At 54.3% G+C, this 57671-nt stretch carries 50 protein-coding genes and 1 pseudogene (1 of these 51 running past the window's edge); 13 read left to right on the forward strand and 38 right to left on the reverse strand.

The genetic code is table 11. The features are described from left to right. The 10 genes and pseudogenes from ONV78_RS25320 to bioB form a co-directional block, all read right to left on the reverse strand. Positions 1–469: pseudogene (locus tag ONV78_RS25320) on the reverse strand (IS3 family transposase); the annotation flags it as partial. Between the two features lie 108 nt (positions 470–577). Continuing rightward, positions 578–2368: an acyl-CoA dehydrogenase C-terminal domain-containing protein gene (locus ONV78_RS25325; RefSeq protein ID WP_216735086.1), complete on the reverse strand. Its 1791-nt coding sequence runs from the start codon at positions 2366–2368 to the stop codon at positions 578–580. A 161-nt stretch (positions 2369–2529) separates the two neighbouring features. Next, entirely contained in the window at positions 2530–4329 is a 1800-nt protein-coding gene (locus tag ONV78_RS25330) for an acyl-CoA dehydrogenase C-terminal domain-containing protein (protein ID WP_279507211.1), read from the reverse strand. 376 nt (positions 4330–4705) lie between these two features. Continuing rightward, positions 4706–5686: a putative metalloprotease CJM1_0395 family protein gene (locus ONV78_RS25335; protein ID WP_279507212.1), complete on the reverse strand. Its 981-nt coding sequence runs from the start codon at positions 5684–5686 to the stop codon at positions 4706–4708. 47 nt (positions 5687–5733) lie between these two features. Continuing rightward, positions 5734–5982 carry a flagellar biosynthesis protein FlgE gene (locus tag ONV78_RS25340; protein ID WP_216735089.1) on the reverse strand — a complete coding sequence of 83 codons (249 nt, stop codon included), beginning with the start codon at positions 5980–5982 and terminating at the stop codon, positions 5734–5736. Positions 5983–6110: 128 nt separating this feature from the next. Continuing rightward, positions 6111–6797, reverse strand: coding sequence for a dethiobiotin synthase (gene bioD, locus ONV78_RS25345; RefSeq protein WP_279507213.1), 687 nt, complete (start codon positions 6795–6797; stop codon positions 6111–6113). Positions 6798–6800: 3 nt separating this feature from the next. After that, complete coding sequence (bioC, locus tag ONV78_RS25350) at positions 6801–7571, reverse strand: malonyl-ACP O-methyltransferase BioC (RefSeq protein WP_279507214.1); 771 nt, start codon at positions 7569–7571, stop codon at positions 6801–6803. Positions 7572–7659: 88 nt separating this feature from the next. Continuing rightward, positions 7660–8367: an alpha/beta fold hydrolase gene (locus tag ONV78_RS25355; protein WP_279507215.1), complete on the reverse strand. Its 708-nt coding sequence runs from the start codon at positions 8365–8367 to the stop codon at positions 7660–7662. After that, positions 8360–9550, reverse strand: a complete 1191-nt coding sequence (gene bioF / locus ONV78_RS25360) for an 8-amino-7-oxononanoate synthase (RefSeq protein ID WP_279507216.1) — start codon at positions 9548–9550, stop codon at positions 8360–8362. Before bioF ends, ONV78_RS25355 begins: the two co-directional genes overlap by 8 nt. A 5-nt stretch (positions 9551–9555) precedes the next feature. Then, entirely contained in the window at positions 9556–10632 is a 1077-nt protein-coding gene (gene bioB, locus ONV78_RS25365) for a biotin synthase BioB (RefSeq protein WP_279507217.1), read from the reverse strand. Positions 10633–10906: 274 nt separating this feature from the next. Between bioB and ONV78_RS25370 the strand changes: the two genes are divergently transcribed. Continuing rightward, positions 10907–11458, forward strand: a complete 552-nt coding sequence (locus tag ONV78_RS25370) for a ComF family protein (RefSeq protein ID WP_279507218.1) — start codon at positions 10907–10909, stop codon at positions 11456–11458. A 5-nt stretch (positions 11459–11463) separates the two neighbouring features. Here the strand turns inward: ONV78_RS25370 and ONV78_RS25375 are convergent, their stop codons facing one another. Beyond that, a complete protein-coding gene (locus tag ONV78_RS25375) occupies positions 11464–12576 on the reverse strand; it encodes an NAD(P)/FAD-dependent oxidoreductase (protein WP_279507219.1) in 1113 nt (370 codons plus the stop codon). Positions 12577–12730: 154 nt separating this feature from the next. Between ONV78_RS25375 and ONV78_RS25380 the strand changes: the two genes are divergently transcribed. Further along, positions 12731–13678, forward strand: coding sequence for a DMT family transporter (locus tag ONV78_RS25380; protein WP_279507221.1), 948 nt, complete (start codon positions 12731–12733; stop codon positions 13676–13678). Here the strand turns inward: ONV78_RS25380 and ONV78_RS25385 are convergent. Beyond that, a complete protein-coding gene (locus ONV78_RS25385; RefSeq protein ID WP_279507222.1) occupies positions 13647–14858 on the reverse strand; it encodes a saccharopine dehydrogenase NADP-binding domain-containing protein in 1212 nt (403 codons plus the stop codon). The genes ONV78_RS25380 and ONV78_RS25385 overlap by 32 nt on opposite strands. A gap of 204 nt (positions 14859–15062) precedes the next feature. Here ONV78_RS25385 and ONV78_RS25390 point away from each other — a divergent pair, with 204 nt between their 5' ends. Next, positions 15063–15518 (forward strand): hypothetical protein, encoded by a 456-nt coding sequence (locus ONV78_RS25390; protein WP_127968942.1) that lies wholly within the window; start codon positions 15063–15065, stop codon positions 15516–15518. Positions 15519–15592: 74 nt separating this feature from the next. On the opposite strand, the gene ONV78_RS25395 is transcribed toward ONV78_RS25390, so the two are convergent. From ONV78_RS25395 to ONV78_RS25450, 12 genes are all read right to left on the reverse strand, one after another. Continuing rightward, on the reverse strand, positions 15593–16891 hold the full coding sequence (locus ONV78_RS25395) for an adenylosuccinate synthase (RefSeq protein ID WP_279507223.1): 1299 nt from the start codon (positions 16889–16891) through the stop codon (positions 15593–15595). Between the two features lie 13 nt (positions 16892–16904). Next, complete coding sequence (locus tag ONV78_RS25400; protein WP_279507224.1) at positions 16905–18128, reverse strand: ATP phosphoribosyltransferase regulatory subunit; 1224 nt, start codon at positions 18126–18128, stop codon at positions 16905–16907. A gap of 46 nt (positions 18129–18174) precedes the next feature. Next, positions 18175–18360, reverse strand: a complete 186-nt coding sequence (locus ONV78_RS25405) for a DUF2065 domain-containing protein (protein ID WP_279507225.1) — start codon at positions 18358–18360, stop codon at positions 18175–18177. Between the two features lie 162 nt (positions 18361–18522). Continuing rightward, positions 18523–19407, reverse strand: coding sequence for a protease modulator HflC (gene hflC / locus ONV78_RS25410; protein WP_216735103.1), 885 nt, complete (start codon positions 19405–19407; stop codon positions 18523–18525). After that, complete coding sequence (hflK, locus tag ONV78_RS25415; protein WP_216735104.1) at positions 19407–20570, reverse strand: FtsH protease activity modulator HflK; 1164 nt, start codon at positions 20568–20570, stop codon at positions 19407–19409. Before hflK ends, hflC begins: the two co-directional genes overlap by 1 nt. Positions 20571–20716: 146 nt before the next feature. Then, positions 20717–22009: a ribosome rescue GTPase HflX gene (gene hflX, locus ONV78_RS25420; protein ID WP_279507226.1), complete on the reverse strand. Its 1293-nt coding sequence runs from the start codon at positions 22007–22009 to the stop codon at positions 20717–20719. A 17-nt stretch (positions 22010–22026) separates the two neighbouring features. After that, entirely contained in the window at positions 22027–22278 is a 252-nt protein-coding gene (gene hfq, locus ONV78_RS25425) for an RNA chaperone Hfq (protein ID WP_011399116.1), read from the reverse strand. 133 nt (positions 22279–22411) lie between these two features. Next, positions 22412–23410 (reverse strand): tRNA (adenosine(37)-N6)-dimethylallyltransferase MiaA, encoded by a 999-nt coding sequence (miaA, locus tag ONV78_RS25430; protein WP_279507227.1) that lies wholly within the window; start codon positions 23408–23410, stop codon positions 22412–22414. Beyond that, positions 23410–25254 carry a DNA mismatch repair endonuclease MutL gene (mutL, locus tag ONV78_RS25435; protein WP_279507228.1) on the reverse strand — a complete coding sequence of 615 codons (1845 nt, stop codon included), beginning with the start codon at positions 25252–25254 and terminating at the stop codon, positions 23410–23412. Before mutL ends, miaA begins: the two co-directional genes overlap by 1 nt. A gap of 154 nt (positions 25255–25408) precedes the next feature. Beyond that, positions 25409–26731, reverse strand: coding sequence for an N-acetylmuramoyl-L-alanine amidase (locus ONV78_RS25440; protein ID WP_279507229.1), 1323 nt, complete (start codon positions 26729–26731; stop codon positions 25409–25411). Between the two features lie 29 nt (positions 26732–26760). After that, complete coding sequence (gene tsaE, locus ONV78_RS25445) at positions 26761–27240, reverse strand: tRNA (adenosine(37)-N6)-threonylcarbamoyltransferase complex ATPase subunit type 1 TsaE (RefSeq protein ID WP_279507407.1); 480 nt, start codon at positions 27238–27240, stop codon at positions 26761–26763. A gap of 5 nt (positions 27241–27245) precedes the next feature. Further along, positions 27246–28736, reverse strand: coding sequence for an NAD(P)H-hydrate dehydratase (locus ONV78_RS25450; protein WP_279507230.1), 1491 nt, complete (start codon positions 28734–28736; stop codon positions 27246–27248). Between the two features lie 156 nt (positions 28737–28892). Here ONV78_RS25450 and queG point away from each other — a divergent pair, with 156 nt between their 5' ends. Next, positions 28893–30017, forward strand: coding sequence for a tRNA epoxyqueuosine(34) reductase QueG (gene queG, locus ONV78_RS25455; RefSeq protein ID WP_279507231.1), 1125 nt, complete (start codon positions 28893–28895; stop codon positions 30015–30017). On the opposite strand, the gene orn is transcribed toward queG, so the two are convergent. Beyond that, the gene (gene orn / locus ONV78_RS25460) at positions 30006–30554 is read right to left on the reverse strand and encodes an oligoribonuclease (RefSeq protein ID WP_216735111.1); all 549 of its coding nucleotides are present in this window, start codon (positions 30552–30554) and stop codon (positions 30006–30008) included. The genes queG and orn overlap by 12 nt on opposite strands. A gap of 178 nt (positions 30555–30732) precedes the next feature. Here orn and rsgA point away from each other — a divergent pair, with 178 nt between their 5' ends. Next, positions 30733–31779, forward strand: a complete 1047-nt coding sequence (gene rsgA, locus ONV78_RS25465) for a small ribosomal subunit biogenesis GTPase RsgA (protein WP_279507232.1) — start codon at positions 30733–30735, stop codon at positions 31777–31779. Positions 31780–31785: 6 nt separating this feature from the next. Here rsgA and motB read toward each other — a convergent pair whose 3' ends face one another. Beyond that, entirely contained in the window at positions 31786–32772 is a 987-nt protein-coding gene (gene motB / locus ONV78_RS25470; protein ID WP_216735113.1) for a flagellar motor protein MotB, read from the reverse strand. Positions 32773–32825: 53 nt separating this feature from the next. Further along, positions 32826–33677: a flagellar motor stator protein MotA gene (motA, locus tag ONV78_RS25475; protein WP_127968928.1), complete on the reverse strand. Its 852-nt coding sequence runs from the start codon at positions 33675–33677 to the stop codon at positions 32826–32828. A gap of 95 nt (positions 33678–33772) precedes the next feature. On the opposite strand from motA, the gene ONV78_RS25480 reads away from it, so the two are divergent. The 3 genes from ONV78_RS25480 (at position 33773) to asd (ending at position 37379) form a co-directional block, all read left to right on the forward strand. Further along, positions 33773–35500 carry an HDOD domain-containing protein gene (locus tag ONV78_RS25480; RefSeq protein WP_279507233.1) on the forward strand — a complete coding sequence of 576 codons (1728 nt, stop codon included), beginning with the start codon at positions 33773–33775 and terminating at the stop codon, positions 35498–35500. A 124-nt stretch (positions 35501–35624) separates the two neighbouring features. Beyond that, on the forward strand, positions 35625–36449 hold the full coding sequence (locus ONV78_RS25485) for a rhodanese-like domain-containing protein (protein WP_279507234.1): 825 nt from the start codon (positions 35625–35627) through the stop codon (positions 36447–36449). A 39-nt stretch (positions 36450–36488) separates the two neighbouring features. After that, the gene (asd, locus tag ONV78_RS25490; protein ID WP_279507235.1) at positions 36489–37379 is read left to right on the forward strand and encodes an archaetidylserine decarboxylase; all 891 of its coding nucleotides are present in this window, start codon (positions 36489–36491) and stop codon (positions 37377–37379) included. Positions 37380–37428: 49 nt separating this feature from the next. Here asd and epmA read toward each other — a convergent pair whose 3' ends face one another. Both epmA and efp read right to left on the reverse strand, forming a co-directional pair. Further along, positions 37429–38385: an EF-P lysine aminoacylase EpmA gene (gene epmA, locus ONV78_RS25495; protein WP_279507236.1), complete on the reverse strand. Its 957-nt coding sequence runs from the start codon at positions 38383–38385 to the stop codon at positions 37429–37431. A gap of 107 nt (positions 38386–38492) precedes the next feature. Beyond that, entirely contained in the window at positions 38493–39065 is a 573-nt protein-coding gene (gene efp, locus ONV78_RS25500; RefSeq protein ID WP_011399132.1) for an elongation factor P, read from the reverse strand. An 84-nt stretch (positions 39066–39149) separates the two neighbouring features. Here efp and epmB point away from each other — a divergent pair, with 84 nt between their 5' ends. The 3 genes from epmB to ONV78_RS25515 all read left to right on the forward strand — a co-directional run bounded on the left by epmB (position 39150) and on the right by ONV78_RS25515 (position 44531). Then, positions 39150–40196 (forward strand): EF-P beta-lysylation protein EpmB, encoded by a 1047-nt coding sequence (epmB, locus tag ONV78_RS25505; RefSeq protein ID WP_279507237.1) that lies wholly within the window; start codon positions 39150–39152, stop codon positions 40194–40196. A gap of 268 nt (positions 40197–40464) precedes the next feature. Continuing rightward, a complete protein-coding gene (locus ONV78_RS25510; protein WP_279507239.1) occupies positions 40465–42267 on the forward strand; it encodes a GTPase in 1803 nt (600 codons plus the stop codon). A gap of 167 nt (positions 42268–42434) precedes the next feature. Next, the gene (locus ONV78_RS25515) at positions 42435–44531 is read left to right on the forward strand and encodes an EAL domain-containing protein (RefSeq protein ID WP_216735120.1); all 2097 of its coding nucleotides are present in this window, start codon (positions 42435–42437) and stop codon (positions 44529–44531) included. A 126-nt stretch (positions 44532–44657) separates the two neighbouring features. Here ONV78_RS25515 and serB read toward each other — a convergent pair whose 3' ends face one another. Continuing rightward, complete coding sequence (serB, locus tag ONV78_RS25520; protein WP_216735121.1) at positions 44658–45887, reverse strand: phosphoserine phosphatase SerB; 1230 nt, start codon at positions 45885–45887, stop codon at positions 44658–44660. 82 nt (positions 45888–45969) lie between these two features. After that, positions 45970–48249, reverse strand: a complete 2280-nt coding sequence (gene parC, locus ONV78_RS25525; protein WP_253938087.1) for a DNA topoisomerase IV subunit A — start codon at positions 48247–48249, stop codon at positions 45970–45972. A 175-nt stretch (positions 48250–48424) separates the two neighbouring features. Between parC and ONV78_RS25530 the strand changes: the two genes are divergently transcribed. Beyond that, positions 48425–48688 (forward strand): hypothetical protein, encoded by a 264-nt coding sequence (locus ONV78_RS25530; RefSeq protein ID WP_041598903.1) that lies wholly within the window; start codon positions 48425–48427, stop codon positions 48686–48688. 110 nt (positions 48689–48798) lie between these two features. Here ONV78_RS25530 and ONV78_RS25535 read toward each other — a convergent pair whose 3' ends face one another. Both ONV78_RS25535 and ONV78_RS25540 read right to left on the reverse strand, forming a co-directional pair. Then, positions 48799–49557: a transglycosylase SLT domain-containing protein gene (locus tag ONV78_RS25535; protein WP_279507241.1), complete on the reverse strand. Its 759-nt coding sequence runs from the start codon at positions 49555–49557 to the stop codon at positions 48799–48801. A gap of 168 nt (positions 49558–49725) precedes the next feature. Next, positions 49726–50745, reverse strand: coding sequence for a phospholipase A (locus ONV78_RS25540; protein WP_216735123.1), 1020 nt, complete (start codon positions 50743–50745; stop codon positions 49726–49728). A gap of 176 nt (positions 50746–50921) precedes the next feature. Between ONV78_RS25540 and ONV78_RS25545 the strand changes: the two genes are divergently transcribed. Next, positions 50922–52013 (forward strand): PA0069 family radical SAM protein, encoded by a 1092-nt coding sequence (locus ONV78_RS25545; protein ID WP_279507242.1) that lies wholly within the window; start codon positions 50922–50924, stop codon positions 52011–52013. Positions 52014–52042: 29 nt separating this feature from the next. Here the strand turns inward: ONV78_RS25545 and ONV78_RS25550 are convergent, their stop codons facing one another. From ONV78_RS25550 to ONV78_RS25570, 5 genes are all read right to left on the reverse strand, one after another. Further along, positions 52043–52831 (reverse strand): thioesterase family protein, encoded by a 789-nt coding sequence (locus ONV78_RS25550; RefSeq protein ID WP_279507243.1) that lies wholly within the window; start codon positions 52829–52831, stop codon positions 52043–52045. 275 nt (positions 52832–53106) lie between these two features. Then, on the reverse strand, positions 53107–54141 hold the full coding sequence (locus tag ONV78_RS25555; protein ID WP_216735126.1) for a putative urea ABC transporter substrate-binding protein: 1035 nt from the start codon (positions 54139–54141) through the stop codon (positions 53107–53109). Between the two features lie 55 nt (positions 54142–54196). Continuing rightward, positions 54197–55381, reverse strand: a complete 1185-nt coding sequence (locus ONV78_RS25560) for a toxic anion resistance protein (protein WP_216735127.1) — start codon at positions 55379–55381, stop codon at positions 54197–54199. A 13-nt stretch (positions 55382–55394) separates the two neighbouring features. After that, positions 55395–56201 carry a hypothetical protein gene (locus ONV78_RS25565; RefSeq protein ID WP_279507244.1) on the reverse strand — a complete coding sequence of 269 codons (807 nt, stop codon included), beginning with the start codon at positions 56199–56201 and terminating at the stop codon, positions 55395–55397. Positions 56202–56203: 2 nt separating this feature from the next. Then, positions 56204–57671 carry the 3' portion of a phosphate ABC transporter substrate-binding/OmpA family protein gene (locus ONV78_RS25570; protein WP_279507245.1) on the reverse strand. It continues 77 nt past the right edge of the window, so the window shows 1468 of its 1545 coding nt (coding positions 78–1545); its start codon lies off the right edge, out of view — the gene reads right to left on this strand; the stop codon is at positions 56204–56206.

Raw genomic sequence — 57671 nt, forward strand, 5'->3', positions numbered from 1 at the left:
ACTCGCTGCGCTCGTTCCGCCTGATACCAAGCTTGCCGGCTAATCCCCAAGAGACGACACGCCCTGCTGACGGTCAATCCGGCTCCGTGTTCTTGCTTGAGGACTTGCCGGGCCGCTTTTTTACGAACACCCCGTAATCCTTCTCCATCACATCGACAATCGCTTCGAAGAACTCAGCTTTCTGTTCGGCCAGACGCAGCTTCTCCTCAAGCTCCTTGATCCGCTGTTCCGGGGTAGGTGGGGACTTCGGCATGGTGGGACTCCTGTTCACACGGTGGGAGGTGACGCCAGGACTCCAGTCCTGGCTGCCATATCGACGCAACCACGTTAGCACCGTCGAACGGCCTTGGATACCGTAGCGGGTCTGAGCCTGTTTATAAGTCAGTTCTCCGCCTTCGACCTGATCCACCACCGCCTGTTTAAAAGTCAGAGTGTAGTCCCGTTGTGTTCGCTTAACTCGCTGATTCATCACATTCTCCCAAAGTTAGGGCTGGAATGTGTCAACTCTATTCAGGACGGGTCACCGCCACAAAAAAAGCCCGCAATGCGGGCTTTTCAGGCTATTCCTCAGAGCAACTTAGAACTGCTCTACATCCAGCGCCATCATATCGCCGCTACCGGACTTGATAGACTCAGCCAAAGAGACTGTACGCGGCAGAAGTCGACGAAAGTAAAAGCGAGCGGTTTTCAGCTTGGCGTCATAGAAACCAGAGCTATCGCCGACTTGTTTCTCAATCGCCACTTTCGCCATCATCGCCCAAACGTGCGCAAGTGCGACGTAGCCGAACAGATCCAGGTACTCAACACTGGCCGCGCCGACAGCGTTAGGGTCTTGCGTAACCGTCTCCAGCACATACTCCGTCACATCTGATAGACGCTCAAGGACACCCGCCAGCGGCTCTATAAACTCCTGCAGGTCGCTGCGATCACGGTTAGCTTCAATAAAGTCGGCCACTTCGCCAGCGTACAGCTCGACGAATTTACCGTCGTTCATCGCGACTTTACGCCCCATCAGGTCGAGCGCCTGGATGCCGTTAGTACCTTCGTAGATCTGCGCAATGCGCACATCGCGCACCAGTTGTTCCTGGCCCCACTCGCGAATATAGCCGTGACCGCCAAACACCTGCTGACCAAGTACGGTGCTATCCAGGCCGCGATCCGTCAAAAACGCCTTGGCGACTGGCGTCAACAGAGCCACCATCGCTTCAGCGTGCTGCTTCGCAGCGGCGTCGTCAGAGTACTTGGAGATATCCAGATACTTCGCCACATAGGTGGAAAACGCTCGGCCGCCTTCAATCAGAGCGCGCATGGTCATTAACATCCGACGCACATCTGGATGCACAATAATAGGATCAGCCGCTTTTTCCTTGGCGACCACACCGGTGGCGGCGCGCCCCTGAATACGGTCTTTCGCATACTCAACCGCGTTTTGATATGAGCGCTCCGCCGCCGCTAGGCCTTGTACGCCAACGCCCAGACGTTCGTAGTTCATCATGGTGAACATGCAGGCCAAGCCTTTATTCGGTTCGCCGACCAACCAGCCTTGTGCGCCATCAAAGTTCATGACACAGGTAGCCGAGGCTTTTATGCCCATCTTGTGCTCGATTGAACCACAAGACACCGCATTGCGCTCGCCTGAGCCGCCGTCTTCCGTCACCTTGAATTTAGGCACCAGGAACAGAGAAATACCTCTTGAGCCCGCTGGAGCGTCAGGCAATTTCGCCAACACCAAGTGAATGATGTTTTCACTCAGATCATGCTCTCCGCCGGTAATGAATATCTTAGTACCGCTGATTGCGTAGGAACCGTCGCCATTAGGTTCAGCCTTGGTTCTGATGATGCCAAGGTCCGTACCGGAGTGCGGCTCGGTCAGACACATGGAGCCAGCCCATACGCCGGAATATAAATTAGGCAGATAAGTCTGCTTAAGCTCTTCGCTTGCGTGCGCGTCAATCGCCAAACATGCGCCCGCCGTCAACATAGGATACAAGCCAAAAGAAATGTTCGCGGATTGCACCATCTCTTCTACCTGGGCGCCCAGCATCTTCGGCATGCCCATGCCGCCGAAGTCAGGATTACCGCCCAACCCACACCAACCACCTTCGATAAAGGTGTTATAAGCCTCCTTGAAGCCCTTTGGCGTTGTCACTACTCCCTCATTCCATTGGCAACCTTCTTCATCTCCGCTCCGGTTGAGAGGCGCCAGCAAGGAAGACGCTATTTTGGCGGCCTCTTCCAATATGGCGTCCGCAGTATCCGGGTCAACCGTGTCGCGCGCACCCGGCAAGCTGAGCCAAAGTTTATCGGCCTCAAACACTTCTTTGAGTAGAAACTGCATGTCACGAAGCGGCGCAGAATAATCAGCCATGGTTACTCCCTCGAGCTAAATCGCTTTGTCTGAATGAATGTCTTTCTGTTTGTGCTTATTGTCGCGCTATTATCTGGCTATTACGAATCCGGCTACATACCGGTTCGCATCGGTATGTAAAAAAGCCCGCAACAGCGGGCTTATTTTGTCCCTATACGGAATCAGAACGCAAAGTTTTCCACTTCCATATCCATCATGCAGTTAGCGCCGTTGAGTGCGGACTGTGCATGAGACAGAGTGCGAGGCAGGATGCGCTTAAAGTAGAAACGCGCAGTTTGCAGTTTCGCCGTATAGAAGCCAGTTTCAGTGGTCCCTTCCGCAAGCTTCTGCTGCGCCACCAGCGCCATGCGCGCCCAGAAATACGCCAGCACGGCGTAACCGGAATACATCAAGTAGTCCACAGAGGCGCCGCCCACTTCATCGCGATTCTTCATCGCCGCCATACCAATCTTCATAGTGAGGTCGCCCCACTCTTTATTCAGCTTGGCCAACGGCTCGACGAACTCGTTCATCTCCGCATTTTCCGCCTGTTCTTTACAGAACACGTGAACCAGTTTGGTGAAGCGCTTTAGAGATTCGCCCTGAGTCATCAGAATTTTACGACCCAGCAGATCAAGCGCCTGAATACCAGTGGTGCCCTCGTACATCAACGCGATACGCGTATCGCGCACGATTTGCTCCATTCCCCACTCGGAAATAAAGCCGTGGCCGCCATAAACCTGCATACCCAAGTTAGCGGATTCATAACCGATTTCGGTCAGGAAGGCTTTGGCGATAGGAGTCAGGAAGCCCATCAGTTCATCCGCTTCGTTGCGAACTTCTTCAGTCGCACCGTGGTGAACGAAATCGCCTTGCACTGCGGTATAATAAATCAGTGCGCGTGAACCTTCCGTAAACGCCTTTTGCGTCAACAACATGCGACGTACGTCAGGGTGCACGATGATAGGGTCGGCAGGACCATTCGGATTCTTCACGCCAGACAAAGAACGCATCGCCAAACGGTCTTTCGCATAGGTCAAAGCGCCCTGGAAGGACAGCTCAGACGCGCTCAGACCTTGAATAGCGGTTCCCAGACGAGCAAAGTTCATAAATGTGAACATGCACGCCAAGCCTTTGTTCTCTGGACCGATCAGATAACCTTTGGCGCCGTCGAAGTTCATGACGCACGTAGAGTTGCCATGAATGCCCATTTTATGTTCGATAGAACCGCAAGTAACGCTGTTACGCTCTCCCAGGCTACCGTCTTCATTCACCAGGAACTTGGGAACGATGAACAGAGAAATGCCTTTGGTGCCTTGCGGAGCGTCTGGTAAACGCGCCAAACAGATATGAACGATGTTTTCCGCCATGTCATGTTCGCCAGCGGAAATAAAAATCTTGGTTCCAGTGATGCTGTAGCTGCCGTCGGCATTAGGCTCAGCTTTTGAGCGCAGAATACCCAGGTCAGAGCCACAGTGCGGCTCGGTCAGGCACATGGTGCCAGTCCACTCGCCGCTCACCAGTTTGGGCAGGTACGCCGCTTTCTGCGCTTCAGAGCCGTGCAAAATAACGGTGTTCACCGCGCCATGGCTCAAGCCGGGATACATACCCCAAGCCCAGTTGGATGAGCCAACCATTTCACTCATAACCAGACCGAGAGACTCTGGCAGGCCTTGGCCGCCGAAATCTTCTGGCGCAGTCATTGAAGGCCAGCCGCCTTCCACGTATTGCTTATAAGCTTCTTTGAAACCGGTAGGTGTGGTTACGCCGTCTTCACTCCATGTACAACCTTCCTCGTCTCCCACCCGATTAAGGGGAGACAGGACCTGCTCACAGAACTTTGCTCCTTCCTGGATTATTGCGTCCACCATGTCTGGGGTCGTCATTTCCGCACTCGGTAATTCCCTGTAATGAGACTGCACATTCAGCAGTTCATCCATCACAAACCTGATATCGCGTAAAGGAGCTTTATATTCCGGCATAAGTTTACCTCAATCTCTACTCGGCGCAGCAACACGAGGCCGCCACCTTTTTATTCCATGTTCTGGATTTTTTTCACAGCGAGCCACAATACTCACCGATATATCAAACAAGTGTTTGAAACATACGTTTGCTTACGGGGATTGTCAAGAACGATTAGAGTTAAAGTTCCAATTTTTAATAGCCATTCATCGAAGGGTACGCAACAATACTTACCATTGAATTTTAAATCCTTTAAAAACAAAAGGTTAATAACAGCCAAAAACAGAAAGAAACACAAGACAGGAATTGATAAATGAGTAAAATTTTGTAAGTAACAGCCTTTGCCTAAGCGGCGCAAACAAGCGCTCGGCAAGGTTAAGAATCAGTAAAGAGGGTCTAGATCACTTCGTCCAATTGAATGCTGGGTTGCAGTCCCTGCTCGAAAGCCTGCCCAATGCGGATCAGGTCAAGATAGGTGCGAATGGCTTCGCTTTCACGCTCGCTGGAAGAACCGCGGCTTTCCTCTTCCTGCTGCCGCTGCTCACGCTCCTGTTGTTGCTCAGCCCGTAACTCCGCGCGTCCATCCGACTGCTGCTGCACAAGCTCAGAGCGCGCCTGCAAAATGGCCTGAGTCGCACGCGCTGCGACAGACCGATCCTGAGACGAAGGTTCCGCCGGAGCCAGCGCCGCCCTTCGGACCTGCTCCATCTTCCTTATCGTCGCCTCGGGATTACCGGGTACTGACGACACGTCAATAGGCACTTCGCCGCCAACGGCGTATGAGCGCCCATCAGGTCCACGCGAGTAGGAATATTGTGGAGCCCCCGCATAGAGACCGCCAACAGCGACATGCGCCTGCTCATGCTGCCGCACCTCAAGATCCCGTTGCGACAATTGGGAGATTGCCGCTAAATCACTTTCACTCAGTCCACCCCCAGAGTCACTGGAAGCCGACCGCTTGGGCTGCTCGGTCTGACTCGGCGCAGCAGGCGCCCCACCGTCACCGCCCCCTTCCTGGGCAGCTCCAGACCCCCCTTCAATTACACCTTCAATCGCGTCTCCGCCATTTCCATTTTGCGTTACAGGCGCAACCTCTACGGCAGGAGCTTCCTGACCCGTAACCACCGCTCCATCCGCCTCCGTAGTGGCAGGCTGAACTATCTGAGGCGTAACGCTTGAGGTCTGCGCAAAGCGGTTATAGATAACTGTAGGAAAAGAGTTGGAGGAGGAAGAAGGCGCACTCGGTTCCAATGGCTGGACCGGAGGCAGAGTGGATTCCAGGTCTGAAATAGCGACAGCAGAGCTGCTCACCTTCGTGGGAGGCGAGTATGGGGTAACAGAACTGATGGCGGGTTGTCCCGCTCCGGCTACCTGCACCTTATGCTCCCGTTCACCTCGCTAAGCCTTGTCGCGGCCGCAACTACTCAGGCTTTGATATCCAGTAGCGTTCCCAGGGTTTCGTCGGCGCTTTTAATGACTTTCGCCGAAGCTTTAACGCCATTTTCGTACAGCTTAAGATCCACGATGGACTCTACGACATCGTCGACTGTACGCAGCTCGCCAGACTCTTCGGCGGGCTGACCTACTTTGGCGATTTCAGTCGCCGCTTTTTCCATTCCCTGGAGATTTTGCTTTACACCTTGCACACCACTTTGCAAAACGCTTGAAATCATCGCATTACCACTCGGCGATCAGACTGATTCAGTTTTGATTGTACCCACCAATCCGATCAATTTTCAACCAGCTGCAAAATTTCTTCACGAAGTCACAACCCGAACGTAACTTCTGGCTTGCTCGTGCATCAATCAAACAAGGACGCCAACCGCAGGGAGGCTTGAACATTGGGACTATCCGGCGCTTCCGCTCTGGGAACCACACCCAGGCAGGGCGCAGAAATTCTGGCGCTCAAGGTTTCAAGGTTATCCGCCAGTTGAGGCATGGCTTCCGCTGACAACTGATTCGCCACCCACCCCGCCAACCTCAAGCGTCGGCCGCGCAGCGCCTCCACAGTCAGTAAAGCGTGATTGATGCAACCTAAACGCATACCCACCACAAGAATGACAGGAATATCCAACATGGCGGCGAGGTCGCTTAAATATTCACGCGGATTCAACGGCGTCAACCAACCGCCCGCGCCCTCCACCAAAGAAAAGTCATGAGGCGTCATTAACGCGCCGCGACACAGCCCGGCCAATCGAGGAGCGGACAATGTGCGCCCCGCCTGCTGCGCGGCGATATGAGGCGCTATCGCAGGCTCTAGAGCAATGGGATTTACCTGAGCATACGGAAGCTTCACTGTAGCGTACCGCAGCAACGCCAGTGCGTCTTCATTTCGCAGCCCATCAGGGGTCTGCTCGCAACCGGATGCAACCGGCTTCAAGCCCAGCGTGCGCTTCCCCTGGACCCCAGCCGCATGCAGCAACGCAGCGGAGACAAAGGTCTTGCCAACCTCCGTGTCCGTCCCTGTTACAAAAAAAGTCTTCGCCATGAATTAGATCCTGCTATATACGCAGACCCCAACATGATAGGTGGCGGGCACCCCTTGTTCCTGTCTGCATTTTTCATAGTTTTCAATCACCTGCCGCAGCCGTCGCTTGCCAGTCAGGCCTCGCGGGCGCTCCGATTGAATATTGTGGGCGCCAATGCCTTTAAGCTCTTTCATAACACCGAGTGCGGAGTCATGAAAACGCACATGCAGGGATTCTCGACATTCTCCTTGTAGACCGCAGGAAACCGCCGCCTCAGCGACCTGTTCCGCGCTCAGAAAACGATTGACGTGCCGATCTCCATCCACTCCAGCCCATGCCTGATCCAGCTCAAACAAGGTCTGCGTCAGCAATGTGGAGCAAATCAGACGCCCTCCCGGCCGTAATACTCTGCTCACTTCAGCAAACCAAACACGGGGGTCATCCAGCCACTGCATCGCCATATTGCTGAACACAAGGTCCTGGCTTGCGTCCGCCACAGGCAGCGATTCCATATCAGCGACAGCCCAAAGCGCCGCCACGCCATCGTGATGCGCGCGGGCGTACTCAATCATCCCTGGGGATAAGTCATAGGCGCACAATCTCGCTTCCGGAAAGCTGTTTTTCAGGCGGTGAGTCAGCCATCCCGTACCACACCCCACATCGATAATATCCTGCGAAGAACTTTCTCGACTGAGCGACACCAGGCTTTCGCCTACCTCTTTCTGCATGCCGGCCAGATGGTCATAGGTCGCAGCCGCGGCGCTAAACGACTCAGCCACTTTGGATTTATCCATGACGCCACGCTCCAAATCTGCAAGAGAGGAAGTCGACACTATGGATTTAAACGTTACTGCATGATTCATCGAGTTGGTCCACGCTTTTTCATCCTGACTGCAGACATTCCGCAATGAAGCGGCTTGCCTCTGCATCAGGGAAATGGCTCATGCCACCGATTATTTTCACTCGGTGGGCGGGGTAGTTTTGCTGAAGAGGTTGCGCCAGTTCTACTGGGGCAATCGCGTCCGCCTCCCCTAGAAAATGAACGACCGGGATATCAAGGCATGCCAATTCATCACGCAGGTCCCAGCTCCGCAACCACTCTAGAGATGCGCTCAACTGTTGATCCGACCAAGACTCAATCTCAGAGGCGAAGCCTAAAGTCTGCCGAGCCTGGGCTCGCGCCGCCGCTGCGCCTTGGGTCTGCAACAGATTAAAGCGCCTCAGTAAGCGTCCACGATCCGCCTTCAAGTCTTCCGCGAAGCTGTCGAGCAATTCAAGGCCGACGCCAAGCCAACTATTGTCACCAGGAAAAAATGGATTGCTAGCCACCAACGCTAAACCCGCCACCTTCCGGCCATCCTCAGCCAATCTGCGAATCGCCAAAGAGCCTCCTAACGACCACCCCACGATAAGGGTTCGTTCATTCCACTGGGCGGATAGCCGTGGTGCAAGCGCTGCATACGAATCACTCAGCGTCCAGGTCGTAACGGCTGAAGCACCGCTAAATGCCTGCGCCAGTGGCTCAAGCGCCGACTGCGGCTGCGCCCAGCCGCCAATCAGATGAACCGAATCAAAGCGTCCGTCAAGCATTCACCGCTCCAGCGATATTGGCGGCGCCACGATATTTATGGAGGACTTCCAATAATTGGCTCAGGTCATCGTCCGTATGAGCGGCGCTAAAGGTCACGCGCAGTCGCGATGTGTTTGCCGGAACCGTTGGAGGACGAATTGCCGTTATCAAAATGCCTTCTTTGCGTAACGCCTGACTCAGCTCCATTGCTGTAGCCGCGTCGCCAATGAAAATGGGTTGTATCGGAGTGGAAGAGGCCGCCAGCTGATAACCCATTCCCGCGGCTTCTTTACGGAAGCGCGCCACCAATTCATTCAATCGCTCGCGACGCCAGGATTCTTCCCGACTGATACGCAAGCTGACACGCGCCGCAGCCGCGACCGCCGGGGGCGTGGAAGTGGTGTAAATATAGGTTCTGGCGAATTGCACCAATGTTTCAATAAGTTCTTCCGAGCCAGCGACAAAGGCTCCGGCAGCGCCATAGGACTTGCCGAGAGTTCCCATCAGTATTGGTACATCGCTCTGGTTCAACCCAAAATGCTCAGCACAGCCTCCGCCGTTGGCGCCCAGAACGCCAAAGCCGTGCGCGTCATCCACCATCAGCATGGAGTCTTTGCTATGGCATATCGGGGCTATGTCGTCTAACGGAGCAACATCGCCGTCCATGCTGAATACGCCGTCCGTAATCACCAAGGCCCGACTGTCGCGCGCCTCATCCAACCGCGACGCCAGATGCTCAGAGTCCGCATGGCGATAGCGCAACAGCTTTGCGCCGGACAAAATCCCCGCATCCAATAGCGAAGCATGGTTGAGCTTGTCCTCAATGACGTAGTCGCCCCTGCCCAACAGTGCAGACGCCACGCCAAGGTTAGCCATATAACCGGTTGAAAATAACAAGGCGCGATCACGCCCAGTGAACTCGGCCAGATCCAACTCCAGCTCATAATGAGCGCGATGGTGACCAATAACGAGGTGGGACGCGCCGCCGCCAAGGCCATACTCATTCAGAGCCTGCTGTGCGGCGGCGATGACGCGCGGGTCATTGGCCAGCCCTAAATAATCATTGCTGCAGAAGGCGAGGTACTCTCGCCCCTCAATCATGACCCGAGGCGCTTGTGGGCTGTCTATCGTCAAGCGGCTGCGATAAAGGTCCTGCTGTTTCCGCGCCGCCAGCGTCCGCGCAAGATGCCCCCATTTAGACATGATGTTTACGCAGTTTTTGTCGCGTCGTAGAACATGCTTTCCATGCGTTGTTGCTGGTCATGCGCCTGAATAGCGTCATGCAGATACGCTTCCTGCTGATCTTCCGAATGCGCTTGTTCGCGCTGCTCAGGACGAATGCCCAGTTTCTTGAACAGCATCATATCCTTATCTGCTTCGGGATTAGGCGTAGTCAGCAGTTTCTCGCCATAGAAAATAGAATTGGCGCCAGCCAGGAAGCACATCGCCTGCATCTGCTCATTCATATCCTCACGCCCTGCGGACAAACGCACGTGAGACTTGGGCATGAGAATCCGCGCAACAGCGATAGTGCGAATGAAATCGAAAGGATCTATGTCCTCCTGCACTTCGAGAGGCGTACCTTGCACTTTGACCAGCATATTGATCGGAACACTTTCAGGGTGGCTGGGCAAGTTCGCCAGCTGGGCGAGCAAAGCAGCGCGATCGCGGGCGCTTTCACCCATGCCCATTATGCCGCCGCAGCAGACTTTCATACCGGCGTCTCTGACGTTTTGCAGCGTTTCCAGACGATCGGAGTAAGTACGCGTGGTGATAATCTCACCGTAGTAATTCTCAGAGGTATCCAGGTTATGGTTGTAGTAATCCAAACCTGCGCCAGCAAGCTCCAACGCCTGATCCGCCGTCAGCATGCCCAGAGTCATGCAGGTTTCCATCCCCAGAGATTTAACCTGTTTGACCATCTCAAGGACATAAGGCATGTCTTTGGCGCGAGGATTCCTCCAAGCCGCTCCCATACAAAAACGGCTGGCGCCTTTTTCTTTGGCGGCCTTAGCTTCGTTCACCACCTTTTCCACTTCCAGCAGCTTCTCTTTCTCAAGCCCTGTGTTGTAGTGGCCGCTTTGAGGGCAGTATTTACAGTCTTCAGGGCAAGAGCCGGTCTTGATGGAAAGCAGAGTGCTGACCTGCACTTCATTCGGATCGAAGTTCTGCCTGTGCATGACTTGCGCCTGAAATAGTAAGTCATTGAAAGGCATAGCGAAGAGAGCTTCGACTTCTTCCAGAGACCAGTCATGGCGGATGGGTGATTGCATGGTTGCTGTCATATCAAACTCTTGCTGTTATACAAAACTAGCCGGGGCCTGAGATATAATCCGCCTCGACACAGGAATGTGGACCCAAAAACGAGAGAAGTTCATGGAAGACATAATAAGCCGGGCCAAAAAGCTGTCAACCTTTCTCAGAGAAAAGGTTAACGGCTTACAACTAAAGCATTGTCTGCTTTGCCTTGAAACGGGGTGCGCCACTCATATTTGCTCCGCCTGCGCCGCAGATTTAACAGCCCCAAAACACCCCTGCCCCCGTTGCGGAATCAGTCGGGTGGCCCCCGATACAGCCCCTTGCGGACGCTGTCTTCGTCAACCACCGTACTTCGACGCCAGCACCAGCGCTTTCGACTATTCCTTCCCATTGAATCAAGTCATTGGACAGTTGAAGTATGGCGATAAACGATATTGGGCCAGGGCGCTCGCACAGGCGGCTCTCCCTGCGTTTGAACAAGCCTGCGCGCACATTTCAGCCCCCGTGCTGGTACCGGTTCCTATGCATAAGAGCAAGCAGCGTAAACGCGGATTCAATCAAGCGGAACTGCTGGCGCGAAGTCTGGCCCGCTATGCCGATGTAGCGTTCAGCAATAAGCTGTGCAAGAGGATAAAGGCGTCTCCGCCTCAAACCGGACTGAATCGAAAAAACAGGCGCAGCAACGTGAAGAATGGCTTTGCAGTGTCATCCAAACTCCCTCAACAACCGCTGATTATTATTGACGATGTCGTCACTACAGGCAGCACGGTGGATGAGCTGGCGCGCACGCTAAAACAAGCCGGTGCGCTTGAGGTTTACGTTTTCAGTATTGCAAGACGCTCAATGGATTGAGCCCCTTAACCATTTAATACTCGCTTCGCCACCACCTCCGCCAGTGCAAGCGAGGCAGTCAATCCGGGCGACTCAATGCCGAACAGGTTATACCAGCCTGCAACGCCATTTTGTTCGGGCGTGTCGATAACAAAGTCCTCTGCGCGCGCGCCTTGCGGCGACAACTTGGGGCGAACGCCCGCATACGCCAGCTGCAGCTTATCCTCTGGCAATGCAGGCCAGTAATTGCGTATAGCCTGGGCGAACTTAGCCATCCGTTGCGGGTCTACACTGAACTCCGGCTTATCTATCCACTCGACATCCGGACCGAATCGCGCTTGTCCTCCGATATCCAAAGTCAAATGCACGCCCAGCCCGCCATCTTCCGGCACAGGGTATATCAAGCGCTGAAAAGGACTTCGCCCCGATAGCGAAAAGTAGCTCCCTTTGGCGAAATAGATAGACGGAATTCCAGCCAGTGGATAGCCCTCCACATTGGCGAGCACCCCCATCGCATCCAATCCAGCGCAATTCACAACGACTTCCGCCCGCACCAGACAGGGCGCCGCGCCGCCAATGCTCAAGGTAACGCAGCCCTTATCAATACGCCCGCCCAACAGAGGCGCATTAAGTGCTGCCATTCCACCCGCTCGCTCAAAATCACCCTGCAAGGACAACATATACTGATGGCTGTCGATAATGCCGGTGGAAGGAGAATGCAGTGCGCCAACTGATCTTAGCTCTGGCTCCATCGCCAAGGCTTGAGCCTGGGTCAACCACTGTAAGTCCGTCACGCCATTGGCCGCAGCCGCCTCATAAATTTGCTGCAGGGCATCCATCTGTTCGGGATGGGTTGCAACAATGAGCTTTCCGCAACGCTTATGAGGTATCCCCCGGGAAGCGCAGTATTCATACAACAGCGCCTTACCTCTTACGCAAGTTTCAGCTTTCAGGCTGCCCTGCGGATAGTAGATGCCAGCATGAATCACTTCACTATTGCGAGATGATATGCCGGAACCAACTAGACTCTCGCGCTCCAGCAGAAGCACATCCCGCCCACCTTCAGCCAACGCTTTGGCTACGCTTAGCCCCACGACGCCAGCGCCAATCACAACAATGGATGTTTCAAAAAGCTCCATAACAAGTTCGTCGTTCTCATCTGCTTAATGATTGATATAAACGGAAAAATTGGCCGAGCAGATAGAATTTATCCTAGAATTGGAGGCCCCGGAAGCCCTAATAGCAGGGCCCGGCGTTCTCCCGCCTTGCCAGCAACTCAAAAGGACCCGCGCAGTGAGCGACGTCAATGCCTCTGATTCACTCTTTTTCCGAATAGCGCCTTACTTAGGATTGGCGGGAACATCCTTATTTTGGGCGGGCAATGCTTTGGTGGCGCGAGGTTTTAATGACAGCATCCCTCCGCTGGCGCTGTCTTTCCATCGCTGGCTGGTTTGCGCGCTCCTTATCTCACCATTTATTTTGCGGGCGTTCCTTCGCCATAAAAACACTATAAAGCAGCATTGGCTTAAGATAAGCGTGCTCGCTTTTCTTGGCGTGGCGACCTATAACTCATTGCTGTATACCTCCGCGCAATTCACTTCTGCGCTCAATATCACGCTAGTGAACTCGCTGTTGCCGGTAGCCACCCTGGTTTTAGCGATGCCTTTGCTTGGTCAGCACCTGACTCTTAAAAGCGGGGTCGGCGTGTTGTTCGCCTTCCTCGGCGCGTTATACGTAATACTGCATGGAGAGCCAAGCGCCCTGCTCTCTTTGCAGATGAACGCTGGCGACAGCATCATGGCGGCGGCGATGGTTATTTGGTCACTGTATTCAGTGTTGTTGAGAAAATGGGCCATTCCCATCCCAGGCTTCGACTTGTTCGCTATTTTGCTGGGATTGGGGCTACCGATGATCCTGCCCTTTTACGCTTTGGAGCACCATTTAAAAGGCGGATTTGAGTGGAGCTATGACTTGGCGGCGGTTATCGCCTACGTCGCGATATTCCCGTCGCTCTGCGCATACCTGCTGTGGAACTACGGCGTCACTAAAACATCTCCCAGCACCGCCGCTTTATTCGCTTATTTGACGCCACTGCTCACCGCCCTGTTATCCATCCCGTTTCTTGGCGAGCATCCAGAAAGCTACCACCTTATCGGCGGTGGAGCGATTTTGGCTGGATTATGGCTCTCTCAGGATATGGGCAAAAGCGTCAAGCCGCCGATTCCAAAACCTCGAACTTGACGCCTCTTTGCTGCAATCGATCCATCAATGGACGCCCCATCGCCATGACCGGGGTGATCACGCCGTATGATTTCGGCAATTTGCGCCGATCAAGCGCCAGGCACAAACCGCTTTCCGCCAACATTTTTGAGGTTTCTCCATACCCTGGGTCGCCGCCGCTGACTTGCGTCTTTATCTGACGACCATCACAGGAACCAATAAACACCACCTTAAACCAGCCCCTGCTGCGCTGTTCAGGCGTGGGCCCCTGCCCTGCGGGCTTAAGGCTTAAAAGCCAATTACGCGTAGGCTTGAGTTGAGCCAACGCAAATACGCCGCCGACAAACGCTGCGCCTGCGATAACCCGGGGCAGCTTCTTCACCTGGATATAATGGCCATATTTGAACTCCTGACCATACTGCTCAAGCGCCCTGGCGCTGCGCTTCACCACTTGTGGGTCAATGGTAGGGAAAGGACATGCCCAAGCGTTGATGTCCTTGCGAAAGCGCAGACTGAAACCCACACTGCCGACTTTACGGGGAGATTCTGACTTATGAGGTTTATTGCGCTTATCAGCCCGCGCCTGCCGTGCTCTCGAAAATGCATGCACGGCGGAATGCCAGGTTCCGCCGGAAAAAGCGCCGCCAGCGCGGACAAACCCTTCCAGCTTAACGGGGTTGGCGGCCAATACGTCTGCAGACACGCCCTGGGTTAACTCAGTCACCGTATAATAGGCGCCCAGGTCATGGGGAATACTGTCAAAGCCACAACAGTTTACGATTCGGACTTTATTGTGCTTGGCGACCTCATCGTATTGACTGATCATGGCGTCTACGAACTCAGGCTCTCCTGTGAGGTCTGCGTAATCTGCGCCCTGGGTAACACAAGCCTTGATCACAGGCTCGCCGAACTTGATATAAGGGCCGACAGTATTGATCACCGCTTTCGCGTCTTTCGCCATCGCATCCAGACTGGCCTGATCTTCGATATCCGCCTGAATCACATGCAGACGACTACGCACATCAGGATTGACAGAGCACAGGCGCTTCTTTAATCGCTCCAGCTTTTCCAGACTGCGTCCGGCAATCGCCCAAACGAAGTCCTCCCGCATCATCGCCCTCGCCAGATACTCGGCGGTCAACTCTCCTGTGTATCCCGTCGCACCAAATAGAACCAAGTCATAAATTTTCTTGTTCGCCATGTGGAATATCCTTGTACCGACTTGACAGTATGCCTAGCGCCACGCGTTAATAAGCCGTTCGACCTAGGACGCGAGAATCCGTCAATTCTCACCCGAATGCAAATACATACATTAATAATCCGGTTATAATACCCCCCGCCCAAGGTAAAACAACAGACAATCCGGGGGCTTAACGCTAATGAAACTTGGAATAGAATTACCGACATGTCGGATAAAAAACAATTTGCCATAGTGATGCTGGTATCGGCGCTGTTTGTATTATGGATTTTATACGGCAGCCTGGAGATAGTTTTCATAAACGACGAACTCAAAGAAGACCCCGTACTTTCAAAGTACCCCTATCATTTCAGGGTCATAGAGAAAGATGGCCGCGTCGCCGTCATGGGCACTCTGCATTCCAACCAGAAAACGCTATCGAAAGCGTTGCGCATTGTGTTCCCAGAGCTAAAAGACGAGAGGGACAACTCACGCGCCTTGCTACAGGCGGAAAAAGATTTCGCCAGAATGCAGGCTTATGCGCAGGATCTTGTGTTGAAGAATGAAGCTTTCGACTTTGTTCGGTGGGAGCTTGATGAAAATTGGCTTCGAGTTCAGGGCATACCTTTTGAAATGAAAGGCCCTGACGCCGCTTCTCCCATGGCTGACGCCAACGCCAACTAGGCACGCATACGAAAAACGCCCCAGATGGGGCGTTTTTTTATATCTCGCAAAAAGGGGCTAAGCGCCCCTTTGAATTATGCTGAGAAAGGATGTCTCAATGTGATCGTCTCATTACGATCCGGGCCCGTGGAAATAACATCGATTGGCGCTTCAATCTGCTTCTCCAGGAAGGCGATATAGTCTTGCGCGTTCTTGGGTAGATCCTCTACACGCTTAACGCCAAAAGTGCTCTCTTTCCAGCCTGGCAGCTCTTCGTAAACTGGCTCCACTGCACCAAACGCTTCGCAATCGATTGGCGGACGCGTAATTTCAACGCCATCCGCAGTGCGATAACCAACGCACACTTTCACAACATCCAGACCATCCAGAACGTCCAGCTTAGTCAGACAGATTCCAGAAACACTGTTGATTTGGATAGCGTGGCGCAGAGCAACCGCATCAAACCAGCCACAACGACGAGGACGACCAGTCGTTGCGCCAAACTCATTGCCTTTCTTCGCCAAATAAGCGCCAACGTCATCGAACAGTTCTGTCGGGAATGGGCCTGAGCCTACGCGCGTTGCATAAGCCTTGGTGATGCCCAACACATAATCCAGATACATCGGACCAAAACCGCTACCAGTCGCAGTACCGCCCGCAGTGGTATTGGATGAAGTAACGAAGGGATATGTGCCCAGATCGATATCCAGCAAGGAACCCTGAGCGCCTTCAAATAGGACATTCTCGCCGCGCTTTCTGAACTCATGCAGCATGTCGGTGACGTCCGCCATCATCGGCAGCAACTCTTCCGCCATTTTCAGCGTTTCGTCGAGTGTTTTCTGATAATCGATCGGAGCGACCTTGTAGTAGTGCTCCAGAACAAAGTTCTGATACTGCATGATTTCCTTCAGCTTCTCAGCAAAACGCTCAGGCTTCGCCAAATCGCCAAGACGCACGCCGCGACGCGCCACTTTGTCTTCATAGGCGGGACCAATGCCCCGGCCAGTCGTGCCAATTTTCGCTGCGCCTAAACGCTCTTCCCGCGCCAAATCCAGCGCCTTGTGGTAAGGCAGAATCAGAGGACATGCAGGGCTCAGGAACAGACGTTGACGAACAGGTACGCCTTTATCTTCCAGGGTCTTGATCTCGGACAGCAACGCATCCGGCGCCAACACCACGCCATTACCGATAAGGCAGGCGACATTGCTGCGCAAAATCCCAGAGGGAATCAGGTGCAGAACGGTTTTCTGTCCGTCTATCACCAAAGTGTGCCCGGCGTTGTGCCCGCCTTGGAATCGAGCCACCGCAGCGACTTCTTCCGTCAGCAGATCCACAATCTTACCTTTGCCCTCGTCACCCCATTGAGTGCCGAGAATGACCACATTTTTGCCCATGATGATTAAATCTCTATTTAACTTGATTAGGATTGAATTCGGTTAAGGGCGTTACGATCCATTGCCCCGACTCGTCCCGTACGATTTGGCGATCGCAGTGGGAGGCCCAGTGGCCGGCTTCCTCACCGGGCATCAGTTGTATAACTCTGTTGCTCCGCCGCAACTGCCTGATCAGCTCCCATAACTCTGCATCCTGACCGTTTGGAGCTAAAATAGCGCCCGCTGGCTGCGCCCATTCGCGCTTGCCCATGCGGTATAAAGCTTTCAAATCCACGCTGAAGCCCATTGCAGGGCGTCCCCGCCCGAAATCGCGCCCTACTTCGTCATAACGCCCGCCTTTCGCCACCGCCTGCCCCAGGCCTTCGGTATATGCAGCGAACACCAGACCGGTGTAATATTTGTAGCCGCGCATTTCACAGAAATCGAAGTAAATCTCGACTTCCGGGTAACGCTCGCCTATAACTGCGGCGATCTGGCTCATTTCGTCCAGCGCGTATTCAATATCTGGATTGCCCGCAAAAATTCTGCGCGCTTCTTTCATTTTCTCTTTGCCGCCCGCCAGCCTCGGCAGCGCCATGACTTTCTGACGAATTGCTTGATCTGGGATAGTCGCAGCAATCTCATCAACTTCAGGAATCGCTTTCCTGCGCAACGCCTCAAACAACTCATCAGACTGAATCTTGGAAAGCTTCGCTTCCGCCAGTATCGCCTGATAGACGCCCACGTGAGCAATATCCATGTGCAGCGGATTGATCTTAGCCAGATTCAGCGTTTCCAGCATCAGAGAGATAATCTCAATATCGGCGGCTGAGCCCACTACGCCATAAAGCTCGCACCCAGTCTGAATTGGCGTGCGCGAAGAAAACATACTGGGAGATTTTGTGCGCAAAACGCTGCCGATGTAACAGAATCGACTGGCGACATCATGGGATCGACGTGAGTCTATACGAGCCACCTGGGGCGTCATATCCGCTCTTATTCCCATAAGACGTCCAGTAAGCTGATCCGTCACTTTGAACATCTCCAGCTCCAGGTCGCGCCCGACGCCGATAAGCAGAGAGTCCAGGAATTCCAACAGGGGCGGTACGATCATTTCGTAACCCCAAGAGTGGTACAGGTCCAGCAACTGTCGTCTCAGTTCCTCAATGCGTTTGGCCTCTGGCGGCAATAATTCTTCCACGCCATCAGGGAGAAGCCATAAATCAGATTCGGACATTGACTGCGTATCGCCAAACATTCATTTCACCTTTTGGTGCGCAACGTTTTGTGTGAGCGGAAGATCACTACCTGATCAGGTATAAAAGGGCGGTCCCCACAAGCATGCTTACAAGACCAGCCAGCCGCATGGTTCCATCATCGACCTGCGCCAACCTGACCACCATGTTTCGCCAGCGTCGCGGATACAGAAAAGGAAGGACGCCTTCCAATACCAACATCAGACAGAGCGCAATTCCCAGTTCCCGCCACATTGGGATCCCTCATCGCCTCGCTTTGCATCGCTCAAATCAGGGCGCAAAGCCACACAAAATATATACAGTTGCCAGTATTTAATCACAAAAAAACCGGGATAGTTCCCGGTTGCAGAATATTACCACTATTTCGGCGGCTTCCCAATGCTTTTTAAGGCGGGGTTAATTCCCCTGGGGAGCGCCTTGTGGTTGTTTCAGGTACCTAAGAAACTCGCTATCCGGTTGCAGAATCAGCAAGTCTCCCTTACTGGAGAAGGTCTGCTCATAAGCGCCCATGCTCCGGTAGAAAGAGTAAAACTCAGGATTTTTACTGAATGCGTCAGCGTAGATTCTGGAAGCGACGGAATCGCCTTCGCCTCGAATCTGCTCCGCTTCTTTATACGCATTCGCGTCAATAACTGTTCTTTCAGCATCCGCCGCCGCGCGTACGGCTTCGGCTTGTTCTTCACCTTGCGAACGATGTTGCTGAGCAATTTTTAGACGCTCGGACTCCATCCGCTCGTAAACAGAGTCGCTGACGCGAGTTGGCAGCTCAATCGCACGAACGCGGATATCGTTGATTTCAATACCAAACTCAGTGCGAGCAATCTGATCCAGACTCTTGGTCAGCTCTTCCATCAGCTCTTCCCGCTCGCCCGCCACGACTTCATGCATAGTGCGACGGCCAAACTGATCGCGCAGACCGTTATCGATACGCGACTCCAGCAGGCGCACGGCATTATTTTCATCGCCGGCAGTGGAGCGATAGAACTGCCCCACATTTACTATGCGCCATGTTGCATATGAGTCGACATCCAGCGGCTTTTGCTCACCAGTGAGGTAACTCTTGGTTGGCAAATCCATGACCAGCACACGGATATCAAACTTACGAGCCACATCCACAAAAGGAATTTTGAAGTGAAGCCCAGCTCCGATATCGGATTCGACCATACCGCCAAAGCGCAGCAATACGGCTCGATGAGTTTCTGGAACAATGTATACGCCTTGCATGACGACAATGATGGCCAGCAAGATAGCGCCGAGAGAAATTGCAAATCTTGTAGTCATTATTGGCCCCTGCTTCTGCTCAGAATTTCGTTACGGGAACGGAAATCCTCCACCGCACGGGAAGAGCCGCTGGAGCCCGTATCGACATTACGCGGAATAATAGCGCCCGCTGCGGGAGCCGCATCTGCGCGATTCAGCATCTTATCCAATGGAAGATACATGATGTTGTTCCCTTGCCCTTGATCCACCAACACTTTGCTGCTGCCGGACAGAACTTTCTCCATCGTATCGATATATAAACGCTCGCGAGTTACCGCTGGCGCACTCTCATAGATCTCAAGCACCTTCAAGAAACGCTGGGTTTCACCTTCAGCCTGTGCGATTACCTGATCCCGATAAGCTTTGGCTTCTTCAATAACCCGTTGCGCCTTACCTCTTGCTTCAGGCACGACCTGATTCTTGTAGGCCTGCGCTCGGTTGATAACCTTCTGCTCATCCTCTTTCGCACGTTGAACTTCTTCAAACGCGGACTTAACTGCGGCAGGAGGCTGTGCGGCATTGATGTTGACCTTCTTCACCTCAATGCCAGAGCCATAGAAATCAAGGTAACGCTGCAAACGGTCTTGCACGTTAATCGCCAAAATCGCACGTCCTTCGGTCAGAACTTTATCCATTGACTCGGAACCAACCTCGTGACGCAGGGCGCTGTCAATGGCGAAGTCCAAGGTCGTAACGGGGTCGCGCATCACTAGAGTATATTTACGCAAGTCGCCAATGACGTACTGAACGGTCAGATCAATATCAACGATATTTTCATCTTCCGTCAGCATGTGACCTTTTTTCTTCTGATTGCGAACCGAGGTGACTTCCTCGATAAAGACTTGGTCGATCAGGGGGATTTTAAATTGCAGACCAGGCTGGCGCGTATCCAGATACTTACCAAAGCGCAGCACAATTGCGTTTTCTTTTTCATCTACACGGAAAACGGAACTGGAGGCAGCAAGCAGCACCAAGACAACGATGATAATCGCCACCACACCGCCAGAAACTCCGCCGCCACCGGAAGAGCCGCCTCGAGGCTTGCCGCCAAACAATCCACCGACTTTCTCCAGACCTTTGCGAATGACTTCATCCAGATCCGGCGGTCCGTCATTTTTGTTGCCGCGACGGCCTGAGCCCCATGGGTCCTGATTATTATTTCCGCCTGGTTCATTCCAAGCCATTTTATTCCCCTTCGTTGTGAAGATTTAAAGCTTGCGCGTAATACTATTTATCTATGTCTCGATCGGCAAGGTTCTGAAATGTAATTAAGATAACGCCGACATACAATGCAGCGCGCCCAGATAGTCGATACGCACAACTTCTGAGCTTAGCAGACATGTCCGGTAAGCTGCTCAAGTTTCACGCCTTCCTTATGCGCTATTTGCAGCCAGTCGGTTTTCGGCATCTTTATATGCACAGAAAAGGAGCCGTCCTCCCTCACCTCTTCCGACAACACCGCCTCTCTTTCATAAAGCTTGGCTCGCAACCTGCCCAACGCAGGAGGAATGCAAAGCGTCTCGTCGACCATGTCAGCGCCCAATAACTTTCCGGTCGCCTGCTCCAGCAGCTCAAGACCGTCTCCGGTAACTGCGGAAACCCAGACACGAACCGGCTCGCCATTTTCATTTAGCTCCAGGCGAGGCTCAGCAGCTTCCAGCCGATCCACTTTGTTGAAGACAAAGAGAGAAGGAATATCGTCAGCGCCGATCTCCTTTAAAACATCCTCAACTTGCTCGATGTTTTCCCTGCGCTTTGGATCACTCGCATCCACGACGTGGAGCAACAACGAAGCATTGCACGTCTCTTCCAATGTCGCGCGAAACGCGTCGACTAGCTTGTGAGGAAGATGCCGGATGAACCCGACCGTGTCGGCCAAAACCACAGGGCCGTAGTTTTCCAGGTTTATACGCCGCAGAGTCGGATCAAGAGTTGCGAACAACTGATCCGCGGCATAAACATCGGACAAGGACATACGATTAAAAAGGGTGGATTTGCCGGCGTTTGTGTAGCCAACGAGAGAAATGGTGGGCACTTCCGCCCGACGACGCGCGCGCCGGCCTTGTTCGCGCTGCTTGCGAACCTTTTCCAAGCGCTTGTGTATAGATTTGATACGACCACGAATGAGTCGTCTGTCAGTTTCGAGCTGGGTCTCACCCGGCCCGCGCAAACCGATACCGCCTTTCTGACGCTCAAGGTGGGTCCAACCCCGCACCAGTCGCGTAGACAAGTGCTCAAGCTGAGCCAGCTCCACCTGAAGCTTACCTTCATGAGTGCGCGCTCGCTGGGCGAAAATATCCAGTATCAGGCCAGTCCTATCCAGAACCCGCACTTGCAGATCCTTTTCCAGGTTTCGTTCCTGACTAGGAGTAAGAGAATGATTGAACAGTACGACTTCCGCTTCGTGCTCAATTACCGCCGCCCTGACTTCCTCCAGCTTACCACTGCCGACAAAATAGCGCGGACTGGGCTGATTACGGGTTCCGGTGACCAGCGCAACAGGCTCTGCGCCGGCCGATAAAGCTAATTCCGTAAGCTCGCGAGGGTCTTCTCGATCTTTTTCTTCCAGCATATCCAGGTGAACAAGTACAGCCCGCTCACCCGCTTTAGGACGCTCAAACAATCAGGCGCTGCTCCGCATTAAGCGTTAGATGCTTCGTTCTCTCCTTCGCCTTGAGCGGCGATACGTACGTTCCGGGCAGGGACGACGGTGGAGATAGCGTGCTTGTAAACCATTTGGCTAACGGTGTTTTTCAACAGAATTACAAACTGATCGAACGATTCAATTTGTCCCTGCAGTTTGATGCCGTTTACCAGGAATATGGATACCGGGATGCGTTCCTTCCGTAGCGCATTTAAATAAGGGTCTTGTAAAGATTGCCCTTTTGACATTGGAATTCTCCTACTTTTAGTTCTAATTATCGGTGATTAAATTACTAACTCGTGTATGTATTATCACCAGGGACGGTTTGCCAGCACTTTTGACAGCATTGCGTAATAGTATAGCGCTAACCTGCGATCTGACCTATAGTGGATTACACGATTGTAACCGTTGTGAAATCAGTCGCATAGCGGCTTCGACTAATTGTGTATCATCTGCAGACAGCCAATTTATCTCAGACCAGGAACGCAACCAGGTCATTTGTCTTTTCGCCAGCTGACGAGTTGCCGCAGTCGCTTTTTCCACCATTTCTTCCCGGCCAAACTCACCTTCGAGATAAGACCACACCTGACGATAGCCTACCGCCCTGATTGAGGGCAGTTCTACATTCAAATCGCCACGCTGGCGCAACTGCTCGACTTCATCCAACAAACCCTGCTCCAGCATGATCTGAAAGCGTTTGGCGATACGGGCGTGCAAATCTTCTCGCTTAACGGGCGCCAGAGCTAAGTTTAGCGCATTGTAAGGCAAAGCTGCGCCATTCACACTGTCCCAGTTGAGCTCATTTTCCGGATTCGCCCCATCCGCCGCCCAATAATGCGAGAGCGGCCTTCCTGTCAGTCGGTACACTTCCAATGCGCGCTGAATACGCTGACGGTTATTCGGGTGAATTTTAGCCGCCGCTATTGGATCAACCTGGCGCAGCTGCTCATGCAGCGCCGGCCAGCCAATCTGTTCGGCCTCAGCCAATATCTCTCCCCTTACACTCTCGTCTGCGCTGGGCATATCACCCAACCCTTGGCACAAAGCTTTATAGTACATAATAGTGCCGCCTACCAGCAGAGGGATGCGTCCGGCATTAACGCTTTGCTCCATCAGGCGCAAGGCGTCAGTGCGAAACTCTGCGGCGGAATAAGGTTCAGCCGGGTCGCGAATATCAATCAAATGATGAGGGTAGCGCGCCAACGTTTCAGGATCAGGCTTAGCGGAGCCAATATCCATGCCGCGATACACCATGACGGAGTCAACGCTAATTAAGTCACAGGGCAGACGCTCGCTCAGGGCCATAGCAAGGTCCGTTTTACCAGAAGCGGTTGGCCCCATTAAAAGTATGGCAGGCGGAAGCGCCTTTTTATCCGACACTATCGACCCCGCAAAAACAGTTTATCCAACTCAGACATCGTCAACTGCACCCATGTTGGCCGGCCGTGGTTACATTGCCCGCTACGCTCAGTATCTTCCATGTCCCGCAATAGCGCATTCATTTCTGCAATGGTCAGCTGTCGGTTGGCCCGAACCGCACCATGGCAAGCCATAGTCCCCAACAGCTCATTCATGGTTTCCTCCACTTTGCGTGTGGAGCCATGCTCCGCCAATTCCGCAATAACATCCCGCACCAGAGCTTCAACGTTTGCGTTCCGCAATAACGCCGGGACTTGCCGAACAATTATAGACTCTACGCCGGCGACTGTGATTTCCAAACCCAACTGACGCAATGTCTCTGCGTTTTCTTCTACCGCCAGAGACTCCCGGCGACTGACAGCCAGATTCATCGGCACCAGCATGGGCTGAGTGGTCACGCCACTATTGTGTAGTGAGCGCTTCATCCGCTCATAGACAATACGCTCATGCGCCGCATGCATATCGACTAGAACCATACCCTGCGCATTCTGAGCCAATACAAACACCCCGTGTAATTGCGCAATCGCATACCCCAGGGGGGCCTCTGCGGCATTATCCATCGTAGGCGCAGTTCCAGCCTGGGCGGAACCAAACATATCGCCAAGTCCTGAATTATCATGCAATTGCCCGTAGGCGGAGATTTGCTCCCTCACAGCGCCCGCAGAGGGCGCTCCCACCATCGAAAAACCAGACGCCGCCGGCTGCTGCCTTAGAGGCAATACATCCTGCGTTGGCCATTGCATTACGGGACGTTCCTGCTCCACTTCCGCGACCGGCATGGCCTCCGCCGCGGCAATCTGCGGCTTCACTTCGGCCAGCGCCCGATGCAAACTGCGAAACAGGAAATCATGGACCATGCGGCCTTCGCGGAAACGCACTTCGTGTTTGGTGGGATGCACATTCACGTCAACCGTGGCGGGGTCCAACTCCAGATAGAGCACAAAGGCGGGGTGACGCCCATGATAAAGCACATCCTGATAAGCCTGCCTCACAGCATGGGCCACCAGCTTATCGCGAATCACCCGACCGTTGACGAAAAAGTACTGCAAATCGGCCTGACTGCGAGAAAACGTGGGTTTGGCCACCCACCCGCTCAATGACAATCCCGATGCTGAAACATTGATAGGAATCGCGCTCTCAATAAAGTTTGCGCCGCAAAGCTGTCCGATGCGACGAACGTGATCCTCTTCCGAACCGGCTGGACGTAACTGGTGCACGACCTTCTGATTATGCCGCAAGGTAAACGCGACGCTTAGCCGGCCCAATGCCTGCCGCTTGATAATTTCTTCAATATGCCCGAACTCTGTTTTTTCTGTACGCATAAACTTACGGCGCGCCGGGGTATTGTAAAACAGGTCACGGACTTCCACTGTGGTGCCGGGAGTATGGGCCGCCGGTGAAATTTCCGGCTTCATGTCACGCCCTTCTACTTCCACCTTCCATGCCTCACCCTGATTTTGCGGACGCGACGTCAGGGAGAGACGGGACACGGAGCAGATACTGGCGAGCGCTTCGCCTCGGAAGCCCAATGTCGCGACAGCTTCAAGGTCTTCCAGCGTTTCAATTTTGCTGGTGGCGTGACGAGATAGGGCCATCGGCAGGTCTTCCCGCTGTATACCGCCACCATCATCGCGAATTCGAATCAATTTGACGCCGCCACTCTCAATATCGATTTCTATTTTGCGCGCGCCAGCGTCCAGCGCATTCTCCACCAACTCTTTCACCACTGAGGAGGGTCTCTCGACAACCTCACCCGCAGCAATCTGGTTAGCCAATCGAGGGGAAAGTAAATGAATCTTCGACATCGGGTATTTCGGCAAATTATCAGGAAGTGAGTCGCCTCTGCGCTAAATAAACCATGTCTTAGCGTAGGCGAGCAATTGCCGCAGATGGTAACAGATGTGCAAGGACAACAGAACCGGCGCTCAAAGCGCGCCGGCTCATCTGCGTGAGGCGTTATCAGGTAGCGGGTATCATCAGGACCTGACCAATCCGCAGGGACTCCGTGGTCAGCCCATTATGATTCATCAGATCGTTAAGACTGATGTTGTTTCTCTGGGCGATACTGCTAAGCGTATCGCCCTTCTCGATGACATAGGTCTGCCCCACCTTGCCTTGCCCGGACTGCTTTTGCCAAGCCAGCAGCGTGCCCGGAGGCGGCGCGTCAACGAAATACTTTTGCAGCCCACCATATATGGCTGTGGCGATTTTCTTCTGATACTTGCTGGTTTTCAGCCGCTGCGCTTCAGAGGGGTTAGAGATAAAGCCCGTCTCAACCAGAATGGAAGGGATATCCGGCGACTTCAATACCACAAACCCCGCCTGCTCCACTCTTTTCTTATGCAGACGGGAAACGCCGCTGACGGACCTCAACACGCTGTCGCCCACGGTAAGACTGGCTTTCAGGCTGGCGGTCATGGACAAATCCAACAGCACGCCGGCCAACACCTGATCCTTATCTTCCAGGCTCACGCCGCCAACACCGCCAATCAAGTCAGACGTATTCTCCTTCTCCGCCAGCCAACGCGCCGTTTCACTGGTGGCGCCGCGTTTAGAAAGCGCATAGACGGAGGCGCCGCTGGCGTCCGGGCTCTTGAATGCGTCAGCATGCACTGAAACCAGCAAGTCGGCATTGTACTCGCGAGCCAGGGCAGTACGATTGCGCAAAGGTATAAAGTAGTCGCCTTTACGGGTCAGCCGGCTGGAAAAGCCGCGCTCCTGATCCAGCAAAGCCTGAAGTTCACGGGAGATCGCCAGCACCACATCTTTTTCGCGAATGCCTCTAGGTCCTAGAGCGCCCGGGTCTTCGCCGCCGTGACCAGCGTCAATCACAACCACGATATCGCGCTTCTGCGCATGATCGTCAGCCTGCTTTTTGACTTGCTGCGCCCCACCTGATCCGTACAGATCAATCACCAAACGATGCCCATATTGATCGTTCGGCTGCAACGCAAAGCTTTTCGGGTTTACGCTTTCCCGGAGGTCCAGCACAACGCGCAGATCCTTGGAGCCGCGGCGGGCGCTACGAATGCGTTGAATCGGCGTACCTTCGTAACTGACGGCGGAAAAGTCAGTCTCCAAAGAAGCCTGTGAAATATCAATCACCAGTCGATCCGGCTTCGACAGAGCGAACACCTTGTGATCCACCGGTCCACTCATATCAAAAACCAAACGAGTATGGTCAGGGGCCGGCCATACACGGACATTACTGACCGTGGCCGCTCCCGCAACGGAAGAAATCAGTATCACACTGAGTAATATCAGTCTGAGCGCTACTGTCATCTTGTAAACCTCATTGCCCAGTATAATCGTTACTCCCGGGACTGCTTTGCGTCATACGCCTCCAGCCATTGACAGCCTCGCGTAGTGTGCGCCAGCAGTTTAATTCTGCGGCCTTTCATCAGCACTTGAATATCGACCGTCAAGTCAGGCTCCGGCAACAATGGAGCGCCTTTATCCGGCCACTCCACCAAACAAATCGAATTTTCATGGAAATAATCGCGGATACCGAGAAACTCCAGCTCCTCCGGATCCGCCAATCGATACAGATCAAAATGAAAAACCAGCCTGTCTTCCAGCTGATAGGGTTCGACCAGAGTATAGGTGGGACTCTTAACCAAACCTGAATATCCCATGCCACGCATCATGGCGCGCGTCAGCGTGGTTTTGCCAGCGCCTAGTTGTCCCTGCAGATAAACTACTCCGGGCGCAGCGAAGCATTGCGATAACTCATCGCCCAATACCGCCATCGCCTCATCATCAGGAGCTATTACCTGCCTGGATGAAAGCATCTGCGTCATACCGTCGCCTCACGCATTACCGACCCTAACTGCTTTAATAAGTCGCCGGCCATCAAAGAGGCCTGCGCTACACTTTCCGTCGCTGAATCCGCCGCCGCGCCATGCCAGGCCGCAGCCAGTTCAGCCGCCGCCAACGGCGTCATGCCCTGCGCCAGTAATCCCGCCGCAAGACCGGTTAATACATCGCCCATACCACCGCACGCCATTCCCGGGTTGCCCGCCTGTACGACGACCTGCTCTTCCTGGTCTGGAGCCGCCAACACGGTACCGAGGCCCTTCAACAAGACATGACAATTATAGGTCTTCGCCAATTCTCGCGCCGCCGCGAAACGATCCCGCATTACATCCGCCACCGAAGACTCCAACAAACGCGCCGCCTCTCCTGGATGCGGCGTCATTAAGGAGTGAGGACTGAGCTGATGCTTACGCGCGGCAATCATATTCAGGGCGTCAGCGTCGACGACCATGGGCTTACCAGCATCCAGACATGTTTGCAGACACATTTGCCCCCAGGGCTCCTTACCCAGCCCAGGGCCCAAAGCGATCACATCCGCCGACTCCAGCATGGTCAAAAGCTCACCACGACTGTTGATTTCCCGAAACATGGCCTCAGGCCGTCGAGATAGCCCGGCGCCGACATGTGCGGCGCGGGTGGCGCAGGACACCAGTCCACAACCAGCGCGATAAGCGGCTTCCGCCGCCATGATAGCAGCCCCGCCAAAACCATTATCGCCGCCAACCACCAGAACGCGGCCGAACATGCCTTTGTGCGACGATGGCTTTCTGAGTGGAGCCAATTTAACAGCCAGTGAAAAGTCAGAACGCCGGCAGGCCGCGGGGATTTTACTATAAATGTCAGCGGGAACGTCCAGTTCGTCAAATACAAGCTCGCCGGTATAGTCAGGCGCTTCGCCTGTCAGCAGCCCTCGCTTCATACCAATAAAGGTCACCGTCATCGCCGCATTCACGGTCGCCCCCAGAGGCATACCCGTATCCGCGCACAAGCCGGAGGGAATATCCAGGGCGATGATCGGCTTAACAGCCGCATTGATAGCGGTAATCGCCGCAGCATAGTCATCACGCACCGCGCCGGATAGTCCTGTTCCCAGCATGGCGTCGACAATGATATCGCCGCTTATAGAGGAGTCAGGAGACCACATACTCACATCAACGCCGACCGCGCGGCAACTCGCGAAGGCCTGAGCCGCCTCACCTTGCAATTTTTGGGGATCGCTCAATGCGAATACTTCGACCTGCAAATTATGACGGCGCGCGAGTTCAGCCACCACATAGCCGTCACCGCCGTTATTGCCGCCACCACATAGCACGGTCAACCTTGCCGTTTCAGGCCAACGACGCATCAGCGCGCGAAACGCTGAACGCCCTGCACGTTGCATGAGTTCATAGCCGTATTCAGCCGCCATGGACTGTATGGCCAACGCGTCGAGCTGACGCACTTGCGCCGCTGTGAATAGGTCCTTCGGCATAGGATGGGAGACCCGCACAGGTGACATTTCAAGAATCCACTTCAATTAATAGCGCTATACGTATGTAAATTTTAGCAAAATACTCGAAAAAGACCATTTCGTAAACAACCATGCGCCGATGTGTCACAATAGCCCCCTGGATTAAAGCGGTAACTTATGACGAACGAAACTTACAGCCAATCTCAACTTAACCAGTTGGCGGGCGACATCAAACAGTGGGCGCAAGAGCTGGGATTTCAGCAGTGCGGCGTCACCGATGTCGATCTCGGCCGCCACGAAGAGGCGCTCAAAGACTGGCTGAGCAAGGGCTATCATGGCGCCATGGGGTACATGGCCGACCATGGCGACAAACGCAGCCGCCCAGCTGAGTTGTTACCCGGGACACTGCGCGTCATCAGTGTACGCATGAATTATTGGCCGGAAAAAAAGGGAGAAGCGCAAGCGCGTCTGGAGCAAGATCAGAACGCCTATGTCTCCCGCTACGCCGTAGGCAGAGACTATCACAAGCTCATGCGCAAACGTCTCGCTCAGCTGGGCAAGCGCATACAGGAAGAAATTACGGAGTCCGCCTATCGTGTCTTCGTTGACAGCGCGCCGGTTCTGGAGCGGGCGTTAGCGCAGAAGGCCGGCTTGGGGTGGATCGGCAAAAACACCATGCTGATCAACCCCAAAGCGGGATCTTACTTCTTCCTTGGCGAGCTGTTCACCGACCTGCCCCTGCCCGTCGACCCGCCCTACCCCAAAAACCATTGTGGAAGTTGCAGCGCCTGCCTGGATTTATGCCCCACCAAAGCATTTGTAGCGCCCAATGTTCTGGACGCCCGCCGCTGCATCTCCTATTTAACGATAGAGCTAAAAGGCAAAATCCCCGAAGACCTTCGACCAATGATGGGAAACCGCATCTTCGGCTGCGATGATTGTCAGATGGTTTGTCCCTGGAACAAGTTTTCCCGGCTGACCGGCGAAAAGGACTTCTCGCCCCGCCATCGTCTCGACAGTGCGGAATTGCTGGAGTTATTTGCATGGACGGAGGAAGAGTTCCTCAGCAACACGGAAGGATCAGCGATACGCCGTACAGGGCATGAAAGCTGGCTGCGTAATATCGCCGTGGCGCTCGGCAATGCGCCAACATCGCCAGCAATCATTGCTGCATTGAAGGAGAAGCTATCGCACCCTTCCGCCATTGTTCAGGAGCATGTGCGCTGGGCGCTGACGCAACATGGCGAGCCGCTCGCGGATATGGCGGAGCGGCAAGAAGCGGAAAAAACGTCAGTCCGTTAAGCGCAGGAAGTGTTCGCGATAGTAACGCAGCTCTTCGACTGATTCCCTGATGTCCTCCAACGCCTGGTGAGAGCCTTTTTTCTTGATTCCTGCGGCCACTTCCGGCCGCCAGCGACGGGCCAGCTCCTTAAGGGTGCTGACATCCAGATTGCGGTAATGGAAGAATTTTTCCAGATCCTTCATATAGCGGGCGAGAAAGCGGCGATCCTGGCCAATGGAGTTGCCGCACATAGGGGAGCAGCCCGCGTCTACATGCTGCGACAGAAAATCCAGCATCTGTTTTTCCGCCTCAGCTTCTCCGATTGTGCTGGCCTTGACCCGGTCCGTCAGCCCGCTGGTCCCATGTGTATTGCGATTCCAGTCATCCATGAGCGCCAATACGCTGTCTGGCTGATGCACTGCGATAACCGGCCCTTCGGCGACCAATTCCAGGTTGCTGGTGGTGACGACCACCGCCATTTCAATAATTCGGTCCGAGTCCGGATCCAGTCCGGTCATCTCCAAGTCGATCCAAATCAGGTTATCGCGACGTGACATAACTTCTCCATCGTTTTACAGTAGCACCGGCGTCAAACGGCGACATCAGAAAAATCAGGCAGTGTAGCGGCATCCATAACCGTTTGTAAGCCTTACGTCGCCAGCCGCATGCATACTCAAGGCCATCAGGCTGTATATTAAACTAGTGTAGTTCATAGGATAGTTAAGCCCCCCGATTATGGCGAAGCGAAAACTCAGCAAACAGCAAAAATGGCGCATCCAGAAGATCCAGGACGAGCGCACCAAACGCGCCACCCGCAAGGAAACGCAACTGGAAAGCCAACTGAGCGGAGGAGAACTGTCGGCGGAACAAGAGGGGCTTATCATCGCCCACTACGGCCAGCAACTCGCGGTCGAAGCGCTGGAGCCGCCGCACGCAGGCCAGATATTTCGCTGTTACGTCCGCGCCAATATTGACTCCCTGGTCACTGGCGACCAAGTAATCTGGCGCGCCGGCCCGGACAATTCCGGCGTCATTGTCGCCCGCCAACCCCGGGAGTCGGCCTTGAAGCGTCCTGACAAGTTCGGTCAGCTGAAGCCTATCGCCGCCAATATCGATCAGATTCTGATTGTTATAGCCGCGGAGCCTGAGCCTCACCACAATCTGGTTGATCGCTACCTGGTGGCGTCGGAAGCCGTTGGCATTCCCCCGCTGATCATCCTCAACAAGCAAGACCTGATCAACGACGCCAACCGCGACACGCTGCAACAGTTCAAAGATCAGTACCAGCAATTGGGCTATGACTGGATCGACGCATCCACCAACACTCAATCCGGCCTGGATGACCTCAAGCGACATCTGGCGCATAAGACCAGCATCTTTGTGGGTCAATCAGGGGTTGGGAAGTCCTCATTGATCAAAATGTTGTTACCGGACGAGGACGTCAAAGTGGGCGATCTGTCGGAGAATGTTCGCAAAGGCACGCATACCACCACAACAGCCAAGCTGTTTCACCTCCCCTCCGGCGGCGACTTGATCGACTCCCCCGGCATCCGGGAGTTCGGCTTGTGGCATATTGATGAGCGCACCCTGGAAGACGGCTTCGTCGAGTTTCGCCCCCATCTCGGCCATTGCCGTTTCCGTAACTGCCGGCATCTTCAGGAACCCGGTTGCGCCCTGCAGTCAGCGCAGGAAAGCGGTGAAATTCTTTGCAGCCGCATGGAGAGCTTTCTGCGCATCAGGGAATCGCTGCAGGAACAGGACATCCACGAGGAGAACCTTTAGGGCTGATTACCAGGTCAGTCCATCTGTGTTCGGCGCGGGCTTATCGTCTACAGGCAGATCTTTATCTGGATCGAATTCCGGTTTGCGCCCCTGACGGTCCAGAGTGCGATCCAGCTCTTCCAGTAAATCCGAAGTGGAGATGGCGCTGTCCGCTTGTTCGGCGCCCTCGATATCCTCTTGCGTCTTTTTGTTCAACACCAGGATAGAAATGCGACGGTTAACCGGGTTGTATGGGTCTTTCTCGTCGTATAGCACGGAGGACGCCAGCCCAACTACTCGCGCCATACGCCCCTCCGGCAGCCCTCCTTCCACCAGCGCGCGGCGCGCGGCGTTGGCGCGATCCGCCGAAAGCTCCCAGTTGCTGTAATTGTCCCGCCCCAGAAAGGGTTGGGCGTCGGTATGGCCGGAAACGCTGATTTTATTCCTGACTTTGGCGATGCTTTTCGCCAGTTCAAATAAGATTTCCTCGAAATAAGGTCTGAGTTCCGAGCGGCCACTGTCAAACATGGGACGCTGCCGTTTATCGACAATCTGAATGCGCAAGCCTTCATCCGTAATATCCAGCAACAGCTGATCCTTAAATGCATTCAGCTTGGGGTTTTTCTCGATCTGCGTCATGATTTCCTGCATCAGCCGAGTCAGCTTCTGCTGCTCAAGTTGCGCTGCGAGGTCCTGAATGGTGTCCTCGCGCATGCGCACTTCCGGCTGATCCTGCGGCTTACCGGCGGTGTCCTGGGTCACCGTCACCGTAACGCTACCTTCCAGGTCTATGACGTACGGGCTGCCGCCCTGTTCAAAACCAATCGGATCGGTGAAGTAGCCAGAGATCGCCTCTTTCTGATCTTCCGTGGCGGCCTCGCTCAGCCATAACACCAAAAAGAACGCCATCATGGCGGTGGCGAAGTCCGCAAACGCCACCTTCCAGGCGCCGCCATGAGCGTGATGCCCCTTGCGGACGCGACGAACGATAATCGGCGGGCGTTCCTCCATCATATCCCGCCTCCGTTGTATTCAAGCCAGCGCGTTTCAGACATGATCGCCGCCACCTATTTGGAGCGGACGTAATCATTAAGCTCCTGAAAACTGGGACGTACGTCCGAGTTCAGGGCCTTGCGCCCAAATTCGATGGCCAATTGCGGCGCCAGGCCGGTCATGGTCGCCAGTATGCTGACCTTGACGCACTCATAGGCTTTGATTTCTTGCGCCGCCAAGTGATGCATGGCGTGAGAGGTTGGACCGACAAAGCCATAGGCCGCCAATATCCCCAGAAACGTCCCCACCAAAGCAGCGGCGACATGCACGCCCAGCTGGTCAGGCGGCCCTCCGAGTGATTTCATCGTGATGACAATTCCCAACACCGCAGCGACAATCCCGAATCCCGGCAGGGCGTCCGCTACGCGATTCACCGCATCGGCGGGCTTTTCCAGCTCCTGCATCCGGGTTTCCAGCTCCAGATCCATCAAACCTTCCAGCTCATGAGGCGCCATGTTGCCGGTACTGACAATACGTAGATAATCGGTAATGAAGTCTCGCAGCTTATCCATCCGCACGATGGCGGGATAACGGTTGAAGATCTCGCTGTTAAGAGGGTCGTCCACATCCGCTTCTATCGCCATGACGCCGGAGCGTCGCGCTTTATCAAACAAATCGTAGAGCAAGCTGAGCAGATCCATATAGACCACCCGGTTAAAAGGCGACCCCATGATCATTTTCGGAACGGCTTGGAATATCTGCTTGATGACTTTGAACGGGTTGGAGATCAGGAAAGCGCCCAGCGCCGCGCCGCAGATGATGATTAATTCGAAAGGCTGCCACAGGGCGGCCAGTTCCCCGTGCGACAACACATATCCGCCCAACACGCTGGCCAGAACGACGATCACTCCAAGAATTAAAAGCATACCAGGAACATTCTCTGCTTAAGTGACAAGGCAGCCACTATTAACTACTTTTATATTGTTAGTTAAGATCAAAACCGGCGATTTCACAAATACTTATGCAGGATACCGCACCGCCCCAACAATCCATGGCGTGGGTGGATCAGTTGGTTAAAAAACCGCTGCCTCCCGTTACCGCCACCAATAAAATTCTGTTGGGACTGCTCAGCAAATCGTCCTTGTCCTATCAGGGGATGAGCGACTTCATCAAAAATGACCCTGTGCTGGCGCTCACCGTGCTCGGAAAAGCCAATGTGGCGATTCGCAGCGACGAAAGCCTGGTAAAGACGCTGGCCCACGCCATCAGCCTGCTGGGAGTGGAGTTTCTGGAAAAACTGCTACAGGAAACCCCTCCGCCGGAATCAGATAAAGAAGAGCCAGTGCGACGCTATCATCAGGCCATCGCCACCAGCTTTTTCGCCGGCCATCTCGCCTCTTACATCGCCGCCCACAAACATAAAGGTAAAGAAGAGGAATATTTCTGGGGCGGCCTGTTCTGGGGCGCGCCAACCTGGTATTTATGGCGCTTCACGCCCAAGAAAATGCAGGCCTGGACACAGAGGCTCGAGCACTCTTCGACACATCGCCGCTCTGTTGAAGAAAAAGTATTTGGAGCCCCTTTTATTGAGGTCTGGAGCAAAATCCAGGAGGCGTTCGCCTTGCCGCAAACGGCCGTCGACGAACACTATCTGCATGACCTGCCGTTGATGAAACAGCTCGTGCGCATCTCCCGACGCTACAAAAGCACCGGTTCCGGCGATTTGTCAGAAGACCGCGACCTGCGCCTGTTTGTGAACAGGCCGGAATTCATTGTCGGCTTGAGTAATCTCATTGCCTTTCATGCCCAACTCGACTGGCGCAGCAGCATATTCAACCGCCTCAGCAAAGTGTTGGCGGTGTATCTGAACAGCCCTCTCAGCGAAGTCATTCGGCAAACGCACCTGATCGCCGTTGAATCGGCGCGCCTGCACCCCTTAGCCTCAGGCAACCGACTGGCGGAGTCGCTCCTGTGGGATCCCAAGATTCTCGTTCGTCAGGAGGAGGAAGCCCCGGTTGTCATTCCCTCGCCCGCTCAGGAACCCAAGCCTGCCCTACGAAAAGAGCCGGTAATCGCCGCGCCGCCTCCGCCGCTTGTCGAAGAGGATGAGACAGAAGAACCCTTTGTCCGCGAGCAAGCTAAACCCAGAGAAAAAACCGTTCCGCCTCCTCGCCAGACCGCCCAGGCCGACGTCAGAAAGCTACGCCACGGCAACCGGGATCTTTACGCTGAGCTGACGAACATGATGCTGCAGTCGCCGCATCAGTTTAAGGACATCGCCTTTCTCATGAACAACGCCGCCCGTTGCGTGAAATACGGGGTGGGCCTGCATACCTGCGTCATTGCCCTGATCAACACTAAACGCACGCGTCTCAAGGGGTATTACGCCGTGGGCGCGGAAGACCGTCCCGACCTGCCCCGCATCGACCTGGACCTGACGGAAGCCAGTCTGTTCAGCAAGCTGATGGAGAAACCCTCCAGCCTTTGGGTCAAACCCGGCAGTTCTCCCAAAGTAAAAGCCATGATTCCCGACAGCTTCAAGGCGCTCAACAAGATGGACGACTTCTTCCTCATGTCCTTGTTCGTGAAAACCCGTCCCGTCGCGCTGTTTTATGCAGACGCCGGCCTGGATAGCCTGCCGCTCAGCGAGTATGAGTACGAAAGCTTTAAGCACGTCTGTAGCTCAGCCTCTCATGTTCTGCACCATTTCGCCGTACGCAATCAACAGAATAAGAATCAGGAGAGCTAGCCTCTGAAAGCGCTATGCGCTCTTAGCCGCTTTTGCTAACATCCGAGGCTTTCAACGACCGCGCGACCTGCTACGCAACGGCGCTTCTTAATATCCAAACGCCCGACCAAGAGAGAGCATCCCGATGGCGAATACCCTGGACTCCCTGCCGCTAATTCTCGAACCCGAACAGCTGGAACCGCTGCTTGGCTCGCCCGGCCTGATTCTCGTCGACCTATGCCGGACTGAGAACTATCAGGCTGCGCATCTGCCGGGAGCGATTCATATTCCACCGGGGGCGACGCAATATGGCCGCCCGCCCGCGCCAGGCCTGTTACCGGACAAGTCTCAGCTGCAAGCCATTGTTCAACACATCGGGTTACGTCATGACAGCCACGTAGTGGTGTATGACGATGAAGGCGGCGGCTGGGCCGGCCGGATGATCTGGCTGCTCGATAGCATCGGATTTCAGCGTTACAGCTATTTGAACGGCGGTCTGGTCGCCTGGCATGACGAAGGTCGCCCGCTCACTCGTGAGGAGCCCAGCGTCACTCCCAGCGATTACGAGATTCAGTTGCGCTCAGAGCCCACAGCGACTCTGGACCAGTTACAGGCTGAGCTGGGCGACTCCGCACTGGCGATATGGGACGCCCGATCGCCTCAGGAATACCAGGGAGTACGTCAAACCGCCATGCGCAATGGCCATATTCCCGGCGCCGTTAATTACGAGTGGACCCGGGCGATGGACCCATCCGCAGGTCTGCGTCTGCGCGACCTGACGGCAATCAAAGAAGAACTGGAAGCACTCGGCCTTAACGCCGACAAACGCATCGTCACTCACTGCCAATCCCATCACCGCTCAGGACTGACTTATTTGCTCGGGAAGGCGTTGGGCTTTAATATGCGCGCCTACGCTGGGTCTTGGGGCGAGTGGGGCAACCACCCCGATACGCCGATCGACCAGCCCTGACAGACCGCGTTTGCGGTGGTTTTACGCACGGAACACAACATGTCCTTATCTGACCGTCTTTTTATTCTGAGCCAGCATCTGACTCCACAGCACGCGCTATCGCGCGCCATTGGCAAGCTGGCGGATTCCAGGACGCCGTTTATAAAGAACACCTTCATCAAGTGGTTCATCAAGCGTTATAACGTGAACATGCAGGAAGCGTTACTTCCGTCTGCGGAAGATTATGCCTGCTTCAACGACTTTTTTACCCGGGCGTTAAAGGATGGCGCACGCCCTATCCATCCTGACGCCTCACGACTGGTGATGCCGGTGGATGGCGCTGTATCGCAGGCAGGCTCCATCGACTATGGCAAAATCTTCCAGGCCAAAGGCCATAGCTTCAGTCTCGTCGAGTTGTTGGGAGGCGACCTGCAAAGGGCGCAACCGTTTATTGGCGGCGAATTCGCGACCATTTATCTGTCCCCCAAAGACTATCACCGCATCCATATGCCGATAGACGGCGAACTGCGGGAGATGATCTATGTTCCCGGCAAACTCTACTCGGTCAACCCGCTGACCACCGAGAACGTGCCTGCGCTGTTCGCGCGTAATGAACGCGTCGTGTGCATTTTTGACACGCCACTGGGACCGATGTCCATGACGCTGGTCGGCGCCATGATCGTCGCCAGCGTGGAAACGGTGTGGGCCGGCCGCGTGGCACCAATGGGCAAAACAGTGCGCAGCTATACCTACAAGCCAGGCGAAGTCACCATCAAGCGCGGCGAAGAAATGGGACGCTTCTGCCTGGGCTCAACTGTTGTGATGACCTTCCCTAAAGGCTCCATGCGCTGGCGCGAAGGCTTCAAAGCAGAGACGCCAGTGCGCCTGGGCGAAGACCTGGGTGAAATTTTGCAGACCGTTACGGCCGTTGACGAGCAAATAACGGATTAATATGACGACGGGCGACAGGCCGCTCCGGTCTGTCGCCGCGACGCTTCAGCTAGATTCTGTCCGCCGGAAACCCCAACACATCCTCTAACCGGCATTTCCCTTCGAGCACCATAAACAGCCGATCCACGCCCAACGCAATGCCAGAGGACTCCGGCATATCAGGCAGCGCCGCCAGTAAACGCTCGTCCACCGGAATAACCGGTTTCTTCGCCGCTGACCTGGCGAGATTGTCTTCTTCAAAGCGCCGTCTTTGCTCAACCGGGTCTATCAACTCGTCATAGGCGTTGGCGATTTCGACTCCATTGATGTACAGCTCAAAGCGGAAAGCCACCGCATCGCCTTCGGCGTCTTCACCGACTCTGGCAAGCGCCGCCTGACTCGGCGGATAGTCACGGATAAACACCGCACCCAAGGGTTTCAACGCCGGCTCAACGCGGTGAGTCATCAGCACATCCAACGCCTCATCCCGACTCAGCTCTGACGCAGCCATGCCGCTGACTTGCGCCGCAGCCTCCTGCAACACAAAGGTCTCCGCCCGATACGGGTCCAGATCGACAAAGCGCTGGAACGCCTGCCGATAACTCATGCATTCCGCTTTTTCTTCGTAGCCCAGACTGGCCAGAAGCTCCTCCACCTCACGCTGCAGATCCTGGAGCGAAAACCCGGGACGGTACCACTCCAACATGGCGAATTCCGGATTATGACGAGTCCCGAACTCGCCGCGCCGAAACGCCCGGGTAATCTGGTAGATGGGCCCTGAACCCGCGGCGAGCAGGCGCTTCATCGCATGCTCCGGTGAGGTGAGCAGATAGCGAGGTTCAGGGTCCGCACTGATGACGTCAAAACTGTCCAGATTGAGGTCGGTCGCAGTAACGCTGCTCAGCAAAGGCGTATCTACTTCCAAGACTTGCCGATCATCGAAAAAAGCGCGTATGCGCTTAATAAAATCAGCTCTTTTGCGAAGGGTGTCGATTGTGGCGCTTGGACGCCAGTCGGGCTGTTGCATAGTCGAATAAGAAAAAATCAGTCTGAAACAATAAAAAAAGGCGGATTCCAACGAATCCGCCTTTCCATGAGTCAACACGCGGCCTTAAAAAGGTCTGTGCGGCGTTATCAGCTCTTAACGCGGCTCACGTATTCGCCGGAGCGAGTGTCGACTTTGATCATTTCGCCCTGGTTAATAAACAAAGGCACAGCCACCACCGCGCCTGTGGTCAACTTGGCGGGCTTGCTGCCGCCCTGAGCGGTGTCGCCACGTACGCCGGGATCAGTTTCAACGATTTCCAGCTCTACAAAGTTGGGCGGAGATACAGACAGCGGCGCGCCGTTGTATAAAGTCACGGTGTAAACGTCCTGTTCTTTCAGCCACTTAGTGGTGTCGCCAACAGCGGAAACGTCCGCCGCATGTTGTTCGAAAGAGCCATCCGTCAGCATGAAATGGTAGAATTCGCCGTCGGTGTACAGGTATTCCATATCCAGATCCACAACGTCCGCGCCTTCTACAGAATCACCGGACTTGAACGTACGCTCACCGACGCGGCCAGATTTCAGGTTACGGAACTTGACCCGGTTGAACGCCTGCCCTTTTCCGGGTTTGACAAACTCGTTCTCAATAATGGAACAAGGGTCTCCGTCCAGCATAATCTTGAGACCTGATTTGAATTCGTTGGTAGAATAGTTGGCCATACTTCCTCTTGAAACAGAATGATCGCCAGACGGCGACGCATGTTAAAATTCGGTCAGAACCTGACTTGTGGTGCAAATTTGTAAATGATAGCCCGAAATCCGGTTGCAGTAGAAGTCTGCGACGCGAAACTTGACGCCCAATCCGCCCCCTCACTCTCCTGGAGCCAGCAAATCGTCGACATGATCAAGTCGCCGCAGGAACTGCTGTCGCTTTTGGAGTTGCCGCAAGCGCTATTGCAGGACGCGCTTACCGGGCATGCGCAGTTTCCGGTGCGGGCGACTCGCGATTACGTGCGCCGCATGAAGAAAGGCGACCCGAACGACCCTCTATTACTTCAGGTGCTGCCACTGCATCTAGAGCAGCAGGAAATGGCCGGCTATAGCGCCGATCCGCTGAGCGAAGCGGATTACACCGCCTCCAAAGGCATCTTGCAGAAGTATCACGGCCGCGCCTTGCTCATTACCACCAGCGCCTGCGCCATCCATTGCCGTTACTGCTTCCGACGCCACTTCCCCTATAGCGAACATCGCCAAAGCCGCGCGCAATGGAAGGAAGCCCTGGCGAGTTTGCCGGGCGACGACAGCGTCAGTGAGATCATTCTCAGCGGCGGTGATCCGCTCATGCTGAATAACTCTGTTCTTGATGAGTTGCTCACTCTCATCGCAGAGCTGCCGCAGATCAGCAAGGTAAGGCTCCATACGCGTCTGCCAATCATGCTGCCTGATCGCATTGATCAAGGACTACTGGACCTGTTTTCGGACCGTCCATTCAAAACCATCATGGTTATCCACGCTAACCACAGCGCAGAGCTGGATGGCTCCGTGGAACAGGCTTTGGCGCGACTGCGCCCGGCAGTCCATATGTTGCTGAACCAAACCGTTCTGCTTAAGGGCGTTAATGACGACGCCCCCACCCTGGCCGCTCTTAGCGAGAGATTATTTGAATGCGGCGTTACGCCCTATTACCTGCATCAGCTCGACAAAGTTCAGGGCGCCGCTCATTTTGACTGTGGCGACGAACGCCTTTCTTCTTTAATGCAAGCGTTAAGAGCCAAACTACCCGGTTACTTGGTTCCGCGCCTAGTCAGAGAAATCCCCGGAGCCCCCTCCAAAACGCCCATCTTCGCCTAATTAAGGACAAAGGCGCGGCGCAAAAAAGTTTTGACAGGGATGACTGGTTATGTAACTTTTTGTCGCTTTGTGTTACACCCATGTTAATCGTAAAAGTTTGCAAAAGAAGGGATTTTGGAGGCCCCTCCACTCCCTTTGAAGAATCTTTGCTATTCTAAAAGCAAGAATTTTCATTTATTTTGAAAAAACGCGCGTATCCCGCTGGATTCATTGAGTTATCGGCAGGCATGCGTTCAGGTCACCACGAAAACTATAATGGTTGTCATGCATGGACGGTCAAAGTACTGCGCCGAAAATAACTGTTCCTGAGCTCAAGCTCACCTCGCTGTCCTTCTGCGAACCTAACGTTAAGCAGTTGGAGCATTGGGTGAGCCAGCTGCCCATCGCCAACATTGGTGAAACCGCCAAACGGCTATACCATGCGATTATTGAACTCAACCAACTGATTACCGCACCCGCTAACCGCTACCAGTTAATGGAAGTCATCCGTGGACCCATCTATTACGTCTGCACGGAGTTATCAAAGCACTTTCTTAACCATTCAATAGTTCTGCCGGAAAAACAGCGCAAAATCGCCAACCTCGCCCAGGCCCTGCAACTGCATCTGGCTAATGGCTATAAACTGGTGATTCACGATCAGCTCAGCGCCTCCATGTCGGACCGCGCAAAAAAATCTCTGGCGACGGCCTGCCATCGCGCCATCAGCGACCTTTCCCGTTGCGTATTACGCGCCTGTCAGCTGTATTGCCAAAGCCCAACCAATGTCTGGCTGGAAATCCATCAGCTTTATAAATTCGCGCACACCTTTAAGTTCGCCAACGCCAAAGTGCGTGATGAACAGTCAAAGTTATTTGAAGAAACCACGCTGGAGCATATCTACAAGCGCGTGCTGCTGCTTGGCTGCTGCAAGCCCAATCAGATGCGCCAGAATGATATCGCCGCCGCTTTCGAGGCCTTCGAATCCTGGGCGCAATTTACGGATGTTTTGGACGACGCGGAGACAACCGCGCTGTTTATCGTCAATCCCGGCGCTGATGCAGCGCCTCACTATCGCAGTCTGCAAAGCGCAGCGCCCAGCCTGGACTCTTTCGGTTTCGACACCGCCCGTCTGGTGGACAGACTGACGGACTACATCGCCTATGTGAACACGCACAAGAAGGCGCCCGAAGGCGTCTTGGACATGCCGGTGCGGATGACCGACAACGTATTGTCATCGCTAAGTCAGGCGTTGGGCATTCTGACAAAACGCACCTTTAAACGTATGTCCAGCACCGGCCGCGTATTCCTGAGCGTCGGCCTCTCCGCCACGCACTTTTTCTGCGCCAACGGCATCGAATTCAATACCCTGCTGATGTCGAAAAACGACGACGACAATGACGTCAACTATTTCATGCAGCGCGCGCGTAAAACCGATGTCTGGAACTCCTCTTTCGACGCTGGTCCCACTCGTGACGATCGCGGCCGCGCCGCTGAAATGTCGCCGATAAACTATCCCGGCATCAATCGCATTAAACAGACGGAAACCAAATCCAACTACATGCAGCATATCGTCCCCCTGGTGAACACCAGTCCGGGCGGCTACTGCATTCAATGGGTGGGCGACGTGCCCGGCAATGTCCAGGCTGGAGAGTTGCTTGGCGTGCGCGAAGATGAGTCTCACCCCTGGAGCATTTCCGTCATCCGCTGGATTCGCCAGATTAAACAACATGGCACTCAGTTCGGCGTCGAGTTGCTGGCGCCCAGCGCCAAGCCTTGCGGCGTACAGCTCACGCAGAAAACCGGCGAAGGCAGCGAGTTCTTGCGCGGACTGCTGTTGCCGGAGCTTCCCTCCATCGGGCAACCTGCGACGCTCATCACTCCTCGCCTGCCGTTCCAGGTGGGTCACAAAGTCATCATCAACAAACAGGGACGCGAAACCAAAGTGCAGCTTTGTCGTCGGGTGTCCGCCACCGGCAGTTTCAGTCAGTTTGAGATTAAGTTTTTAAATCAATCGCTTAATCAAGCTCAGGAAGAAGTGAAAACTACGGGCGCAAGCGAAGATGATTTTGATTCACTATGGCCGTCCTTATAGGAACAAACGTCAAATTACTTAACATATTTCCTTGTCGCATAATAAAGAGCGACCTAGAATAACTTACATATATAAAACTTTGTAAAATCTGGGCTGTAGAGCGCTCTTGAGGTGCGTTCGGCGCCAAGGTTTACGCCAATTGACTGGAGTTTGATCAATTCACGTTCATGCAAAAAAAAAATCCAACGGTACATTTGCTGATCCTGGACGCCTCGCAAAATGATGCCGAAAAAGTAGTCAGCCTACTTCGGAATGCAGGGAGAGCCACGCGCGCTCACCGAGTCACCAGTCTGGAGGATTTGGAAGAGTCGCTAAACTCTCAGGTGTGGGATCTGTTCATCGCCAAAGAAGTCGACGGGGAAGTCACCTACAAGCACTGCCTCGAACAAATCAAAAGACTGGAAAAAGACCTTCCTTTTATCCTTCTGACACAGACCTTCGATGAGGACTCAGCCCTGGAAGGACTGAAGCTGGGCGCACGCGAAGTGCTTCCGGTGGACGCACTTCCGCGAATGGTGTTTTCCGTCAAGCGCGAGCTGAGCGACCTGGAAGAACGTCGTCGTCGCCGCAACATCGAAGTGCATCTGCGGGAAGCGGAAAAACGCTGCAACCTGTTGCTCGAAAGCTCCATGGACGCCATCGCCTACATCAACGAAGGCATGCACGTTTTCGCTAACAAAGCTTACCTGGAGCTGTTCGGTTACGAAGACATCGACGAATTGATGTGTATTCCCGTCATGGACGTTCTGTCCAGCGGCAGCCAGGAACCTTTCAAAGATTTCCTCAAAGCGTTCAATGACGCCCAGCAAAATCAGCAACATAAAGAGCTGACCTGCACTATTCGCAAGAGCGACGACTCCGAAGTAGAGGTCGTCCTCAGCTGCTCTCAGGCGACGTATGACGGCGAAGCCTGTACTCAGATTATCGTGCGCCCGGAAGTCGATCCTGAACTGGAAGAGAAGCTGCGCAAGTTCAGCAGCGAAGACTTGCTGACCGGTCTCTACAACAAGGTGCACTTCATGGAGCACCTGGAAGGAGCGATCGACAAAGCGCTCAACAATGACCTGCAAGGCAGCCTGCTGTATCTGGAGCTGGACGACTTCTCCGTCGCCCGTAACGAATACGGTATCCCAGGCTCAGACAGCATCCTTGGCGATTTCGCCAACATGTTGAAGTCCATTTGCCCGGACAACTACTCCCTGGCCCGTCTTGGCGATGACACCTTCGCTATATTGGCGTCCCAGGTCGACGATAAGGGCTCTGAGCAACTGGCGGAAAATATTCGCAAGCAGACGGAAGAACATTTATTCGAAGTCGGCGACCGCACCGCGCAGGTAACCGTCAGCATAGGCATCGCCCGCATCAACGAGAATGCGCCGAAGGCAGAAGAGCTGATGAGCCGCGCCCACAAAGCCTGTTCACATGTTCACAATCTGGAAGGCAAGAAGAAAGGCAATGGCGTTTACTTATATAACGCCGTGGACTTCGACGCAGCGCAGCCTCTGGATGAAGACATGGTCGCCGTGCTGCAGCGCAGCCTGGACAATGGCCGCTTCCGCCTGTTGTTCCAACCGATCATTGGTTTACGCGGCGAAGGCGAAGAGCATTACGAAGCCTTCCTGCGCATGTTGAACGACAAGGACGAGGAAATCAGTCCATCCGAGTTTTTGCCCATCGACAGCAACGCCGAACTTGCGATCAAACTGGATCGCTGGGTGATCCTGCAGAACATCAAGAGCCTCAGCGCGCATCGCGCCAAAGGACACGACACCAAGCTGTTCTTGAACATCACTCCCTACACCGTGCTGGATAAAACCTTCGTACAGTGGCTGGGCCTGGCGTTGAAGGCAGCCAAACTGCCCGGCGGCGCCTTGATATTCCAGATCGCCGAAGAGAACGCTATCGAGTATCTGAAACAAGCCAAAGAGTTCGCTGCGGGCATTAAACGCTTAGGCGGCAAGATTTCCATTGGACGTTTCGGTTGCGCCTTGAACCCATTCAACACGATCAAACACGTTGAATGCGATTACATCAAGATGGATGGCTCATTCACCGAAGAGATTCAGAAAGACGAGCGCTCCAGAGAGAAGCTGAAGGAAATGATCACTCAGCTACAGGAGTTGAAGAAACTAACGGTAGTGCCTTTCGTGGAAAACGCTTCCGTACTGTCCACACTGTGGCAGGCGGGCGTCAACTACATTCAGGGCTACTATCTGCAGGAGCCCTCACCGGAAATGAATTACGACTTCAGCGAGGGCGAATAGCCTCGCAGACGTCGACATTCGTTCCTTTTGCTGTGTTCACGGCGGGCCTGAGGCCCGCCTTTTTTGTTTTGGATGCCCCGTCCTGAATAGAGTTGGCGCCTATTCAGGACTAGACAGGAGAGCAGCTTACTCGCCGCCCACCAACAAAGCAGTGTCGCTTTCCCGCAGCCCCAGCAAGTAGAGAATGCTGTCGAGCCCCAGATTGGAAATCGCGTGCTTGGCGGATTCTTTCACCAGAGGTTTGGCGCGGAAGGCGATACCCAGTCCAGCCACGCTCAGCATCGGCAGATCGTTGGCGCCGTCGCCCACTGCAATCACCTGCTCCAGACGCAAGCCTTCTTTTTCTGCAATCTCCCGCAACAGCTCTGCTTTGCGCGCGCCATCGACAATCCTGCCAGTCACCTCGCCCGTGACTGCGCCGTCTTTAATATCCAGCTCGTTGGCGTAAACGTAGTCTATGCCCAACTTGGCCTGGAGTCCCTTGGCAAAATAAGTGAAGCCGCCAGAGAGAATCGCAGTCTTGTAACCCAGCATACGCAGATGGGAAATCAGCTTTTCCGCGCCTTCCGTCATCACCAGTCGCGCCTGCACTCTTTCCAGAACGCTCTCAGAGAGACCTTTCAATAGCCCCACTCGCTTGCGGAAGCTTTGCGAGAAGTCCAGTTCGCCGCGCATGGCCATTTCAGTGATTTCAGAGACCTGCTCGCCAACACCCGCTTCTTTGGCCAGCTCATCGATGACTTCCGCTTCGATCAGCGTGGAGTCCATATCAAAAACCACCAGACGACGATTACGGCGATAGATATCGTCTTTCTGAAACGCGATATCCAGGTTCAGGTCATTCGACACATGCAGGAATTCCGCTTTTAACGCATCCAGATTCTGCGGCGTCCCGCGCACTGCGAACTCGATACAGGCCTGGGCGTTTGTGCGGTCTTCGTAAAGTGACAGACGGCTCGACAAGCGGCTGATGTTGTCGATATTCAGATGATGGTCAGCAGTAATCCCAGACACCCGCGCAATCTGCTCTGCGGTGATCTCGCGCGCCAACAGCGTGACAATATAACGCTCCTTGCCCTTGCCTTTCGCCCACTCGGAGTATTCCTGCTCTGATACCGGCTTGAACTGCACCTGCAAGTTCAAGGCGTGAATGCAAAACAGAAGCTCCTTCAAAACATTCGCGGATTCCTCGCTGTCAGGAATCTGCACCAATATGCCCCAGGTCAGATAATCGTGAATAACAGCTTGGCCGATATCTAAAATAATCAGCCCGTGCTCAGCCATGATCCGGGTGATCGAGGAAGTCAGTCCCGGTTTGTCATATCCAGAGACATTAATCAGTAGTATTTCGCTCACGGCGTCTTCCACCTCAATCTAACTGCTTAGCTATGAATAATTGCGGTCATCGCGCGCCCGGACGAGCGCGCGCAGAAGTGATTTACTCGCCTTCCGGAGATACCGGTTCGGCGCTTTCATCAACGATGATTTCCACTCGGTCGACGCGTTGCAGGCCACGGGGCAGCTTGTGCCCACGGCGTCCGCGCTCACCCAGATAATGGCTCAAGTCATCGAAAGTCAGTTTGAGGAAACGCTTACCCGCGTGCAGCACCAGGGTGTCTTTCTCACCCACCACCGCCAGATTGCTCATGACTTCTTCACGAGCTTGCGCACGAGCGCTGGGGATGCCGATGATCTTGTTGCCCTTGCCTTTGGCCAGCTCTGGAAGTTCGCTCACGGGAAACACCAGCATCCGTCCTTCATTACTGATCGCCACCAAGTGAGGGTTGTTTTGCCGCTCCAACAGAATCGGCGGCGATACGCACGCGCCTTTCGGCAAAGATATCAAGGCCTTGCCAGCACGGTTTTTCGATTGCAAATCTTCCAGCTTGGCAACAAAGCCATAACCCGCGTCTGACGCCAGCACCACCTTCATGGAGTCCGGCCCCATCAGCACATGGGTAAAGCCCGCGCCGGAAGGCGGATTGACTCGCCCGGTAAGCGGCTCGCCCTGCCCCCTGGCGGAAGGCAATGAATGCGCCGCCACGCAATAGGAACGTCCAGTATCGTCAAGGAAGATAGCATTCTGGTGACTGCGCCCCTTGGCGGCGGCGAGGAACTTGTCGCCCGCTTTGTAACTGAGGCCTTCGGCGTCGATATCATGACCTTTGGCGGCCCGCACCCAACCCTTCTCTGACAACACCACCGTCACTGGCTCAGAGGCGATCAAATCGGTTTCACTGAACGCCTGCGCTTCTTTACGCTCAACAATGGGAGAGCGGCGCTCGTCGCCAAACGTCTCCATATCCTGCTTCAGTTCGGTCTTAACCAGCTTACGCAGTTTTGCTTCAGAACCCAGGATGTCTTCGAGTTTCTTACGCTCTTTTTCCAGCTCATCCTGCTCCGCCCTGATTTTCATTTCTTCCAGGCGGGCCAGTTGCCGTAATTTAGTGTCCAGAACGTACTCGGCCTGCACATCGCTCAAGCCAAAACGCTCCATCAGGACGGGTTTGGGCTTGTCTTCACTGCGGATAATCGCGATGACTTCATCGATATTCAGGAACGCAACCAACAAGCCTTCCAAAATATGCAGGCGCGCCATTACCTTCTGTAAGCGATGCTCCAGTCTGCGTCTGACCGTCTGCGTTCGGAACGTCAGCCATTCCTGCAGCAACACGCGCAGGTCTTTCACCGCAGGACGTCCATCCAGGCCCACTACGTTGAGGTTGACCCGATAGTTCTTTTCCAGATCCGTGGTGGCGAACAAGTGCGCCATCAGAGGCTCTGCGTCAATGCGATTGGAGCGAGGAATAATGACCAGTCGAGTCGGATTCTCATGATCGGACTCATCCCGCAGATCCGCCACCATGGGCAGTTTTTTTGCCTGCATTTGTTGGGCGATCTGCTCCATGATGCGGGCGCCGGACACTTGGTGCGGAAGCTCAGTGACAACGATGTCCTGACCTTCTTTGGTGTATTTCGCACGCATTTTTACGGAGCCGCGTCCCGTCTCGTAAATCTGACGCAGATCGCTGCGAGAGGTGACAATCTCACCGCCGGACGGGAAGTCCGGTCCTTCTATATATTCACACAGGTCTTCCACCGTGGCTTTCGGGTGATCCAGCATGTGAATACAGGCTTGCGTCACTTCCCTCAGATTATGGGGAGGAATGTCCGTCGCCATGCCAACAGCGATGCCTGTGGTGCCGTTTAGCAGAAGATTGGGCAAACGCGCAGGCAGTAAAGCCGGCTCATCCAGGCTGCCGTCAAAGTTGGGAACCCAGTCCACCGTGCCCAGACCGATTTCGCTTAACAACACTTCCGCGTACTTCGCCAGACGAGCTTCGGTGTAACGCATGGCGGCGAAAGATTTGGGGTCATCCGCAGAACCCCAGTTGCCCTGTCCATCAATCAATGGATAACGATAGGAAAAAGGCTGCGCCATCAACACCATGGCTTCATAACAGGCGGAATCGCCATGAGGATGGAATTTACCCAACACATCCCCGACGGTACGGGCGGATTTTTTGTGCTTGGAGGCGGCGCTCAGGCCAAGTTCGGACATGGCGTAAACAATGCGCCGTTGCACCGGCTTCAGGCCATCGCCGATATGGGGAAGCGCCCGGTCCAGAATGACGTACATGGAATAATCAAGGTAGGCTTTTTCCGTATATTCCTTTAGCGGACGACGCTCAATCCCCTCTTCAAACATCATGCTCATAGATTCTTAAATGCTCGCTCAGCTCGTCATTCGAATTTGTCAAAACCCGTACTCTACGCAAGGTCTGGCCCAAGATAAAGTCAAATTCGCATTGCTACGTAGCGGCTTGTACGCATTTTGAGCAAGGTCTGCAATCACTAAGATCGCCTCACTCCATTTAACAAAGGAGGCTAACTTGTTATTCAAAATTTTCGTTCAGCAGAAAGAGCAGTTGGCCGCAGCCAAGCCTTCCGCTCCGCAGCTTCCAGCAAAATTTCCAGTGCTCGGAGCCAAACTGGCCCCGTTCCTGTTTCCATTTTGCATGAGTGCGTTCCTGGTGATGATGGCGATGGATTATCTCATTTCAGGACATTGGCAGGCGGCGCCTTACTACTTAAGCGCCAGTATTGTTTTGGCGAGCATTATCGCCGCAGTAAGAACCATCAAGAAAAAGCAGTAGCCGGATTTATCCGCCCTCTCATTCATAATAAGAGCTTATTCGCTCATCCCTAACGCTACTTTCCACAGGCTGGAAACCCGAGTCACCGCAGGCGACTAAAAACAATAAGCCTACGCGGGCCGACCGGAAAGCTTGGCGAACTCATCCATATAACGCATCACTTTTCTGACGTACTGATATGTCTCCGTGGGCGCGTCCTGCTGCAGCGCTTTTAACACTTGCTCACGAGTTTGTACTGGGAATTTTCCGACGATTTTCCGTCGTACATTGCTTGGCCCCCAGTTGTAGGCCGCCAGCACCAGCATGGTCTGCACCGTCCGATCTTCGACCTGACCAAAGTAGCGGTGCCTCAGAATTTTCAGATAAGCGCCGCCCAGCTTGAGATTGGTATAAGGGTCAGCCAGTTCCTTTTCCGTAGGGTTTCGCGACTTTTTGTACAGGCGCTTGTAGGCTTCACGACCTCCCGCTCCCGCCACCACCTGCATCAGGCCCATAGCGCCCCTGTCGCTACGCACGTCTGACCGCAAACTGGATTCCGTTCTGGCGACGGCGTATAGCAGACGTTCTTCCATATCCAGCTCTACCGCCACCTTGCGCACTTCTTTGGCGTAAGCGTATTGAGGCACATGACCCGGAAAGCGATCCGCATCGTGAATCGGATCAGCATTGGAATAGTAAGCGGCGTGCAAGGCGTCAGCGTCTGGCAGTAACTGCCCGTGACTAGTTTGAGCATTAAACAGGCTCTGCATCCCTCCGAAACGCCAGGCGCTGACTACCAGGCCGAGCATGCAGGCGGCGATAAATGCGATAAACAGTGGCGTGATATATTGTTCAATTAAAGGATGAGCGGCGACCACTTTCTGCTTCATTCCCACTTTCTCCATCACATCTGTATGGAGCCATTCTAATTTTCGAGGGAATTTAAGCTGTTTAAGCCGCGTTGGTATTTTGTTATTGAAAATTAAGCAAAAGCAAAATAATTAAAAAACCTCGCCGGCGCGATGGCGTCGGGCCGGCGGACTCGTCAGACATTTAGTTTAATACCAGTCTGTGAGCAACACCCCAAAGCCAATCCTTTGCGTGCGGTGGTTATAGTCGATCAGACTCTCGCCATAGCCATCGTAATACTCAATATATCCCTTCAAACGCCCCTGCAAGGGGAAGCTGTAGGACAATTGCACCGTGGTGTGGTTGTCATTGCGGCGGAAGTTGTTGAACAGGCGCATACTGGCCACGTTCTCATTATGCTTATAGGTCGCCCCAAACTCTGCGTACCCCATATAGTTGTGAATATCGGGGTTGTCGTCGTCATCCCCGCTTTCCGGCAGTCGCCACCAGGGTTTAACGCTGAAAGTCATACTTCCCTGATTGAACAGGAACGCCGTATAGATGCGGTTCCAGCTTCGCGACGTCGGCTCGGTGCGCCCATTCGACTGATGACTCAATCCCAGCACATAGTGCTCAGAGGTGTAGCCAAACAGGCTCAGGTTATTACGGAACAAAAAAATCAGCTCGGGCTCGTAATTGGTTTCCCGAAAGGGCGCGGACAGTGACTGGTTATACAACTGCCAGAAAGAGACCTGAGTATAAGCAAACCAGAGGCTCATGGGCTCGGGGATAAAGTTACGCGCCAATTGCACTTTGAAACTAATCTGGAACTTGGTCTCCGAGTGCTTTTGACTCTCCAGGTCCATACTAGGCTCTCTGGTCGGGCTGTATGGCATCTCGTTGGGGTCGTCCACATAGGAATACAACAGCAGATAGTTGGGCTTGTGAGGGATAATGAGGAATCGGTTGTCGGAGAAAGTCGTTTCAAACTCCAGGCGCTTATCGATATCGCTGGGTTGCCGGATATCGCCTAGGGGGTCATCATTCTGCTCCTCTACCGCGCCCGTTTGGGGGTCGTCTTCCTTACCCAGAGATTTGGCTACGCTGTCATAACAAATCAGGCGTTGCTGTACATCCTCCAGCTCATAGCACGCCAATATAGGCGTCTCGTTTTCTTCGGCGAAAACCGTCGTCGCCCCGAGTAACAAAAGACACAATCCCCAACGCATTAAATCACCATTTCTTCCTAACCCACTGAAGCAAAAGCGTATTTAACATCATACGCGAAAGCTTACAATCATTTATGTTTGAGCCCGAAATTACGATCCGAACATACCGCAGAAAATTCCTGTTGCCGTTCCCAAACAAAATACTGTACATTTAAACAGTATTTTGGAGGCAGGTTATGCAATACGGCGAAGCAAGCAAAGGGCGTGGAACCGGGACCAATCCACACAATCGTTTTCACCCGCAACGCAGCGAGAGCGATCCCGCTGAAATCGCCGCGTGGAGCGAAGTCCACGACGAAGCTTATCAGAAGCACCCGCAAACGGAATATATCCAGCAAAGCTGTCAGTCCATTGTCAGCAAGAATAATTCCCCCGATATTCCCTTCACTTACTCCATCAATCCCTACCAGGGATGTGAACATGGATGCGTCTACTGCTACGCCCGCCCCAGTCATGAGTACCTGGATCTGTCGCTGGGCCTCGACTTTGAAACCAAGATCTACTGCAAAACCAATGCCGCGGAAAAGCTGCGGGTCTTTCTGGATCAGCGCAATTACCGCTGCGAAACCATTGCTATCGGCGGCAACACCGACCCATATCAGCCCTCCGAAAGGCAACTGAAAATCACCCGCAGTCTGCTCAATGTCATGGTGGATACCAAGCACCCGGTTACGCTGATCACCAAGAGCAACCTCATACTGCGCGATATTGATCTATTGCGGGAGCTGGCGTTTCAGAACCTGGTCAAAGTCATGATCAGCGTCACCACCATGGACGTGAAACTGAAAAATATCCTGGAACCCCGCGCGGCGAGTCCCAAAGCGCGTCTCAAAGCGATAGAGACCTTGCGCCGGGAAGGCATCCCCGTTGGCGTCATGGTGGCTCCGGTAATCCCCGGCATCAACGATCCGGAAATTGAAGATATCGTTACCCAATGCGCCAACGCCGGCGCACTCAATGCCGGCTATATCCTGTTGCGATTGCCTCATCAGTTAAAGGAGCTTTACGAAAACTGGCTGCAGCAGCACTATCCGCTGCGCAAGGAGAAGGCGCTCAACTTGCTGAGAGAGTGCAGAAATGGCGAGCTGTATCAGTCTGATTTCCGCACTCGCCAAAGCGGCGTGGGACACTTCGCCCGTCTGATCGAGCAACGCTTTAGTATCGCCGCCAAGCGCAATGGACTTAATCTACGACGGGACTCTCCACTGCGCACGGACCTGTTCACTCCGCCAGGGGCATCCAGGCAGATTGATCTGTTTTCCTTGTAGAGCGAGCCCTATGGCTCGCTCTGTACGGCTTAGCCGAATACCGTTACAGTCTGCTGGCTGAGCGCCACCAACTCGCCTTTGGCGTTCCACAACTTGGAGCGGGTATAAGCATACCCTTCCGAAGCGTGCTCAACGTATGCCTTATACAGACACAGCTCATCCGGCTGAATTGATGGCGTTGGCTGCGGGAACTGAATAGACCAGGTCAGCGTGCTGGCGGGAGCCGGCGCTTTCACCCAAGATAAGGTCGCTGGCGGCCAGGCGTCCACCAATCCAAGAATGTGACCTAAAGTAATCGCAGGCTCCGGCTGGCGGAAGCGCACCCAGCCACCCATTTCTCGCGACTGCACGCCGGAGAACGGCAGGTTGCCATAGGCGTAGTAGTAGTTGAAATGCTGGGTAAACTCGGGCGTGACGCCTTTAATGTAGGGCATTTCAATACACTGATCAGGAGCCTTCGCTTCTGGCGTCGCTTCCCCGGACGCATTGATGATGGTGTCCCGCGCCTTGCCGAAACTGGCGAAAGCCGTGGCTTTCACTTCCCCTTGTTGAATAGCGCGGCCCAACACCTGGCTGACTGAACCGCCTTCGCGCAATAACTCGCTGGCGATGGTCAATTTAGTAGGGGCGACGGGGGAAACGAACGAGATATTAAATTCACGCAGTGGGCGATCCTCGGAGAGCGACTGGCGCATGGCTTCGTAGATAAACGCCGCTACCAGCCCTCCAAAGGTCGAGCGACCTTGGGACCAGTCCTCGGCGATTTCTACATCGCATACTGAGTCGCTAACTTCTCCCAGGAGCTTGGAAAAAAGCATTGGAATTCACCTTTATTGCTTACATTGCTTCATGACGAAAAATGTCCTGGCCTCCTGACGTCATACTGCTACACGCCATCAGGCGCACACAGGATCGGGCGTTATTCGCCGGTCGCCGTCATTTGCGACCGAACGATGTTTACAGCATTAACTTTAAATTGCAAGGCTCCACCATCCCCCTTCCAGCCAGTTTCAATTCCACCGACTCAAAGCTGCAAACTGAAGCCTGCACGGGCAGGATATCGCCTTTCCCGCCCGCTAGGACAAAAAGCCTGTTACAGGGACCCCTGTGCGGCCATGTCCATATATTTACTGGTAAAGCGCAGCTTGACGTTCTTCTCGTCACCCAGCACTTTGCCGTTATCGAACTGAATGCCGACAAAGTCAGCCGACTGCGCGGTAGCGCCAAACAAACCTTTGTCGAAGCTGAACTGACGCACGTACTCCATGGTCTTCTCAATCGCGTCGGACTTGGTGTAGTCGCGGGCTTCGGCTGGCGTGTAGAACATCGCGGTGGTGCGCAGCTGAGCTTTAAACTCAGGCACCGTGGCGCCAGTGGCTTCCGCCATATACTCGATCGCTTCTTTGCTGCCCGCGCCGCCGCTTATGGTCGCCATGGTTTCATACCATGCGCCGGTAAGGGCTTTCTTGAAACGCTCATCCGCGTCTGTCTTCACAAATGTGATATCCAGAATTTCACCTGGAATCATGGACGAGTCAAAAATCATCTGCGCGCCCTTGGCGTTACGCGCCTGCTGCAAAGGCGGATTCCAGGTCACCACCGCGCCTTTGGAGCTGGAGATAAAGGCGCTGGCGATGTCCGCATCAGAGGTATTCACTACCGTGACGTCTCTTTCAGACATCCCGTTTTTATCCAGTGCACGCGCCAGCATGTAATGGGATACGGAAAACTCCACCAAGTTGATTTCCCGTCCTTTCAACTCCGCCACGCTGTGCGCGCCTTTCACGACGATACCGTCATTGCCGTTGGAGTAGTCGCCGACGATAATCGCCTGCGTGTCCACGCCGCTAACGGAAGGAATCGTCAGCGCGTCCATATTAGTCGCGGTGACCGCGTCAAAGTCGCTGGCGGTATAAAGGTTGATGGACTCGACGTAGTCATTGATCAACTGCACTTCAATTTCAATGCCGTACTTGTCCGCCCACTTCTTGACGATGCCCTGATCCGCTGCGTAGCCCCAGGGCTCCCAGCCAGTGTAATGGGACCAGGCCAGTTTGAACTTATCCGCCGCTGAAGCGGAGGCGGAAACCGCCAGGCACATCATGATGGAGGTTATGCTTCGTACCATAAATCTTTTTCCTTGTTGCAAAGTATTGCGTCCGTCGTCAGTAACGGACAGCCGGTTATTCTTTATTGATATCAATAATTTCAATGGCGTCTTCCAGGGAAACGCGGGCTTCTTCCGCCCCTTCCATTTTCTGGATGGATTTCTCCATTTTGCCGCTCAGGTCATCCATATCCACAATAGACTGCGCCATCTTGGGCAGGGCGTTGCGACGGAAGCTGCTGAGTTCTTCCAGAGCGGCCTGCACATCGGTAAAGGCTTTCTTCAACGTATTGATGTCCAGCTGCGCCTGAGAGGCCTGCTTTTGAATCTCCACGCCCTGTGTGCGCAGCGTGCTGGCGGTCTCGGCGATCAAATCGTTGGTGGTTTGAGTCACCGCCTGCACGCCTTTCAGCACTTTCTTCTGCGCCTGTAACGCCAGCGCCAGTGTAGAAGCCGTGGACAACGCAGTCACAGTCACGTTGCAGGCGCGATCAACGCCGCGCACCAATTCCTGGTTGTTGCGGATGATCACTTCTGTGGACAACACGCCTTGCTGGTTCACCGCCAGCATCTGCTGCAGGTCGATAATGCGCTGGCGTAACGGGAACAGCACTTCCTCTTCCAGAAACTTGCGCTTCTCCTCATCTTCCTGACGCTCCACCTGAGAAGTCAGCTGTCTGTCCAGCAACTGTCCCAGCTTGATGTAGTCCTGCAGCAGGAAGGTCAGTTCACGCATGCGCTTCTGATCGTTGCGCAGGGTGACGTTATCCCGCTCCAGTTGCGACTTGCCGTCTTTCAGCGTCGCCACGATGTCCTGAATCACGCCTTCAACGCTTTGATAACGCGCGAACCAGCGCGCCAGAGGCGTGCCCACGCCAGGGATCATCGACAGCAGTCGACGAAAGCCGCCCATATTGAAATCAACCCGGTTCGGATTGATGTCGGTCACCTGCTCCTGTAACGTCAGCAGGCCTTGCGCCACCGGACCGCCGTCCTGAGCGTCACGCAGCAAATTGGCCATGGGCTGTTTCAGCATAGCGCTTTGCTGCGCCATATTACGCGTCACAGTTTCACCCAGATTGGCCACGGCGCGGGCCTGAGCGTCGCGCTGGTCCAGATTGCGAAGATCGATGCCGACCAATTTATCCACCAGCTCGTCAGCCTGCGCTTGCAGCTTGGGATCAACCTCTTCAGATTTGGAGGTTTCCGCAATGACCTGCTTCTCTATTTTCTCTTTCTCGGTCAGGATTAAATTGCTCACTGGTTATTCCTCATCACTTTTTTTGCGCATATTGCTGCGAGTTTTCAATTAGTGTGGTCAGTTCCTTGATCGCTTGCTCCATATCCATGGCGGCGCGACCACTACTGAAATCCGTATTGGCGAGACGGGCGCTGACCTGATCCAGCTTGGTCAATGCCTCCTCGTTTTCCGCATAAAGGGAGCGCACCCGCTGCATTTGCTCATCGAACAAATGCAGCCGACCGCGCAGCTGCTCGCGGGTTCTTTCCGCTTCCGCTGAGTCAACGCCATCCATGCGCTGCAGCTTGCTCTCGATAGCGACCCGGTCAATCGCGCTGACTGACTGCAGGGACAGAGAGACGCCTTCCAGATTATCCAGGCCATTCAGATACACCTGCTCCGCCATCGCCAGATAGCGGTTATAGGTCAGTTCCGTGGACTGCAGTTTGCGATTGAGCACCTGATTGAAGATCTCAAACTTCTTCTGAAATAACTGCAGCTGCTGGATGGCGTCATCCGCATTCAGTTTAGACAACTCCGTATTAAGGTGAGCGATGGCCTGTTTGCGCTGCGCTTCCAGCGCTTTGCGGTACCGCTCAATGTAGCGATTGGCGTGAGCTCCGCCTTTGGCGAAATACTCCCAGGACCAGCCCCCCAGCGCCAATACGGCGCCGCCCACCAAGGCGCCCAGCGTTGCGCCGCCCACACCAAAAAGCATGGTCGCAGCGCCGCCCAGAAAACCGACCAAAGCGGGATATAGCGTCACCGGCTGGGTCAGCGAGGTTTTCAGCGTCTCCGCTTTGATCTTGGCGGGTTTGATCGCTTTGGTGTCAAAGGTCATACCTAGATTTCCCCACTCACCAAAACGATTTCCACCCGCGGCAGGCGGTAGTTGTAGGCGCGCAACGATTCGTTCGGCAGTTGCGGCAGTGGTTTTTCACCGCCAAAACCAACAAATCGGAACCGGTTCGGATCGATTTCATAGGTGACTTCGATATAGCGATACACCGCTTCGGCGCGGTCCAGGGAAAGCCGTTTGTTTGCTTCCGCATCGCCCCTGACTCCAGTATGCCCGCGAATCTCCACGCGGAAGTTCGGGTAGTGCTGCAGGTTTTCCATCAACAGATCCACTTCGCGCTTACCTTCCAGCGTCAGCTCCGACGTTCCGCTGGCGAAGATAATCGGACGCACTTTCAGCGCGCCGAACTCACGCAGACGTTCCCACTCCGACGCGGCCAGCGCGCGAAAACGCGCTTTCTCCGCAGAGCTGCTTTCGCCAGCGAACTCACCCGTGGCCAGGGTGTCGTAAAGCTCTTTGATGGGGGCGCTGGTGAGCAGTCGATAAGGGTCGTTATTCGGTATGGGATTACGGCTGAACACTTTGTCGTCGAGCAAAATGCCCACTGCGGACTCAATGGTGTCCACCAGATACTCACGACCGGCGTTGCGGCGTCCAACGCCAAACCAGTCTTCCGCATTTTCGGTGAGACTCTTCCACTCTACACCGCTCAGCAGTTCTTTGGACTGTTTGGCGTCAAGATCGTATTCGTCACGCAGCGCTTTCACCAGCTCATCCTGATTGCGACGATAGTGCTGCAGCGTCTGGTAATACGCTTTCAGGAACACTGACACCATCTCCGGGTCTTTACGCAGCACCGTTGCGTTAGCCACCAGCACATCCACAATCAGCTTCTGAGTGTCCTCGGTGCCCAGCAGACGCACAATGCCGTCGTTGGACAAGGCCCGGGTCACTTCCGGCTCCCACACCACCGCCACGTCAGCCTGTCCTTTGAGCAGCGCGTCCAGCGCTTCGCCCGAGCCGTTGGTCGGCATTTTCCAAGAGGTCGACTGATTCAGCGCGGTCAGGTCAAAATGGCTGCGGATCGCCCTTAACAGATGCTCGCTGGGCGAATTGGGCGTAAACGCCACTTTGACGCCGTTTGCGGTTCGTAAATCCTCAATGCCCGCTACTTTGGACTGACGCGCCACAATGGCGTCGCCGCCCTTGCTCTCGTCGATCACCGAGATGATGGGACCAGGATAATTCACGGCCGCTCCATTCTGGACATAACTGTCCACCGTGGCGACGATAAAGGTGTACTCGCCTTTGCTCAGACGCTTGAAGCGGTCCTGATAGTCGGCCTGATCATCCACGCATTCGAGCAGATAGCCCTGGCGGCGCAGGCGCGCATTCATTTCCGGCGAACACAAGGGGAAGTAGCCCACCCAGCTGTCCCTGGCCAGGCGAATGGTTCCCTTGGTGTTCTTGGCGTCTGTGGTCTGCAGTTGGCGGTCCTCCTGGGATTGCAGC

It is taken from the genome of Hahella sp. CR1 (genome assembly GCF_029813005.1).
GTDB lineage: Bacteria > Pseudomonadota > Gammaproteobacteria > Pseudomonadales > Oleiphilaceae > Hahella.

Excerpts from the sequence above, each read along its gene's own strand:
- queG (WP_279507231.1), top strand. The coding sequence starts at position 28,893 with ATGACGAACGAAACTTACAGCCAATCTCAACTTAACCAGTTGGCGGGC.
- ONV78_RS25485 (WP_279507234.1), top strand. The coding sequence starts at position 35,625 with ATGGCGAATACCCTGGACTCCCTGCCGCTAATTCTCGAACCCGAACAG.
- efp (WP_011399132.1), bottom strand. The coding sequence starts at position 39,065 with ATGGCCAACTATTCTACCAACGAATTCAAATCAGGTCTCAAGATTATG.
- ONV78_RS25390 (WP_127968942.1), top strand. The coding sequence starts at position 15,063 with ATGTCGGATAAAAAACAATTTGCCATAGTGATGCTGGTATCGGCGCTG.
- ONV78_RS25440 (WP_279507229.1), bottom strand. The coding sequence starts at position 26,731 with ATGACAGTAGCGCTCAGACTGATATTACTCAGTGTGATACTGATTTCT.
- epmB (WP_279507237.1), top strand. The coding sequence starts at position 39,150 with ATGATAGCCCGAAATCCGGTTGCAGTAGAAGTCTGCGACGCGAAACTT.
- ONV78_RS25395 (WP_279507223.1), bottom strand. The coding sequence starts at position 16,891 with ATGGGCAAAAATGTGGTCATTCTCGGCACTCAATGGGGTGACGAGGGC.
- bioB (WP_279507217.1), bottom strand. The coding sequence starts at position 10,632 with ATGACAGCAACCATGCAATCACCCATCCGCCATGACTGGTCTCTGGAA.
- tsaE (WP_279507407.1), bottom strand. The coding sequence starts at position 27,240 with ATGCTTTCATCCAGGCAGGTAATAGCTCCTGATGATGAGGCGATGGCG.
- ONV78_RS25385 (WP_279507222.1), bottom strand. The coding sequence starts at position 14,858 with ATGGCGAACAAGAAAATTTATGACTTGGTTCTATTTGGTGCGACGGGA.
- ONV78_RS25515 (WP_216735120.1), top strand. The coding sequence starts at position 42,435 with ATGCAAAAAAAAAATCCAACGGTACATTTGCTGATCCTGGACGCCTCG.
- ONV78_RS25550 (WP_279507243.1), bottom strand. The coding sequence starts at position 52,831 with ATGCTTTTTTCCAAGCTCCTGGGAGAAGTTAGCGACTCAGTATGCGAT.
- ONV78_RS25375 (WP_279507219.1), bottom strand. The coding sequence starts at position 12,576 with ATGGAGCTTTTTGAAACATCCATTGTTGTGATTGGCGCTGGCGTCGTG.
- motB (WP_216735113.1), bottom strand. The coding sequence starts at position 32,772 with ATGATGGAGGAACGCCCGCCGATTATCGTTCGTCGCGTCCGCAAGGGG.
- ONV78_RS25565 (WP_279507244.1), bottom strand. The coding sequence starts at position 56,201 with ATGACCTTTGACACCAAAGCGATCAAACCCGCCAAGATCAAAGCGGAG.
- ONV78_RS25510 (WP_279507239.1), top strand. The coding sequence starts at position 40,465 with ATGGACGGTCAAAGTACTGCGCCGAAAATAACTGTTCCTGAGCTCAAG.
- hflC (WP_216735103.1), bottom strand. The coding sequence starts at position 19,407 with ATGACTACAAGATTTGCAATTTCTCTCGGCGCTATCTTGCTGGCCATC.
- ONV78_RS25355 (WP_279507215.1), bottom strand. The coding sequence starts at position 8,367 with ATGCTTGACGGACGCTTTGATTCGGTTCATCTGATTGGCGGCTGGGCG.
- bioF (WP_279507216.1), bottom strand. The coding sequence starts at position 9,550 with ATGTCTAAATGGGGGCATCTTGCGCGGACGCTGGCGGCGCGGAAACAG.
- ONV78_RS25545 (WP_279507242.1), top strand. The coding sequence starts at position 50,922 with ATGCAATACGGCGAAGCAAGCAAAGGGCGTGGAACCGGGACCAATCCA.
- ONV78_RS25555 (WP_216735126.1), bottom strand. The coding sequence starts at position 54,141 with ATGGTACGAAGCATAACCTCCATCATGATGTGCCTGGCGGTTTCCGCC.
- ONV78_RS25400 (WP_279507224.1), bottom strand. The coding sequence starts at position 18,128 with ATGTTTGGCGATACGCAGTCAATGTCCGAATCTGATTTATGGCTTCTC.
- asd (WP_279507235.1), top strand. The coding sequence starts at position 36,489 with ATGTCCTTATCTGACCGTCTTTTTATTCTGAGCCAGCATCTGACTCCA.
- motA (WP_127968928.1), bottom strand. The coding sequence starts at position 33,677 with ATGCTTTTAATTCTTGGAGTGATCGTCGTTCTGGCCAGCGTGTTGGGC.
- ONV78_RS25325 (WP_216735086.1), bottom strand. The coding sequence starts at position 2,368 with ATGGCTGATTATTCTGCGCCGCTTCGTGACATGCAGTTTCTACTCAAA.
- ONV78_RS25450 (WP_279507230.1), bottom strand. The coding sequence starts at position 28,736 with ATGCCGAAGGACCTATTCACAGCGGCGCAAGTGCGTCAGCTCGACGCG.
- orn (WP_216735111.1), bottom strand. The coding sequence starts at position 30,554 with ATGTCACGTCGCGATAACCTGATTTGGATCGACTTGGAGATGACCGGA.
- ONV78_RS25535 (WP_279507241.1), bottom strand. The coding sequence starts at position 49,557 with ATGAAGCAGAAAGTGGTCGCCGCTCATCCTTTAATTGAACAATATATC.
- ONV78_RS25340 (WP_216735089.1), bottom strand. The coding sequence starts at position 5,982 with ATGATTTCAAGCGTTTTGCAAAGTGGTGTGCAAGGTGTAAAGCAAAAT.
- ONV78_RS25540 (WP_216735123.1), bottom strand. The coding sequence starts at position 50,745 with ATGCGTTGGGGATTGTGTCTTTTGTTACTCGGGGCGACGACGGTTTTC.
- rsgA (WP_279507232.1), top strand. The coding sequence starts at position 30,733 with ATGGCGAAGCGAAAACTCAGCAAACAGCAAAAATGGCGCATCCAGAAG.
- ONV78_RS25480 (WP_279507233.1), top strand. The coding sequence starts at position 33,773 with ATGCAGGATACCGCACCGCCCCAACAATCCATGGCGTGGGTGGATCAG.
- bioD (WP_279507213.1), bottom strand. The coding sequence starts at position 6,797 with ATGGCGAAGACTTTTTTTGTAACAGGGACGGACACGGAGGTTGGCAAG.
- ONV78_RS25330 (WP_279507211.1), bottom strand. The coding sequence starts at position 4,329 with ATGCCGGAATATAAAGCTCCTTTACGCGATATCAGGTTTGTGATGGAT.
- ONV78_RS25405 (WP_279507225.1), bottom strand. The coding sequence starts at position 18,360 with ATGTGGCGGGAACTGGGAATTGCGCTCTGTCTGATGTTGGTATTGGAA.
- mutL (WP_279507228.1), bottom strand. The coding sequence starts at position 25,254 with ATGTCGAAGATTCATTTACTTTCCCCTCGATTGGCTAACCAGATTGCT.
- hfq (WP_011399116.1), bottom strand. The coding sequence starts at position 22,278 with ATGTCAAAAGGGCAATCTTTACAAGACCCTTATTTAAATGCGCTACGG.
- parC (WP_253938087.1), bottom strand. The coding sequence starts at position 48,249 with ATGAGCATGATGTTTGAAGAGGGGATTGAGCGTCGTCCGCTAAAGGAA.
- epmA (WP_279507236.1), bottom strand. The coding sequence starts at position 38,385 with ATGCAACAGCCCGACTGGCGTCCAAGCGCCACAATCGACACCCTTCGC.
- hflK (WP_216735104.1), bottom strand. The coding sequence starts at position 20,570 with ATGGCTTGGAATGAACCAGGCGGAAATAATAATCAGGACCCATGGGGC.
- bioC (WP_279507214.1), bottom strand. The coding sequence starts at position 7,571 with ATGGATAAATCCAAAGTGGCTGAGTCGTTTAGCGCCGCGGCTGCGACC.